Consider the following 57,163-nt stretch of genomic DNA (forward strand, 5'->3'; position numbering starts at 1 on the left):
CCTTCGCCGACCGCTGGCCGGATGACAGGAACTGACAAACGAAAAACCACCAGTTACACACTTAAAGAGACAGTCCCACGATCACGGACACGGCGAGGGCCCGGACGCGGCGAAGCCGATCAGCCCGCGGTACCTGAGCCCGGACGAGCGCATCGGCATCGCGGACTGGAGGCTCGCCGGCGCGTCCGTGCGCGAGATCGCGCGCCGTCTGGGACGGCCGGCCTCGACCGCGGGCCGGGAGATCCGGCGCAACGCGGATCCCGGAACGGGCGCGTACGAGCCGTACCGAGCCCAGCGCACGAGCGCCGCGAGGCGCGCGAGGCCGAAGACCGCGAGGGTGCGGGCGGTCCCGGGGCTGCTCGGCTACATCCGGGAGGGGCTCGCCTCGCACTGGAGTCCGGAGCAGATCGCGCGCCGTCTGAGGATCGACTTCCCGGATAATGGGGACATGCACGTATGCGCGGAGACCATCTACCAGGCCATCTACGTCCAGGCCCGGGGCGAGCCGGGACGGGACGTCGCCCGGGCGCTGAGAGGCGGCAGGGCGACGCGCCGGCCGCGCGGCGGCGACGTGAGGAGGCCGCGGTTCCGCGAGCCGATGCTCATGATCTCACAGCGTCCCGCGGAGGCGGAGGACCGGGCCGTGCCCGGGCACTGGGAGGGCGACCTGATCATGGGCGCGAACAACCGCAGCGAGATCGGCACGCTCGTGGAGCGCTCGACCCGGTTCCTGATCCTGCTGCACCTGCCCGACGGGCACGACGCCGAGCACGTGCGGCGGGCCATCGTCGGGCAGATGCGGCGGCTTCCGAAGCATCTGCGCAACTCGCTGACGTGGGGCCAGGGCGGCGAGCTCGCGCTGCACGGACGCATCTCGGCCGCGCTGGACATGGACGTGTACTTCTGCGACCCGCACTCGCCCTGGCAGCGGGGCACGAACGAGAACACGAACGGGCTGCTGCGCCAGTACTTCCCGAAGGGCACCGACCTGTCGGGATACTCGCAGGCGTATCTGGACGCGGTCGCCGAGGAGATGAACGACCGGCCGCGCAAGACGCTCGGGTTCCGCAAGCCGAGCGAGGTGATGCTCGACCTGCTCGACGCGGCATGATACGATCACACGACCAGATCAGATAGCAACACGGGTGTTGCAACCACCACTAGAATCCGCCAGGTATCGAGGGGAAGACGAGATCATACGAGCGGGCCGCTTATGCTGGATACCGATGGAACGGAACACGTGGAAGGAAAGCGGCATGGCATCTGAAGACAATGGAACGAGCTTGGCGAAGCCGGCGCATGATGCGGGTCCGCTGAGCGGTTATGCGAAGGCGGTTATCGCGAAGATTGGGTTGGAGCCGCATCCGGAGGGAGGATGGTATCGGCGTGACTGGCAGTCGCCGGTCCACTCCCCCGAATCGTTCGCCACGGCCACGGCGTCGGAGCTCGCCGTGGTCACCGGGAACCGTCCGCTGGCGTCCCTGATCTATTTCCTGCTGCCCGCCGGCGATTTCAGCGACTGGCATCAGGTGGATGCCGATGAGATCTGGCTGTGGCACGGCCCCGGAACGGTTACGCTCGAGCTGGCGGGCGACGGCTCCTCCCCCGATGTCTCGCAATCCCAGATGATCACGCTCGGATCCGGATTGGTCGGAACGGTCAGCGGCGACCTCGACAATCCCGGCCTCGAGACCGTCGTCGGCCATGCGGTCGTGCCCGCGGGAACCTGGCAGCGTACCGTCCCCGGTGACGCCGACGCGCTGGTCTCCTGTGTGGTAAGCCCCGGCTTCACCTTCGAAGGCTTCACTCTGGCCGATCGGTGACGCCCCGCGAAACGAAAAAAGGTCCCGCCCAACAGGACAGGACCCAAGCAATCAATTCAAAGCGAATCATTAACTTCGCAAGAATTGATCGCGTGACGCGTGTGTTTTCAAGGCACGGGAGGCGAAGGCGTACGAGGGTACGTCGAGTCTCCCGCAACGCAGAAAACACTCCGTTATGCGATGAGCTCCTTGACGGAGGCGATGATGGCTTGCAATTCCTTCTTAGCATCGCCGAACAGCATCTGCGTGTTGTCGTTGAAGTACAGCTCGTTTTCGATGCCGGCGTAGCCTTTGCCGCGGCCGCGCTTGATGACGACGACGTTTTGGGATTTGTCGACGTCGAGGATGGGCATGCCGGAGACGGGGGTGCCGGGTCGGCGGGCGGCGGGGTTGGTGACGTCGTTGGCGCCGACGACGAGGGAGATGGTGGCGGTGGGGAACTGCGGGTTGATGTCGTCGAGGTCGACGAGTTCCTCGTAGGGGACGTTGGCTTCGGCGAGGAGCACGTTCATGTGGCCGGGCATACGACCGGCGACGGGATGGATGGCGTAGGCGACTTCGACGCCGCGGCTCTTGAGGAGTTCGCCGAGGTCGGCGAGTTCGCGCTGGGCCTGGGCCATGGCGAGGCCGAAGCCGGGGACAAAGATGACCTTCTGGGCGTAGACGAGCTGGACGGCGACGTCGTCGGCGGAGGTTTCCTTCATGGTGCCGGTCACGCCGTCGTCGCCGCCGGCTGCGTTGTCGCCGCCGAATCCGCCGGCGAGGACGGAGAGGAGCGGTCGGTTCATGGCCTGGGCCATGAGGATGGAGAGGGTGACGCCGGCCGCGCCGACGAGGGCGCCGGCGACGATGAGGGCCACGTTGTCGATGGCGAGGCCGGACATGGCGACGGCGGTGCCGGTGCAGGCGTTGAGCACGGAAATGACGACGGGCATGTCGGCGCCGCCGATGGGGATGACGAACACGAGGCCGTAGCACAGGGCGAACACGGTGGTCAGGACGGACCACAGGAGGCGCTGTTCGGGCTGGACGCACAGCATGACGAAGGCGGCGACGGTGAGGAGGATGAACAGCACGTTCCAGAAGCTCTTGCCGGACAGCTTGAGGTTCTTGACGAACTTGACGCCCTGGAGCTTGCCGGCGGCGATGAGCGAACCGGTGAAGGTGACGGAGCCGATCATGATGCCGAGGCCGGCGGTGATGAGCACGACGAGGGTGGGCAGCTGTTCGTTGGTGAGGATGTCGTTGAGGGCGACGAGTGCGGCCGCGCCGCCGCCGACGGTGTTGAAGACGGAGACGAGCTGCGGCATGTCGGTCATCTTGACCTTCTTGGCGGAGGCGACGCCGGCGACGGCACCGATGAGGATGCCGACGACGAGCACGATCACCGCGGTGGTGGAGATGAAGCCCTTGACGAAGAGGTGGACGAACGCCATGATGACGGCGAACACCATGCCGGTGGCGGAGATCTGGTTGCCTTTGCGCGCGGTCTTCGGGGAGTTCATGAAGTGCAGGCCCATGACGAACATGACGGCGGCCAGCAGGTACACGAACCATGCGACGATATCGATGGGAGTTGCGGTCATTACTTATCGCCTTCCTTCTGGTCCTTCTTGGAGGGCTTGGAGCTCTTGAACATCTCCAGCATGCGGTCGGTGACCACGTAGCCGCCGACGACGTTCATGGTGCCGAGTACGGCGGCGAGGAAGATGAACACGTAGGCAAGCGGCGTGTGCGCTTCGGCGGCAACGATGACGACGCCGACGATGACGATGCCGTGGATGGAGTTGGCGCCCGACATCAGCGGCGTGTGGAGGGTCGCCGGCACCTTGCCGATGACCTCAATGCCGATGAGCAGGGCGAGAACGAACAGGGTGATCGAAACGACGAGATCGGGCATGATCACTTCTCCCCTTCTACTGATTCTTTCGAGGTTTCTTCCGCGGCCTGCGCCGGGGCTTCGACTCGGCCGGCGACGACGAGAGCGTCATCGAGTTCCTCGCCGAGGTCCATGGCGAGCTTGCCGTCGGTCACGAAGTGGGCGAGCACGTCGGCGACGTTGCGGGCAAGCAGGTTGGAGGCGGTGGTGGCGACTCCGCTGGCGAGATCGGGCGCGCCGATGAGCTGCACGCCGTTGTCGGTGATGAGGGTCTGGTTGGGCTTGGAGCCTTCGACGTTGCCGCCGAGGTCGCTGGCGGCGCAGTCGACGATCACGGCGCCGCGGTGCAGCCCGTCCACGCCGGCCTTGGTGAGCAGCATCGGGGGCTTGCGGCCGGGAACCTTGGCGGTGGTGATGACCACGTCGAATTCCGCGGCCTTCTGGTCGACGGCGGCCTGCTGGGCGGCCTGCTCCTCGGCGGTGAGCTGGCGGGCGTAGCCGCCTTCGCCCTGACCTTGCGAGAAGTCAAGTCCGAGGTCGAGGAACTTGGCGCCGAGGGAGAGCACTTCGCCCTTGGCAGCGGGTCGCACGTCGTAGGCGGTGACGACGGCGCCGAGTCGGCGCGCGGTGCCGATGGCCTGCAGTCCGGCGATGCCCGCACCCAGGATGAGGACCTTGGCGGGGCGGATGGTGCCGGCCGCGGTGGTCATCATCGGGAAGAACGAGCCGTAGGCGTCGGCCGCCTTGAGCACGGCCTTGTAGCCCATGACGGAGTTCTGCGAGGTCATCTCGTCCATGGACTGGGCGGAGCTGAGCTGCCTTGGCAGCTTTTCGATGGCGACGCCGACGAGACCGGCCTGTTCCAGATGATCCACGTATGCCTGATCGGTGAACGATCCGAGCATGCCGATGACCCATGAACCTTTCGGCAGTCGGTCGATCAGCTCGGCGTCCGGGCGGTCCACGAATCCGAAGGCCTGCGACTGGGCGATGATCTCGTCCCTGGTCGCGACCTTGGCGCCCGCCTTGACGTAGTCGTCGTCGCTGAATCCCGCGGCATGGCCGGCATTGCGTTCGATGACGCAGTCGACGCCGGAACGCTTGAGTCGTTTGACGATATCGGGGGTGAGCGCCACACGGGACTCATGTTCCGCGGTCTCGTTGAAAATTCCATAAGTGATGGTCGATTGCGTATCTTCCGCCACCTGGTCCTCCTCTGATCTCTAAGGGCATCGGAAAGCCCGGTGCCTCCGGTAAGTGTATACGAAGGCGAACACATGGCAATAGAGAGGTTCGCGACGGAGAGTTTTGCTTATAATGGTGTGTTTGCGTTCACTTGTGTTCGCCGTTCTCCCTCGTTCCGATTACAGTAGGGAGCTACGCATATTCAAGGAGTCATTGTGGGATTGTTCTCTTCCATCAAGTCGCAGATCATCGAAACGGCCCGGCAGGCCGCCAGTCTTGGACGATACGACGATGAGGCCTCCGGCGACAACGAGGTGCTCGACGACGCGGAACACGGCGTGGCGGCCAGCGATGCCGTCCGTCTCCCGCACACCGACGAATGGGGGCCGAACTTCCCCACCACCACCTTCATCGATCCGCAGACCGGCCTGCTGACCACCGACACCGAGGGCCGGCCGCCGCTGGACGAGGGCATGTCCATCTACGACATCTACGCGGACCGTGCGCGCCGCATGGGCGACGAGCCGCTGTACACCTACAAGGACAACGGCCAGTGGACCACGAAGACCGCGAACGAGTTCCTCGCCGACGTGCGCGCCGTGGCCAAGGGCCTGATGCACTACGGACTGAGGAAGGGCGACGGCGTGGCATTCATGTGCCGCACGTCGTATGAATGGGATGTGACCGATGCCGCGGTGATGGCCTGCGGCGGCGTGCTGGCCACGATCTACGACACCGATTCGGCCGAGCAGATCCGCAACATCGTCAACAACTCCGACGCCCGTCTGCTGATCGTGCAGACCGAGGACATGCAGGCCAAGGCCGACGGCGCGGTGGAGGACTGCCCGTCGTTGGAGCACATCGCCTGCATCGAGACCGGCGGTCTGGAGGAGCTCAAGGCCTACGGCACGTCGATCGACGACCAGACGCTTGACGAGCGCATCGACTCGGTGAAGAAGACCGACCTGTGCTCGATCGTATATACCTCCGGCTCCACGGCCGCCCCCAAGGGCGTGGAGATGACGCACGAGCATTACTGCACCACGGCGCTGAACCTGCCCGACTACATGCCGGATCTGCTGCACAACAAGGACAACTCCGTGCTGCTGTTCCTGCCGCAGGCGCACTCCTTCGCCCGCGCCATCAACTACATCTGCGTGGCCAGCGACATCCGCATCTACATCGCGCAGGGCATCAAGACGCTGATCGCCGACCTGCAGGTGGCCAAGCCCTCCGTGATGATCGTGGTGCCCCGCGTGCTGGAGAAGGTGTACAACGCGGCATCCCAGAAGGCCGGTCATGGCGCCAAGGGCATCATCTTCGCCCAGGCCGCGCTCACCGCCCGCAAGTACATGGACGAGATGTCCTCCGATGGCAAGGCCAAGGCCTCGACCGCGGCGAAGCGCGCCATGTACGATCCGCTGGTCTACTCCTCGCTGCGTCAGGCGCTCGGCGGCCGCGCCAAGTGGATCGTCGCCGGCGGCGCCCCGCTCGACCCGGAGCTGCTGGCGTTCTTCCGCGGCGCCAACGTGCCGGTGTACGAAGGCTACGGCCTGACCGAAACCACGGCGCCGTGCGCGTTCAACCCGCTGGGCGTGCCGTTCCATCAGGGTTCCGTCGGCATCGCCTTCCCCGGATTCAAGCTGCGCATCGCCGAGGACGGCGAGATCCAGGTCAAGGGCACGGCGGTGTTCCCCCGCTACCACAAGAACGACGAGGCCTCGGAGTCGTCCTTCACCGAGGACGGCTGGTACACCACCGGCGATCTCGGCAAGCTGGAGAACGACGGCTTCCTGTATATCACCGGCCGCAAGAAGGACCTCATCATCACCGCCGGCGGCAAGAACGTGGCTCCCGGTCCGATCGAGGAGGTGATCCAGCGTTGCGAATTCGTCTCGCAGGCGCTGGTGCTCGGCGACAAGCGTCCGTTCATCTCGGCGCTGATCACGCTGGACGAGGAGACGCTTCGCCCGTGGCTGGAGTCCAAGGGGCTCGACCGCAACATGAGCCTCGAGGATGCGGCGAACAACGCCGCGGTCCGCGCCGAGATCCAGAAGTTCGTGAATCTGGCGAACGAGGGGGTCTCCCGCGCCGAATCCGTGCGCAAGTTCATCGTTCTGCCCGAGGAGTTCAGTCAGGAGAACGGTCTGCTCACCGCGTCGATGAAGGTGATCCGCCCCAAGGTGATCGCCCGCTACGCCGATCTGCTCAACACGCAGATGTACGCGCCACGCAAGAAGAGCAAGTAATCCGTCCGTCGGCCCGAACGGCCGACGCGGAAAATCGAGGGCCCGGACGATCCGATCTTTCGGAATCGTCCGGGCCCTCATCGTATCCGGCCATGTCACGGACATGACTCGGTGGCGCCGATCCCAACCCGGCGCCATTCCGGCGGATCAGCGGTACGAACCGTCGGCCGCACGCTCGAACGGGTACACCTCGCCCCACTGCGCCCGCAGCCCGTCCATGATCCGCATGATGCGCAGCGTTTCCGCGTGGGGCATCTCCTCGCATTCGATGTCGCCGCGCAGCACGGCCTTGGCGGCCGACACGACCTGATATTCGTATCCGGTGAGCTGCCTCGGCACGTCGAGGGAATCCACCCGGCGATGATCGGCGTCGAATACGTCGATGCGTTCCGGATTGTTGATGTTCTCGACGATCAGGTACCCGGCATCGCCCTGGATGATGCCGGTGCGGCTGCCGACGGACACCATGGAGGAGTCGATGACCGCCATCACGTCGTTGTCGAGCCAGAACGTGGCGGAGAACTGTTCGTCCACTCCCCTGTCGGTGAACGAGCAGGCGCTGACCGTACGTGACGGCTGGGCGCCGGGGAACGCCATCATCACGAAGTTGATCGGGTACACGCCGACGTCGAGCAACGCCCCGCCGGCCATGGCGGGATCGATCATCCTCGCCTTGTGCATGGTCGGGTACGACAGATTCGCGTACGCCTGATGCGGCGTGCCGATCGCCCCGGAGGCCAGGACGTCGAGGATGATCCGACGACTGGGCATGTATCGGGTCCAGATCGCCTCGGTGCACAGCATCCCGGTCTGACGCGAGACGTCCAGTACCTTCCCGGCCTGCGCTTCGTTGGCAGTGAAGGATTTTTCCACGAGCACGTTCTTGCCCGCCATCATGCAGGCGATGGCATGGCCGGCGTGCAGCGCGTGCGGCGTGGCGACGTACACCAGATCGACTTCCGGGTCGGCCAGCAGCTCCTCATAGGAGCCGTAGGCCTTCGGGAAGCCGTACTGCTTCGCGAACGCCTCGGCTCGGCTCAGATCCGCCCGCGTGGCCACCGCATACGGCCTGACGAGCCTCGTGTAGCGTTCGTCGGCGGCCATCTGCCGCAGGGTGTCCGCCATGTGATGGGCGATGCGTCCGCAGCCGAGGATGGCCACGTTGACGGTGCCGCTGTGCGCGCCGTTCCTTGCGCTCATGGATTGTTCCTCCTGTCTTCGTTATTCCGCGTCGCTCAGAAGCCGAGACGTTCCAGCTTCTTGGGGTCGGACTGCCAGCCCTTGGCCACCTTCACATGCATGTCGAGGTTGGCCTTGCAGCCGACGATGCGATTGATCGGCGTGCGCAGCTTCTTCTTGACCCGAACCAGGTGCTCGGCCTTCCTGCCGATGATGATCGGCTTCTGGGAGTCGCGTTCCACGTACACCGACACGTGCACCTGAGCCTTGGGCTTCGGGGTCGCGGGGGCGTCGAAATCACCCTCCTCCTGCGATTCCTCGTCATCCGGGTATTCGATGGCATCGACCACCACGGCCAGGGAGTGCGGCAGCTCGTCGTCAAGCTCCTCGAGGAATGCTCCTCGCACCAGTTCGGCGATGTCCTCCTCCGGGGATTCCTCGGTGAGCTGGTCGTCGGGGTACATCTTCGGGCCTTCGGGCATGGCGTCGATGAGCACCTGCCGCACCTCGTCGAGGTTGTCCTGCTGCAGCGCGGAGACCGGCACGATCTCGGTGAAATCGGCGAACTCGTTGATCTCGATGAGCTTGTCGACCAGCTGGGTGCGGTTCAGCTCGTCGATCTTGGTGACGATGCCGATCAGCGGCACCTTCCACTTGAATCCGCCGTCGTCGAGCTTCGTGGCGAACTGGCTGCGCAGACGGCTGAGGATGCGCTTGTCTCCCGGTCCGATCTCCTGATCGGCCGGCAGCAGGAAGGCGATGGCGTCCGCCTCGGACAGCGATTCGTCGACGATGTCGTTGAGGCGCTGTCCCAGCAGCGTGCGGGGACGGTGGATGCCGGGGGTGTCGACGAGTACGATCTGGGCGTTCTCGGTGGTCATCACGCCGCGGATGGCCTTTCGCGTGGTCTCGGGGCGTGAGGAGGTGATGGCGATGTGCGAGCCGATCAGTGCGTTGATCAGCGTGGACTTTCCTACGTTCGGTCGTCCGACGACCGCGATGAATCCGGATCGGTAAACTTCTTGCATACCGCATTACCTTAGCGTGAAGCCTGTGCAAATCACTGCTCGGCTGTGCCAATCACCGCGTGACTGCGTAAATCACTGCGCGGCTGCGTAAATCTCACTGCGCGCTCTGGTCGCGCCTGCCGTCGGAGGCATCGTCCTCCCGCTGCGCGCGTTCGGCGACGTGCTCGTGGCGCTCGTCGTGCTCGATGCCGGAGTCGCCGGCCACTTCGACCAGAATGGTGGAGACCTTCTTGCGGCGTCCCGCGGAGTCGACGGCCGTCAGCCGCAGACCGTGCGTGACCGCGGACGATCCCACCAGCGGCACCTTGCCGAGCATCTTGGTGAGCAGGCCGTAGAGCGTATCGACGTCGTCCTCGTCGATGTCGATTTCGAAGAGCTCCTCGATGTCGGCTATGGAGGCCCTGGCGGGGAACTTCCACTTGCCTTCCGCGATGCGTTCCGGCTCGAGCTTCTGCGTGCGGTCATGCTCGTCCTCCAGTTCGCCCACGATCTGCTCGATGGCGTCCTCGATCGTGACCAGACCGGCGATGCCGCCGTACTCGTCGACCACCACCGCCACATGCTGACGCTGGCGCTGCATCTGATGGAACAGGTCGTCCACCGGCTTGGATTCGGGGACCAGCAGCGGATCGCGGCTGATCGACTCGACCGGCCGATCGGTGGCCGCGGGATTGAACGCCACGGCACGGACCGCATCCTTGAGATAGGCGATGCCGACGAGATCGTCCACCGACTCGCCGATGATCGGCACGCGGGAGAATCCGGACCGGGAGAACATCTTGAGCACGCTGCCGAGCTTCTCGTTCCTGCCGATGCAGATCATGTCGGTGCGCGGCACCATGATCTCGCGGGTCAGCGTTTCGGACAGGGTGAGCACGTTGCGCAGCATCTCCGAGATCTCGGGGTCGAAGTCGTCGGTCTCCACCAGCCGGTCGATCATGGCTCGGCCCTGATCGAGGTGGATCTTCTCCAGCTCCTCGTCGTCAGACAGGTCGGCCTTGCCTTTGCCGGCGTTGATGCCATTCACCCGGGCGAACGGGGTGAGCCATGAGACGATCGACACGACCCGGGAGTGCCGCAGCATGATCTGCAGCGGCTTGGACGCCCCGCTGGTCCGGGGTCGCACGAGCACGGAGACCACGCCGATCACGAAGGCGAACAGCACGCCGGCCAGCATCGAGCCCCACAACGGGGCGCCGATCAGCCCGGCGATGGCCGCCACCAGAGTGCCATCGACGATATTGCATACGATGCGGAAGAACGCGCAGGACCCCGCGGTGGCGAACCGGTCCGACACCAGCCGCTGTACGCGGTGGATCCGATCGAGCTGCTTCATCTTGCTGAACTGCGAGTCCGAACTGGTCTGCACCTCCAGAATGCGGTTGTTCAGGCTCGATCGGGTCACCCGGGCCACGGCTCCCTCCGCGGAGGCCATGACCAGCGAGAACCAGACCAGCAGCAAAGCGACGATCGTCATCGCGACGACGATGGGTATCAGAGGGTCAACCATGATTGCGTTCAGTCCTGTCTAACTTCCTATGGGTCCTATGCGTTCTGTGTACTAGTTGCACTGTTCCGTGTGCTGTTTTCGTGAGTTTCGTTGCGGACTATCGGCCCGCCGAGGATCATTCGTTCCCGGTCCTGTCCGGCTCGTCGCCGTCCGCATCATTCGCATCGTCATCGCGATGGGCCGCGTCATATGCCGCGAGCAGATCGGGGTATCCCGCGGGAAGCGTGACGTCGTCCAGCACGCCGGGGCGCAGCGCGAGGAAGGTGAGCAGCAGCTGCCGCTGCAGACCGAACATCTGCCGCTCCTCCTCGGTGGTGGTGTGATCGTAGCCGAGCAGATGAAGGATGCCGTGGATGGTGAGCAGCAACATCTCCTGGATCGTGGAGTGGCCGGCGGCGCGGGCCTGTTCGGCCGCCACGTACGGGCAGATCACGATGTCGCCGAGCACGCCCTCGGGCAGGTCCTTGCCGTTGCCGGGACGCAGCTCGTCCATGGGGAAGCTCATCACGTCGGTGGGGCCCTCCAGGCTCATCCACCGCTCATGAAGCACGGCCATGGCCGCCGGCTCGTTGAACATGATCGTCAGGTCGGACTGGGTGCTCACCCTCATCTGATCGAGCACCCACACCCCGAGATCGGAGAACACCTTGGGATCGATGGTCCAGGGGGTCTCATTGGTGACTTCGACGCTCATGCGTCACGTTCCTCCTTCCGCGCCTGCCGACGCTCCTCATGGTCGTCATGGCTATCGTGGCCGTCATGTCCGTCGTGGCCGTTCCGGCGATCGTCATGACCGGCGCGCGACCCGTGCCCCTCGTGACGCTGCGCGTAATGGTCATAGGCCTCCACGATCCGGCCGACCAGCTCGTGCCTGACCACGTCCTGGGCCTGCAGATGGATGAAGGCGATGTCGTCGATGCCGCCGAGCACCCGTTCGATTGTGGCGAGGCCGGACCTCGGCACGGTGAGATCCACCTGCGTGATGTCGCCGGTGATGATCATCCGCGTGTTGAAGCCAAGTCGGGTGAGGAACATCTTCATCTGCTGTTCCGTGGTGTTCTGGGCCTCGTCGAGGATCACATAGGCGTCGTTGAGGGTGCGGCCTCGCATGTAGGCGAGCGGGGCCACCTCGATGGTGTTGTCCGCCAGATACCGGTGCAGCTGGTCGGCGCCGAGCATGTCGGACAGCGCGTCGTACAGCGGTCGCAGATACGGATCGACCTTCTCGCTCAGCGTACCGGGCAGGAAGCCGAGGTTCTCCCCCGCCTCCACCGCGGGACGGGTGAGGATGATGCGACGCACCTTGCCGTCCTCGAAGGCCCGGACCGCCTTGGCCACGGCCAGATAGGTCTTGCCCGTACCCGCCGGCCCGATGGCGAAGGTGATCGTATGGCTTTCCACGGCGTTGACGTATGCCACCTGTCCGGCGGTCTTCGGCCTCACCGGCTGGCCGAGAGCGAACGTGATGACTCCCGGCACCTGCATCCGGCGACGCTCGGACTGGGATTTGACGGCCGGGGCACGGCCCTTCTCCCGGTTCTCCCGGTCGCGCAGCTGCTTGGCGGTGTGGGTCGCGCTGCGCACGGTGGTGTGTCCCATCTGCTCGCGAACCTTGGCGTCGAAGCCGCCCCGGGTGCTGGTGTCGAGCAGCCTGCGCACGGTGTCGGCGTCCATCGGCGCGGTGTAGGCGGTCTGAATGATCGTCTCCACGATCTCCTGGGCGCGGGCGGCCTGGGCCTCGGTCTGCTTCGACCGGGACATGATCGCCACGCGGTTGCCCCGCACGATGATGGTGAGCTCGGGGAACGCCCGCTCCACTTCGCGCAGCACCTGATCGGCGGGCCCCAGCACGGCCACGGGATTGAGTTCGGATGGGATGGTGATGGTGCGAGTCGTAGTCGCCACTGAAATTCTGGCCCTTTCCTTTCCTGTTCGTCCGGCTGCACCGGAACGGCTCCGGCGCAGCCGACGGGACTGATCGGCTGAAGAACTGATCGGCCGAAAACCTATTCGGCCGAAGAACTACTCATCAAGGACTTCGCCGGTCAGCACATGGGCATGCACGTGGAACACGGTCTGTCCCGCGTCCTTGCCCGTGTTGAACACCAGACGGTATTCGCCATGGAACTCCCTGTCGGCGATGGACTGCGCCACTTCGACGATGTGGGCCAGCTCCCGCGGATCGCTCTTCGCCAGTTCCGCGGCGTTCGCGTAATGGTTCTTGGGCACGATCAGCACATGCACCTTGGCCTTGGGGTTGATGTCCTTGAACGCATAGGTGGTGTCATCCTCGTACACCTTCGTGCTCGGGATCTGGCCGTCGATGATCTTGCAGAACAGGCAATCGCTTTCCTGGCTCATGCATCCTCCTTCATGGATTGCAACACGTCGGTTCAATGCTATTGCGCCGTTCGGATAAACCGCTTCACGACACCGGACGGGTATGCGAAGGGCGTATGAAGGGCACATGGCCTATAGGGGAACGGACGGTGAATCCGGCGGACGGCGATCCGGAGCACGCCGACGCGGACGCCGTCAGGCGAACCGTCCCAACGCGCGTGCCAGCAGGGTCAGCGCCACCGGACCGGCGGTGGAGGCCCTCATGATGTTCGATCCCAGCACCACAGCATGGGCGCCGGCCTCGACGAACGAGGCGACCTCCTCCTCGCTGATGCCGCCCTCGGGGCCCACCACCACGCTGATGTTGCGCGAACGGCCGTCCTTGAGGCTCTGATCGGCGAGATCCCGCACCAGCCGTTCGACGTCGTCCCACGTATCGGTGGCGTCCTGATGCAGCACCAGCACCAGATCGCCGTGGACGCTCGCCCTGCGGCACAGTTCGACGACCTGCCTGCTGGTCACCTTCGGATCCAGCTGCGGCATCCACGCCCTGCGCGACTGCTCGGTGGCCGCGGCAAGCACCTGACGCCACTTGGCCGCCGCCTTCGCCTCCTTGGCCGCCTTCCACTGCACGATCGAACGGTTCGCCTGCCAGGGGATCACCTCGTCCACGCCGATCTCCGTGGCGGTTTCGATGGCCTGCTCGTCGCGGCCGGACTTCGCCAGCGCCTGAATCAGGGCGAGTCTGGTGACCGGAGCCGATTCGCGCCCCACCTCATCCACCGTCACCTGACGGGTCTGCGGGTCATGTACGGTGGCCAGAATGCGCAGTCCCCTGCCGTCGGACAGCTGCAGCTGGTCCCCGGCCTCAAGCCGCATCGCCTTGAACGCGTGACGCGCCACGGATTCGGGCACGGTGATCATCCAGCCGCTATGCAGTTCATCGCTGTTGATGGGGGTCTCATCGACCTCGGGATCGAATAGGAACAACGGAAAAGTCATGCCTCAAGGCTACCGAATGCACTCGGCGTGTCGTGGATTTGACATCGCCCGGCAAGTCGGTGTTATAGTTTCACTCGTTGCTTTTCGAAGGCACCCTGTCCGGGTGGCGGAATGGTAGACGCGCTAGCTTGAGGTGCTAGTGGTTATTTTATACAACCGTGCGGGTTCAAGTCCCGCTCCGGACACCAGATGAACCCCTTGATCTTCAAGGGGTTTTTTCATATCCGCAAGCCCCTAGGCGTTGCGGGGCGGTCTTCCGGCGGCCCGCCGCGAAACCACCAAAGGACCATCACCAAAGGACCATGCAGCCATGCAATACATCCACATCACCTCCATCGACGACGACCGGCTGAAGTCGTTCACGCATCTGACCGAACCGCAGCTGAGGAACCGTCTCGAACCCTCCATGGGCATGTTCATCGCCGAATCCCCCAAGGTGATCGACCGTGCGCTGGCGGCCGAGGTGGAACCGGTGTCGTTCCTCGTGGAGGAATCCTGGCTCGAGGGCATGGCCGAGGAATTCGATTTCGTCGACCGGCGCTGGGGGGCGGACGTCCCCGTCTACATCGCCACCGCGGAGGAGCTCAGGAAGATCACGGGATACCGTCTGCACCGTGGGGCGCTGGCCACGATGCGTCGCTGGACCCTGCCCTCCGTGGAGGAGGTGTGCCGGAACGCCCGCCGCGTCGCCGTGATGGAGGACATCGTCGATCCCACCAACATCGGGGCGCTGATGCGCTCCGCCGCGGCGCTGGATGTGGACGCCGTGCTGGTGACCCCCTCCTGCGGCGATCCGCTGTACCGCCGTGCCGCCCGCGTCTCCATGGGCACGGTGTTCCAGGTGCCGTGGACCCGCATCGGCGGCGATGACCGGCACTACTGGCCGTGGAAGGGCATCCCCCAGCTGAAGGAGGCCGGCTTCGTCACCGCGGCCCTCGCCCTGAGCGACGATTCCATCGGACTGGACGATCTCGTGGAGCGGCTGAACAACACTCCCGACACGCCCGGGCACATCGACAGGCTCGTCATGATCTTCGGCACGGAGGGCGACGGGCTTTCCAAGCACACCATCGCCCACGCCGACCTGACCGTGAAGATCCCGATGAGCAACGGCGTGGACAGCCTGAACGTGGCCGCTTCCAGTGCGGTGACGTTCTGGGCGACACGCTGCCTCGACCGCTGATCCACACCGTCGTCCCGGCCGCCGTGAGTCTCCCGGGACGCCACGCGGCGGTTGCCCCGAGGTGTACCTTGCGAAACAACACGGCAAACGATTGCTAAAAAATCGGACAACACGCCCTCGCCTCTCACCAAAATGAGGATTATGTGACAATATTGAAGCATCGTTCTCTCATCGACGAGTAGAAGGCAAGGGATAACCATGAAACGAAATCCGAAGATTCTCTCCATCGTGTTGGCGGGTGGCGAGGGCACACGCCTGATGCCGCTGACTCGCGACCGCGCCAAGCCCGCGGTGCCGTTCGGCGGCGTGTACCGTCTGATCGATTTCCCGTTGAGCAATCTGGTGAATTCCGACTACCAGCACATCATCGTGCTCACGCAGTACAAGTCCCACTCGCTTGACCGCCACATCTCGCAGGTCTGGCGCTTCTCCTCGCTGCTCGGCAACTACGTCTCCCCCGTCCCGGCGCAGCAGCGCCTCGGCAAGCACTGGTACCTCGGCTCCGCGGACGCCATCTACCAGACCATCAACATCATCGAGGACGTCAAGCCCGACATCGTCGTGATCGTCGGCGCCGACCACGTCTACCGCATGGACTTCCGCCAGATGGTCGAAGCCCACATCGAGTCCGGCGCCGAATTCACCGTGGCCGGCATCCGCCAGCCCATCAGCCAGTCGAACCAGTTCGGCGTGATCAACACGGATCCGAACCACCCGAACCAGATCACCCACTTCGAGGAGAAGCCGGCCACCACGAAGGGTCTGGCCGACGACCCGACGATGATGCTTGCCTCGATGGGCAACTACGTGGCGAACACCGCCGCCCTGTTCGACGCGCTGCGCAAGGACGAGAAGGCCAAGGATACCAAGCACGACATGGGCGGCGACATCGCCCCCTACTTCGCCGCGCGAGGCGAGGCCGGCGTCTACGACTTCACCACCAACGACGTTCCCGGCTCCACCGAGAAGGATCACGCCTACTGGCGTGACGTCGGTACGATCAAGCAGTTCTACGACGCCCACATGGACCTGATCGCCTACGTGCCGGAGTTCAACCTGTACAACACCGAATGGCCGATCTACACCTACTCGGGCTCCCTGCCGCCGGCGAAGTTCGTGCACGCCGGCCGCGACCGTCTCGGCCACGCCACCGATTCGATCGTCTCCCCCGGCGTGATCGTCTCCGGCGGCGAGGTGCACCACTCGGTGATCTCCCCGAACGTGCGCATCCACTCCTGGTCTCAGATCGTGGACTCCGTCCTGTTCAACAACGTGACCGTCAACCGTCGCGCCCGCGTCTACAAGGCGATCCTCGACAAGAACGTGGTACTCACCGAGAACGCCACCGTCGGCATCGACACCGAGAAGGATCTGGCCCGTGGCTTCACCGTCACGCCCGAGGGCATCACCGTGGTGCCGAAGGGCACGATCGTCACCGACTGACGTCAATCGGGGTCCGTCCGACCATCGTCTGGATATGATCGTTCGGATATGAAAAAGGCTTCCCGCCAAGTGTGGGAAGCCTTTTTCATATCCGTCGTACTACGCGTCGGTCGTACTATGCGCCGTAGGTGGGCAGATTGTTGAAGTTGAATCCGAGCGCGGCGAGCTGGTCGCGGCCCTCGGGGGTGATCTTGTCCACGCTCCACGGCGGGGTCCACGTCCAGTCGATGCGGAACTCCTCGACCAGTCCGGCCAGGATGCTCGCCGTCTCGTCTTCGATCAGGTCGGTCAGCGGGCATGCCGGGGTGGTCAGCGTCATGGTGATGATGGCCCTGCCCAGCTCGTCGATCTCGATGCCGTACACCAGACCGAGGTCGATCACGTCGATACCGAGTTCCGGATCGATGACCTGATGCATGGCCTCACGCACGTCACGGGCCGTAGCCCGGCCGATGTCGTCCACGGCCTTCAGCGGAATGGCGTTCTCGGCGGCGTTCTCGGCGTCCGCCTTGTCGTCCTGGCATCCGCACGATCCGGCATGGTCACCGCAACCGCATTCGTGGCCGGCTCCGTCCGTCTCATCCTGCTTCAGGGAACCGCCCGTCACCGAACCAGCGAGGTTCGGATTGGCCATCACCTGCCGTGCGGCCTTCTCATCCCCGCCCAGGGCACGTTCCACCGACTGGTAGACCGAGTCCTGAGGTTCGGGAACGAGATTGCTGTTCTCGCTCATCGTCACGCCTCCTTCGCGTTCGTTGTCTCCATATGAGCCAAGGCCTGTGCCATGGAATCCTTAAGTCCCTCCCAGCCGAGCAGCGCGCACTTGATGCGCATCGGGTACCGGGAGACCCCCTGGAACACGACGGCGTCGCCGAGCTTCTCCTCGACGGCCTCGTCATGCAGGCCCGCGCCACGAGATTCCATCAGACGGTGGAAGTCGTGGAACAGGTCCATGGCCTCGTCCACGGTCTTGCCGTGCACCAGATCGACCATGATCGACAGGCTGGCCTGAGAGATCGAGCATCCCTGTCCGTCCCACACGAGCTCCTCGATGCGCTGCGGCTTACCGTCGCTGCCATCGCTGATCTCCACGCGCACGGTGACCTCGTCGCCGCAGGTGGGGTTGAACTGATGGGACTGGGCCGGCACGCAGTATTCGTGACTGGCCTGCAGGGTGCTTTCGCCGCTGCTGAGACTGTTGACTCCGATGGATTCCGAAGCCCCGCCCTTCGCAAAGCCGACCTTGCCGTGGGGGGCCTTCGAGGCCTCCAGAATGACCTCCTGATACATCTGCTCGAGTTCTTCGGAACTCATACCGTAATCGCTCATAATGCCCTAGTGTACATCCGGCCGGACCGATACCGCCCATGGCGAAGCGGGCGTCGTGCCCGATGGGAGGATTCCCTCATCGAACGCGACGCCCGCTTCGCCTGATGCCTTGCCTCGCCCGGCGCCTACTCCGCCTTGAAGAAGGCGCGGACCTTGCTCGCGGCCTCGACCAGAGCGCGGGCATCATCCACGGAATTGTAGATGCCGCTGGAGGCGCGGTTCGAGGCGAACAGGCCGAAGTGACGGTGCACCGGCTGTGCGCAGTGGTGGCCGACGCGGATGGCGATGCCCTGCGCGTCGATGAACTGGCCGACGTCATGCGGGTGCACGCCCTTGACGTCGAAGGCCACGGTGCCGATGCGGTCCACGTTCTCACGCGGGCCGAGGATGCGGATGCCGTCGATGTCGCCGAGCTTGAGCAGTTCGGCGGCGATGGTCTTCTCGTGAGCCTCGAGGTTCTCCATGCCGATGTTCATCAGCCATTCGGCGGCCACACCCGCGGCGACGACCTGCGCGACGGGCTGGGTGCCGGCCTCGAACCGGGCCGGGGGCTCCATGTACTGGGCGGGCTTGTCCATCCAGGCGAGTTCGACCATGGAGCCGCCGAAGTTGGCCGGGGGCAGCGCCTCGAGCAGTTCGCGACGGCCGTACAGGAAGCCGACGCCGGTGGGGCCGTACATCTTGTGGGCGCTCCAGGCGGCGAAGTCCACGTCGAGCGCGTGGAAGTCGACCTTGAGGTGAGGCACCGACTGGCATGCGTCGAGCACGAAGATCGCCCCGACCTCGTGGGCGCGTCGGATGATCGGCGCGATGTTGGTGATGGCGCCCGTGGTGTTGCCCACATGGGTGACGGCGACGACCTTGGTGCGCTCGGTGATGACCTCGTCGAGGTTGTCGGTGCGGACGCGACCGTCCTCGGTGAGTCCCAGCCACTTGAACGTGGCGCCGGTGCGGGCGGCCAGCTCCTGGAACGGCAGCAGCACGGAATGGTGCTCCGCCTCGGAGACCACGATCTCGTCGCCGGGCTTGATGGCGAAGCGCTTGGCCGCCTCTCCCCCGCGGCCGAGTGAGGCGTTGCCGAAGGCGGTGGCCAGCAGGTTCAGGCCGGCGGTGGCGCCTGCGGTGACGACGATCTCCTCCTGCCCTTCCTCGGCGTTCGCGCCGACCAGACGGGCGACCTTGGCGCGGGCCTCCTCGAATGCCACGGTGCTGCGTGCGGCGAGCTCATGGGCCCCGCGGTGCACGCCGGCGTTGATGGTGCGGTAGAAGTTCGATTCCGCGTCGATGACGACCTGCGGCTTCTGCGAGGTCGCGGCCGAGTCCAGATACACGAGCGGATGGCCGTGGATCTGCTGGTCAAGAATCGGGAACTGCGCCCGAATCGCCTCAAAGTCAACCATTATTCCCCCTTATATAAAAGATTCTTGTGCTTTCACTCTTCACGCTTCAGTAAGACCTGTAAATTACCAGCGGTGGAGTCGGATGCATGATCCCCGACCGTAAGCTAGCGTCCGGCTTGCCCGGACGCGGGGCCGAACGGCCTTGAGTGTGTCGGGGATCATGCATCCGCGGAATCCGCGAAAGTAATTACCTTACCCCTATGCGAGGGCGCTTTCGGAGTCGGCGCCTTCGGGCAGGTACTGGTCGTAGCCGTTCTCCTCCAGCTCGTCGGCCAGCTCGGGGCCGCCGGTCTTTACGAAGTGGCCGTCGGCGAACACGTGCACGATGTCGGGCTTGATGTACTTGAGGATGCGCGTGTAGTGCGTGACCATGAGGATGCCGAAATCGTTGGCCGCCTTGGCGCGGTTCACGCCTTCGGAGACGATGCGCAGCGCGTCGACGTCGAGGCCGGAGTCGGTTTCGTCGAGGATGGCGAACTTGGGCTTGAGCAGTTCGAGCTGCAGCACTTCGGCGCGCTTCTTCTCACCGCCGGAGAAGCCCTCGTTCACGGAGCGGGAGGCGAACTTCGGGTCCATGCGCAGGCGCTTCATCGCCTCGCCCAGCTCCTTGGCCCACACGCGGATCGCGGGGGCTTCGCCGTCGACCTCGGTCTTGGCGGTGCGCAGGAAGTTGGTCATGGACACGCCGGGCACCTCCACCGGATACTGCATGGCGAGGAACAGGCCGGCCTTGGCGCGCTCGTCCGGGGTCATCTTGAGGATGTCCTGCCCGTCGAGCAGCACCTGTCCGCCGTCGACCTCGTACTTGGGGTGGCCGGCGAGGGTGTAGGCGAGGGTGGACTTGCCGGAGCCGTTGGGGCCCATGATCGCGTGGGTCTCACCGGAGTTGACGGTGAGGTTGACGCCCTTGAGGATCTGCTTGCGTCCGTCCTTGGTCTCCACCGAGGCGTACAGGTCCTTGATTTCCAATGTTGACATGGTGTTCTCCTAAAATCTGTCGTTCTTGTCGTCGTTGCCGGGCCGTTGCCGGACCGTCGTCACTTCTCCTCGAGGACCTCGGCCATGGCTGCGCTTTCGCCGCGGGCGAGACGACGGTCGATGACGTCCATGAGGTGTTCGGAGATGGACGGGATGCCGATCTCCTCGATCAGTTCGGCGAAGAATCCACGGACCACGAGCTTGCGGGCCTCGGTCTCCGGGATGCCGCGGGACTGCAGGTAGAACAGTTCCTCGTCGTCGAAGCGGCCGACGGAGCTGGCGTGGCCGGCGCCGATGATGTTGCCGTTCTCGATCTCGAGGTTCGGCTCGGAATCGGCGATGGCGCCCGGGGTGAGCACGAGGTTGCGGTTGAGTTCATAGGAGTCGGTGCCGGGGGCGGTCGGCTGGATCAGCGCGTTGCCCACCCATGTGGAGTGCGCGCCTTTGCCGTCGAGCGCACCCTTGTAGACCACGCGGGACTTGCATGCGGGGTGGTTGTGCACCACCATCGTGCGGTTCTCGATGTGCTGGCCGGGGTCGACGAAGTAGATGCCGAGCATGTTGAGCTCGCCCTGATCGCCGCCGAAGTCCTGGTCCATGCGCAGGCGGACCACGTCGCCGCCGAGCGTGACGACGGAGTGGCGCAGCGAGGCGCCGGCGCCCACGTGGATGCGATGGTTGCCCACATGCTTGGATTCCGGATCCCATTCCTGGATGAACGTGGCGGAGACGTGCGAGTCCCTGCCGGTGACGATCTCCACGCCTTCGGCCAGACGGGCCTTGCCCTCATGCTCCACGATCACGTCGCCGTGGGTCTTGTCCGCGGCCTTGATGACCAGATGCAGGGCGTCGAGGTCGAGTCCCGCACCCTTGACCTTGATCAGCACCGGGGTGCTCAGTTCGCCGGAGAGCTCCACGACGGTGGCTGTGGATCCGGACTGCCATTCCACGGCGGCGGCGCGGTCGGTCGGCTTGGAGACCGTACCGGAGGGGGCTTCGCCCAGCTTGGTCTGGTACAGCTTCACGTTTTCGGCCGGCAGTTCGGTGCCGTCGATCGCGCTGACCTCCACGGTGGTCTGGCCGCTCGGCCTGAACACGTCGAAGAACTCCTCGATCCGGTCGATCGGCGTGTATCGCCAGTCGTCCTGCTTGCGCGTGGGCATGGCGAAGTCGTCGGGGTCGAAGGATCGCGGCGCCTTGTCGGCGCTGGACGGCATGAGGGCGGGGACGGCGTACGGATCGCTGAGGTCGGCGACGGGGATGTTGAGTTCGGCCGCCACCTGCGCGGCGGTCGAACCGGCCGCGGTTTCGGCGGTCGCTGCCTTGGCGTTCTCGGTCTCGTCGCCGGTGATTTCGCTATTCGTTGCCTCGGTCATATCAGCCCACCGATCCTTCCATCTGCAGTTCAACGAGTCGGTTCAGCTCGAGCGCGTACTCCATGGGCAGCTCGCGGCTGATCGGCTCCACGAATCCTCGTACGATCATGCCCATGGCCTCCTCCTCGGAAAGACCGCGGCTCATCAGGTAGAAGAGCTGGTCCTCGGAGACCTTCGACACGGTGGCCTCATGGGCCATGGACACGTCGTCCTCGCGCACGTCCACATGCGGGTACGTGTCGGAACGGCTGTAGTCGTCGACGAGCAGGGCGTCGCACACGGTGGAGTTGGAGGAGCCTTCGGCGCCCTTGACGATCTTCACCAGACCACGGTAGGCGGATCGGCCGCCGCCGCGGGAGATGGACTTGGCCACGATGGTGGACGAGGTGTGCGGGGCGAGGTGGATCATCTTCGCGCCGGTGTCCTGATACTGGCCCTTGCCGGCGAAGCCGAGCGACATGGTGCTGGCCTTGGCGTACGGTTCGGCGAGGATGCAGGCCGGGTACTTCATGGTGGCCTTGGAGCCGATGTTGCCGTCGACCCATTCCATGGTGCCGCCCTCGCGCACGTAGGCGCGCTGGGTGACGAGGTTGTACACGTTGTTCGACCAGTTCTGCACGGTGGTGTAGCGCACGCGGGCGTGCTTCTCGACGATGATCTCGACGATGGCGGCGTGCAGGGAGTCCTCGGACCAGATCGGGGCGGTGCAGCCTTCGACGTAGTGCACGTAGGAGCCTTCGTCGGCGATGATCAGCGTGCGTTCGAACTGACCCATGGCCGGGGTGTTGATGCGGAAGTAAGCCTGCAGCGGGATCTCCACGTGCACGCCCTTCGGCACGTACACGAACGAGCCGCCGGACCATGCGGCGGTGTTGAGCGCGCCGAACTTGTTGTCCTCCGGGGAGACGACGGTGCCGAAGTACTTGCGCACCAGATCGGGGTATTCGCGCACGGCGGTGTCGGTGTCGACGAAAATCACGCCCTGCTTCTTCAGGTCCTCCTGAATGGAGTTGTAGATGACCTCGGACTCGTACTGGGCGGCCACGCCGGAGACCAGACGGTTCTTCTCTGCCTCGGGGATGCCGAGGCGGTCGTAGGTGTTGCGGATGTCGTCGGGCAGCTCGTCCCAGGTCTTGGCCTGCTTGTCGATGGGCTTCACATAGTACTTGAAGTCGTCGGCGTTGAAGCCGGAGAGGTCCACGCCCCAGTCAGGCATCGGCTTTTCCAGGAACGCCTTGAATCCCCGCAGTCGCATGTCGAGCATCCACTCCGGCTCGCCCTTGTCCGCGGAGATGGCACGGACCACGCTCTCGTCGATGCCTCGCTTCGCGGCCTCGCCGGCGGCATCGGAATCATGCCATCCGTAGCTGTATTCGCCGAACTGCGAGATGATCTCGTCGTCCTTTTTGATCTTATCCTCGTTGACGCGCTGTCGATCGGCCACATACTGGCTCATCTCCACGTCAGCCGCGGCGTTTGGTGCTTTTTCGTCGGTCACCTGACGCTGCCTCCAATCCTTCACGTAAGTTCATACAACAACCTAGCAGAACCTCAGGGCGAACGATAGCGCGACACCGTATGTTGGCTCATCGCCAAATGTGAGATTTACCAAGGTTTTCGGTTTCCCCATGGAACGACGCATATGGAACGACGAAGGCCGGGCCCTCCTTTGCGGAGAGTCCCGGCCTTATCGACGGGCGATCGCTATCGACGGGCGATCGTTCCGATCGTCTCGGTCATTTCGATCATTCGATCATTTCGCTCAGCGGGCGGCCTGATGATCCAGGGCGGCCTTCACCAGTCCGGCGAACAGCGGGTGCGGCTTGGTCGGGCGGCTCTTGAATTCGGGGTGGGCCTGCGTGGCGATGTAGAACGGGTGCACGTCCTGCGGCAGCTCCACGAACTCGGTGAGTTCGCCGTCGGGGCTCTGGCCGGAGATGCGCAGTCCGCCTTCACGCAGACGGTCCTTGTAGGCCACGTTCACCTCGTAGCGGTGGCGGTGACGCTCGGTCACATGCGTGGTGCCGTACAGCTGCGCGGCCAGGGAGCCCTCCTCCAGTTCGGCCGGGTAGGAGCCCAGTCGCATGGTGTGGCCCATGTCGCCCTTGCCGGCGACGATGTCCTTCTGCTCTTCCATGGTGGCGATGACGGGGTTGGCGCAGTCGGGCTCGAACTCGGTGGAGTTCGCGTCCTCGATGTCGAGGACGTGGCGCGCATACTCGATGACCATCGACTGCAGGCCGAGGCACAGGCCCAGCGCGGGCAGCTTGTGCTCGCGGGCGTACTTCAGGGCGCCGATCTTGCCGTCGATGCCGCGAATGCCGAAGCCGCCGGGGATCACGATGCCGTCCACGTCGGCCAGCGACTTGGCGGCACCCTCCTCGGTCTCGCACTCGTCGGCGGCGACCCATTCGACGTTCACCTTGGCCCAGTTGGCGAAACCGCCGGCCTTGATGGCCTCGGTGACGGACAGGTAGGCGTCGGGCAGGTCGATGTACTTGCCGACGATGGCCACGTTGACCTCGTGCTTCGGATGGTGCACGCGGTTGAGCAGGTCGGACCATTCGGCCCAGTTGACGTCGTGGAACGGCAGGCCGAGCTCGCGCACCACGTAGGCGTCGAGGCCCTCGTCGAACAGGGTCTTCGGCACGTCGTAGATGCTCGGGGCGTCCACGCAGTTGACCACGCCCTCCTCGTCCACGTCGCACATCAGGGAGATCTTGTCCTTGATGGCCTTGTTGAGCGGACGGTCGGAACGCAGCACCAGCGCGTCCGGGGAGATGCCGAGCTGACGCAGCATCATCACGGAATGCTGGGTGGGCTTGGTCTTCAGCTCGTGGGCGGCGGCGATGTACGGCACGAGGGAGACGTGCACGAACATGCAGTTGTCGGAGCCGAGGTCGCGACGCACCTCGCGGGCGGCCTCGAGGAACGGCTGGGATTCGATGTCGCCGACGGTGCCGCCGATCTCGGTGATGATGACGTCCACGTCGTCGGACGCCTGGGCACGCATGCGGGACTTGATCTCGTTGGTGATGTGCGGGATGACCTGCACGCACTGGCCGAGGTACTCGCCGGCGCGCTCCTTGCGCAGCACCTCCTGATACACCTGACCGGTGGTGACGTTGGCCTTCTGGGAGAGGAAGACGTCGAGGAAGCGCTCGTAGTGGCCGATGTCGAGATCGGTCTCGGCGCCGTCCTCGGTCACGTAGACCTCGCCGTGCTGGAACGGGTTCATGGTACCCGGATCGACGTTGATGTAGGGATCGAGCTTCTGCTGCAGAACGTGGATGCCGCGGCTGCGAAGCAGACGGCCCAGTGAGGAGGCCGTGAGGCCCTTGCCGAGCGAGGACACAACTCCGCCAGTGACGAAAATGTGCTTGGTGATGTGCTCTTGCGTGATTCCATGCTTTCTTCTGACCATGGAATTTCACTTTATCATCCGCATATGACCAAACACATCACCGTGGCGCGCGGCGAGCGGGTGATCCGAACTTCACACGATCACGCGATCACGAGAGAGCCGCAGTCCGGCGAGGCTTTCCGCCGTGCACAGCACGCCCAGCACGATCAATGGCAGGAAGTAGCGGTGCTGCATACCCTCGATCATCGCGGATCCTGCGGGAGTGTACTGCAGCCACAGCGCCACGTAGGTCAGCAGTATGATGCCGACCATCACGATGGACGCGCACCACCAGAATGCCGTCTCGTATCCGTTCAGCGTCCGTCGCACGGTTGCTACGATCAGCGCAAGCGCCATGATCGCCATCGCCAGCCAGCAGCACCGGATAAGCCATGTGTCCAGCGTCCGGTCGAGATTCGATCGTCCGGTAACGATGGACAAGGCCATCATCTTCATCAGTTCCACCACTGCGCCGGGATCCGTGAACAGCGCCTGACGCCTTTGGGCCATCTGCGCATGAGACACCATCATCGGCGTGGTGACGAACCATCCGGTCAGCTTCATCCATACAGCCAGCCATATGAATGCCGCGGCATTGCCCAATGCCGTTATCCATATACCGGCTCTCCATGCTGACGCCAACCGTTCGGCTCGCCCGCCATGGGAAGATGCGCGGACCTTCATCCCTCTCTGGATCCAGGGCGCCAGCAGCGTCAGCAATACCAATGGCGTATAGATGAACTTACACATCGCCAGCAATAGGCATACGATCGCGAATGCCGCATATGTTCCGACACCGATGCGTTTGAATAACGCACGAACGAGCATGCAGGACAGCAGGAACGTGAGCGCCTGCGTCATCGAATCCGCGGATATGGCGAACGAATACCGGTGCAGCAACAGCGGGCACAGCATCACCACGCCAACAAGAATGCGCCATTTTGGCAGTAATGCCACTGCAATTGCCGTGCAGCATGCGTAGACGACGAGCATGATCGTTTCGGTGAGGTAATACGTGGTTCCCGCCGGAAGACCCATGGCCTTGCCGATGGCGAAGCCCGCCAGCTGAGGAAGGTACGACACCGGCGAGTTCGTGGCCGTGTTGTTATACGGCACATCCGCACCGGAGGCATCCGACGCGGTAATGGAATCAAGCTGCACCACGGTGGGGTCGTAACCGTCGTCCTGTTCGTGGGAATAGTTGATCCATGACCAGTCGACGTGGCCGCCGACATTCTCGGTGCTGTGGTGCAGTCTGCTTGTCGACTCCACGGGACGTGCCAGCACATCGCCGTTGAGGATGCCGCTTATGCGATAGGTGTGCGCCCAGATATCAGGAATATGCCCCGGAGCCGTATGCCACATGAAGACCCCTCCCATAAGCAGGGTTCCCATGGCGACGATGACGGGCATGATATTGCGCAAGATTCGAAGCCACGTCCGTCGGGGCTTTCTCGAAGCGGAGATGACATGTCCGGATTGGAGACCGGTCTGGCTGTCTCCATCGTTCATACGGATTGATTCGGGCAATTCGTCTTCTCCCCTGTTCGGCATCACGATCGGTTAGCAGAACGCTATCCCCCCCCCCGGACGCATGCCCAATGCCATAAAATCGTCTACTCTCCCATCTGGATCCCTCCTCGAACATCAGACATTGCAACGATCACCGAAATCCACCCCGTGTGACCCGCGCACGCCCGGCCGGCGCATGGACCATAATGGAAGCGTCTCATCAACCCGAGTAGTTTGGAGGATTCATGAGCGATCAGTTCATCATCCGCACCCTCGACGGCGAGGGCGGTTCCGCGACGATCAGCGACTACGGTGCCCACGTGCTGCGCTGGGCCCCGGCCGGTCAGCCGGACGTGGTCTGGCAGCCGTCGGCGGTGTATCTCAGCGAGGGAACGGCGATCCGAGGCGGGGTGCCGATCGTCTTCCCGTGGTTCAATTCCGGCTATGATCCCGAACCGGACGGGACGGACAACGGCAGGACCGCGTCGAGGACCCCGAAGCACGGATTCGCCCGGACCTCGTTCTGGCATCGGGACGAGTCGGCATCAGCGATCGACGGTGACGGCAACGCGGTCGCACGGTACACGCTCGACTCCACGGAGGCGGACGAGGCGACGCTGGCCCAGTTCGTCGGCAATCCGCATCCCCGATTCCACGCTGTCTATGAGGTGCGCTCCGGCAGCACGCTGACGATGGCCTTCACCGTGACCAATGACGGCAACGCACCGTTCTCCTATGAGACGGCCTTGCACACGTATCTGCATGTGGGTGACGTGGAGCATGTGGAGGTGACCGGTCTGGACGGCACGGAGTATCTGGACACCACGGTGTCCGGTTTCCCCGTATGCGCCCAGCACGGCCCGATCCGGTTCGACGGATCGATGGTCGACCGGATCTACCTGTCCGATCATGAGATCGAGGTGCATGACGAGCGGCTGGACCGGACGATCGTCGCGACCTCCCACGGCGCGAACACGACCGTGGTCTGGAACCCCGGCGAGAGTGCCGGCAACGCGATCGGTGACCTCGCCGACGGCGAATGGCGCGGCTTCGTCTGCGTCGAGGCCGCCGCGAACCGCGCCAATCTGATCACGCTCAACCCCGGCGAATCGCACACGATCGCGCAGACGCTGAGCGTGCTCCAGAAACTATGATAGAAGGACAATAATCGATCGTCTGATTTGCAGTGAATCAGCTCGGACGGCCAGTTATGGTCGTCCGAGCAAATCCGTATCTCCTTTATTTGTATATGACGATCTGGCCCACTTTCCACAACGAAGGCAGACTTAGGCAATACGCATTACGCGATATATTTAGTGAAGCCTCACTCGTTACAATTATTTAGTACAGCATTCCTTCAATCGTTGCTGTAATTCCTCATCTACAGCAAAAAGATACAGTCCATGGACCCCTCGTTTCAGCAGAACATTCAATTCATGTTTCAGGTTCTCCTCCGCGAAATCTCCCAGATCTTTTCGCTTGTTGGTGGCCAAATAATTTCGACTGGCGCTTTTATCAAATACAATTCTCCCTCGCCGATATGTCACTGAAGGGCCAATAATCACACCGGCATAGTTTAGGTCGAATCCTTGAATGGTGAAGATAGACCCAATTTCATTGATAGTATATGGTTTTTCCGCCCAAGCCAGATCCTTATCAATGCCCTTTGTCTTGGGATCAGCGGGGTCGGCAAGCTGATAGTTCCACGGCTTACAAAATACGTGAGAGTCTATTCCAGATCTCCCAAAAACATCACCAGATCCCATTCGCCACACACCGGAGGAATCGCGGTGTAATTCCACGTTCCAAAAACCCTGAGGATCCGCCATGTTTACGGATTTTGCCGAATACTTCCAATCGTAGGTCGCCAGCAGACGGGACAGACCATTACTGTTCCAACCGTCAGATTCCGATTGAGCTTTCTTCCGGATGGCCTCAAACAGCTCGATTGGAGAATCAAATACTTTTACATCATAGGGCGCACGCTTTATTGCACCATCCGCTGTATACTCACCTGGATCAGTTGGCAAAGGGTCAATTCCCAGTCCGGAAGCAAAGCGATCAATCCATCGAATCATTGACTCATTTGCCGCAATGCGAAACTGTTTTTCCAGATGTATATGCGTTACATCGACAGATATGGCCGACGATTGATCTCCGCCACTTAAAACGATAGATCGGAAATCGCCAAGAGTTCCGGTCTTATGAGGTTTGTTAATTGATTCCTCATCCAACTGCAGTTTTCTCAGCACAACTGGATCCCATTGTTGACTGGACTGCATAATCTGGTTTGGATCGAAAACTGCGATCACCACCCGCGCTCTACGCAAAATATCATAAAGCTGGTTCTTCCCGGAATACCCTTGATTCCCCTGAGTCATCAGCAAATGCGCCTCATCGATAAGCACAATATCCGCCATTCCCCGTGGTTGATCCGGGATTCCTCTTCCACGTTCATTACGCACACTGAATCGATTAATGAATTGACTGGGTAGCATGACCACTTCACTGGATTTCTTTTGCAATCCCAACTTCGTGGCTATCTGGTTATAAACATGAACCTGTTCCTTGTGATTAACCAGAATATACGATGCCAGTTGCCCATTTTCCGCCTCTGGTGATGCGGAATAATCCTCATCGCCAGAATACGTCCTTTCTTGAATACCGATTTCTGTCGCAATCCGATAGAACAAATGGCTTAACAGCACAGTTTTTCCCGTACCCGCAGCGCCTTGAACAAAGATAAGTTTGGGATGAGCATTGCTTTGCTCAACGGAATTCTTTCGACGATTGTTAGTCAGCAAACCAGCGAGCTGCGTCAGTATAGCCTCTTCAGCTTCGAGTTGACTATCACTGAGTTTGTGAAAAGGCGAAGCCTTAAACAGAGCAGAATCCCGAATAATTTCTTCGGCAGGAAACAGATCCGGATCATCCTTATGCAATTTTAGCCATATTTGCGAGAAGATATGATCAAATTGGTCTGAAGTGTAATAATCACCTTGTGCATTGGTCCGTCGATTATTCAACTTTTTAACTGAATCAGTACTGGACATGTAATGCATAAGCCGATTCTCTACATCCAAGGTTAATGATTTATTGAATTTTGGATGAGAGATGACATACTGCTTGTATGCTTCGTCATTCTGTGAGACTGCATCAGCTACAGCTTTCCAATCCTCACGATTTTTAGAATCCAACTCAAGATGTTGCGCAGTTCGGTGACGTATATCATTCGTCTCGCCAACATACACGGTGTACTCGTTCTTCGATGAATAAGGATTAATCTTCCTTGAATACACGACATATACCGTGGGATATGCAAGCACATATCGCAGCATAGCGCGTTCCATCTCGGAGTAGTCACCCCGATTCCCTGCCCAGCTGTCTAGGGTTTTATCAACTGCCCACTCAAAATCTTCCTTGTCATATCGTCCATATGGCAGGTTGATGATAATCGGAGCAAGACCTTCAAAGTTCATGGCTATATTATGACCCGTAATGATCGAGGTTCCCAGACAATATTTGCAATCGTTTAAAATATTTGTCATGATCAGCGACCGCACTATTCGAGAAATACACGATTTCGTAATTGCCCGAGGTTGGAATCAATACCATACACCTGAGAATCTCGCAAAATCCATCAGCATTGAAGCTGCAGAACTACTTGAATGCTATCAATGGATACCACAATCCTCCTCTGTGGACGAGAAACATGTCAGAGAGGAACTAGCAGATGTACTTACCTACTGCATCATGATGGCCGATGCGCTTGATATCGATTTAGACAAAATCATCATGGATAAGCTTGCCATAACCAAACGGAAGTACCCCGCAGAAGCGGTCCGCAACAATTTCGATGAGTACGAGACGCGTCATCTCAATGCGCGCAGAGAAAAAGGCAACGCTTTCTGATTCTCGACGATACGCGTCAGACAACAATATTGTCTATTCAAAACAAATTGTTTGATGGTCCAGAACGCCGACATACAGTCGTCAGAAAACCTCGCATCGTTTTCCGGGTCTTCGTATTTTGTTGTGCAGAGGTGGTCTGGATGATTTGTCGGAATCCGCCAATGCGGAAGAGCAGACTTCTGATGATGTAGTTGTCAAGGTTGCGGAGACCAAGAGCGATGCCACGGAGGATCTCGAGACGCACATTGACGGCCGTGGTGGACTCGTTCACCCCGTAGATGTGGTCGATGAACGCAAGGATGACGTTCATACTGCGTTTGAACTCATGACCGAGTGTGTCGTGAGTTCAGGACATCCGGACGTCGCGCCCTTGACCGCGAGAGATTCAATGAGCTCGGCCATCATGTCCTCGCCACCCTCTCCTGTCTCTTTACACGCAGCAGTTAATGATCATCTGGTAGGCGCCGAGCTCGAGGGCATGTCATCAGACTCGGAGTCATTGTTCACTTACTCACTGACACGATTCGACGAATGCCAGCGTAGATGATAGCCGCCTTGGACAGACATGTGGATATTTTTTATACGCCATATAATGCCCACCCATCAGGCTTTATAACGTCGCTCCCATGGCGGGTTGGATAACTTCGCTGTCGCTTCTAGTCCGGGATGGGACCCAGTTCCTGTTCGGTGAGCATATCCGATTCATCGATGGTACCGACACATGCCTCTCCGGTCTCAAGATCGATCCGATAGGCATACGGAAGTCCTATTTCCCCTCCAGGCTCAATCCCCTTGGGCAATGCGTCAAAAACCCGCCACTAAATGTACCCAATGGTTCGAATATGCGGTCTCGGTTCTTCTCAGCGGCTCCTTGGCGTTGGGAGCCATCTCGGATAGGGTTCCCATTGCAGGCTCGCTCTCATCAGGCCCAAAACATGTTCATGGTCCAGATCAAGGCCGTCAATGCGGTATATCGTCAGCGACCGCAGATAGATGCTCTTCTCCATGCATTGCTCCGGCGGATTCTAGTGGTGGTTTCTCCTCGGATTTCAGGTTCACCACTATGCTGTTGCGCCCCTGTTGGGGCCGGGCCCCGTTCCGGACATCAAAACCACCCCGGGTGGAGTGGCTGGATAACGGAAACCCATCCGAAGTGCGGTTTCGAATATCAGATGGAAACGGTTAAATGACAGCGCCTTCGGGAATCTCCTCCCAAGGACGAGGTCTTCCTGCGATCAGGCATTCGATGGCCATCTTCTTGGCCTCTTCATCGTTCCGGGGATTCTTCGGGTCGTTGAAATGATAGATCGACTCGCCGTTGAACTCCCCCCAGTATGCGGCTAAAACATCTTCTGCCGGAAGGGATGCGAATTCAGGAGAGGAGAACATGGCTTTTTTCGAAGGATAATCCGCCAAACAAGGGTAATAGCCAAGATCGCCGGGCTTCAGATCCGTCATTTGTCAGCCTCCTTACGATGTTCTCGTACATTTTACCGAGGGAACATATCCGTTGGGACGGAGTTCACACGTTTTTATTGGCTAATTGACGACCACAGTCTTTGAGACAAGTAAGTATAACCCCCGTTTCACGGAAGTCGGCCCCGTCGTCGCCGTTGGCGCGGAGCAGTGCGATCATGTCGGCCGCGAGCTGGTCATAACGTCGTTCGGCGAGTTGGATGTCGATAAGAGACGTCGACATGGCTACTCCCTTCCCACTGGATGGATGGTGATGACGCGGGCCGGGCGTTTCCCGGCTTTGGCGAATCCGACTCTTATCTCGATGCCGTCAATGGTACCAGTGACGAAGCCTTTGTGCTCTCCCGCCGGCGAGAGCCTCTTCGATGTGTGTCCTGTTTTTCGGGAGGTTGAGTACGGCGATCTCCGCGTCTTTGATGTCTTTTGTCGCTCATAGGTCACGCATGTTTTGATGCGTACTGGTTGGTCAGCATGTTCGCCATGCGTGACTTTGCATCAATCCACCGCCACAGACTCCTAGTGTCCTAACCTCCCAGTCCGTGGGCTGCTGCTCGCCGTGCGGCTCCTGCACGTCCTGCTGGTTCTGGTCGGCATCCTCGGCCATGGTTCCTCCTTGAATTGGTTGATGGGGCCCGTTCCGGGCATGAAGAAAGCCACCCCGTGCGGAGTGGCTATGAACAGAAAAATGGCTATGTCATCAGGTCAGAGTTGGCCGAGCGCCTTCTTTCGAACGAACTCGGCGCGGAGCCTGTCCGTGGAAATGTCGTCTTCGGTATCGAAGCGTTTTCTCCACTGTTCGGTGATGTACGACTGCTCCTCCGGGGTCGGCGGAACAAAACCGATCTTCTTATGGATGACGGCAATTTCCTCCGGATCGGTGAGGGGATGGAATTCCCCCTGGAACGTGAATTTGTCCAGTCTGTCGGGAGCTATGGGCATGTCACACCATCCTTAATAGACCAGCGGCGAACCATCCGGGAGCTTGCAAACCGCCGACCATAACCATTTGGTTTCCCGGCAGAGGAGTCTCGCTCCCCACCCGGATGCTACGTGAACGATTCCCAATATACACCGTGACTGCTGGACGGTACGAGGCTTCGAGTGGCCACACGTTCGTCGTCTTCTGCCGTCGTACCGCCCATATTGGCGGTTCCCATGGAGCGCGCCCAGCCCCCCCCAAAAAAAACAAGAGGGCTGTTGAGACCCCGTAAAACGCGGGATCTCAACAGCCCTCAAACGGTGGCGCGACGGTCAGCAAACCTTCAAATCAGCAGACTGCCGTCGGTGCCTGTTCGGTGAATGCCGGTCAGCAGACCTTCCACATCCAGTTGTGCGGGTCCTCGACCTCGCCGAGCTGGATGCCGAGCAGCTTGTTGCGCAGGTCGACCGTCAGCTTGCCGGAGTTGCCGTCGGCCACGGTGACGTCGAACTTCTCGGACTTGAAGCGGCCGATCGGGGTGATGATGGCGGCGGTGCCGCAGGCGAACACCTCGGTGACCTCGCCGGACTTGATATCCTCAAGCAGCTGGTCGAGGGCGATCATGGTCTCGACGACGTCACGGCCCTCGTCCTGCAGCAGCTGGATCAGGGAACGACGGGTCACGCCCGGCAGGATGTTGCCGGTGAGCGACGGGGTCTCCACGTGGCCGTCCTTGTGCACGACCATCATGTTCATGCCGCCCAGCTCCTCGAGGTAGGTCTTGGTGGCGGCGTCCACGAAGCACACCTGCTCGCAGCCGTTCTCGATGCCGGTGTACTCACCGAGCAGGGAGGCGGCGTAGTTGCCTCCGCACTTGGCGAAGCCGGTGCCGCCGGGGCCGGTGCGGAACCACTTGTCTTCCACCCAGATGCTCACCGGCTTCACGCCGCCGGGGAAGTACGGGCCGGAGGGGGAAGCGATCACGCAGTAGTCCACCTCCTGCGGGGCGCGCACGCCGAGGAACGGCTCGGAGGCGAACATGAACGGACGCATGTACAGCGTGTATTCACGACGGGTCGGCACCCAGGCGGAGTCGCGCTTGACCAGCGCGGCCACGGAGCCGAGGAAGTCGTCGATGGACAGCTCCGGCAGGTACAGACGCTTGGCGGAGTTCTGGAAGCGCTCGGCGTTGGCGTCCGGACGGAACAGCCACACGGAGCCATCGGCGTGGTGGTAGGCCTTGAGGCCTTCGAAGCATTCCTGCGCGTAGTGCAGCACGGAGGCGCCCGGGTCGAGCTTGAGCGGCGCGTACGGCTCGATGCGGCGGTCTCCCCAGCCTTCGCCCTTGGTCCACGTCATGTGGGTCATGTTGTCGGAGAAGACCTGACCGAACGCCGGCTTGTCGATCAGCTCCTGACGCTTGGCATCGGAAGCGGGGTTCTCGTTCGGCAGGACGGTGAACGCATCTGCCAGCTTGGACAGTGCGGCCGGATCGTGATGAGTGTTTTCTGTCATGGTCACTTCTTTAATCAGTGTCGCCGCTCCCCCGCGAATGTTCCGGGGAAACGGACTTGAATCGTTTGTCGGCGCTTCTGGCACCGAACTCAGGGATAACTCTCTCACAGCCTTGCGGCAACCGGGTGAGAGAGTTCACATTATGAAAAGCGGGGCCGTGCCGATCGGATCGTACCGATGGATCCGGCCCCACATGGCCCGTACGCGGGAAGCCCGATACGCCCCAATACGCGAAGAGCCCACGCGAACGGTGGGCTCTTCGGATTCGTTCATGACTAAGCGCATGACGAAGCGCTCGGACCATTGCCCCCTACCCGACCACGGTCAGGCGGGAACGAACGACGGGTCGTTCAGGCTCACTGAGCGTCGGCAGCCGGAGCGGCAGCGGCGTCGGCAGCCGGAGCCGCAGCGGCCGGAGCGGCTTCGGCGGAGGCATCCTCAGGCACCTCGACGGTGACGACGGACTCTTCCGGATCGTCGTGGACCAGCTCGACGCCCTCGGGCAGGACGACGTCCTTGGCCAGCACCTTGGTGCCGTCGACCAGGCCGTCCACGCTGATGGTGATGCGCTCGGGCAGGTTGGTGACGTCGGCCTTGACCTTGAGCTCCTGAATGTCGACGAACGCGACGGCGGCGCCCTTCGGGGTACCCTCGACGAACACCGGCACCTCGACCTCGATCTTCTCGCCGGCACGCACCTCGTAGAAGTCGATGTGCTCGATGATCTGCTTGACGGGGTTGCGCTGGATGTCCTTCACGACGGCCAGCTTGGACTCCTCGCCGTACTTGACCTCGAACAGGGCGTTGGTGCGGCGCATGGCGTTGGTGGTCTCGCGCATCGGCAGCTGCACGAACACGGGCTGCTCGCCACCGGCGTAGATGGTGGCGGGGATCAGCTTGGCGACGCGCATGCGACGGGCAGCGCCCTTGCCGAACTCGGTGCGGACGGCACCTTCCAGAGTGATATCTGCCATGATGGTTCTCCTTGCATCACGATGTATTCGTTCATTTCGCCCTGGACGCATCGACGCGCCACACGACCGCCGTGAATACGGAGAATCGGACGCCGAGTCGATAACGGAAGCGCAGCGCACTGCCTTCCCTCGCCAAAGCAACAGTGCATGAGCTTAGCACGGATTCCCGTCAGTGTCCAACGAAACCACGAGACGTCCGACCCTTCCCATCGGAGGATTCACGGAAGGGCCGGACGGGACTGTGCCACGCCGCATCATTCGGGGCTTTTCAGCGCGGCGACCATGTCGATGCGGTCGAGGGAGCGGTTCGTGGCGGCGCTCACCAACAGCGTGAAGAGGAGCGCCAGCACGGCGGCGGCCGCGTAGCAGAACCATTGCACGTTCGGTACGATGTTCATGCCCGGCAGGTCGAGCCGGGAGACGAGGAACCCCAGCAGCGCGCGCCCGCACGGCAGTCCGACGGCGATGCCGATGGCGCTGAGCAGCAGCATCTCCTTGTTCACGTAGCCGTGCACCTCGCGGCGGCGGAAGCCCAGCACCTTGATGGTGGCGAGTTCACGGGCGCGTTCGGAGATGTTCGTGCTGGCCAGTGTGTAGAGCACCACAATGGCGAGGATCGCGGCCATAGCCACGATGAAGCCGATCATCACGAAGAAGGTGGCGAAGCTTTTCACGAAGTCGCGCTGCTGCTTGGCCGAGCTCATCACCGACAGATATTCGTCCTGCTCGGCGAGACCGTCCGCAAACCGAATCTGCGCGTCGGCGTCGCCCCTGACCCTGATGAGGTCGGCGTTCGGCGCGATGTCAGCATCGAACGCCTTCTCGTAGGCGCTCTGGGTCATGACCACGATGTTGCCGGTGTAGTACTGGGCCACGGCGGCGACCCGCACGTCGGCGGAGTCGGCCATCGCATCGGTCACGTTGACCTTGCCGCCGGCCGTCAGGTCCAGCTTCTTCGCGGCATTGGCCGTCACCACGGCCTGCACATCGCCATCGGAACCGGCATCGGCGGAACCGCCGTCATCCAACGAAATCCGCTGCCCGTCGGCCGTGTGCAAGTCAATATAGTCGGCGATGGATTCGCCGTCCGGCACGATCATGATCTGCGCGGTCAGTTTCGCATCGTCCGCCGCGTCGGATGACGAATCGGAATCGGCGGAGGCGAGCGTGACGCTGCCGACCTGCAACGGCAGCGAGGACGTCACATCCGCATTGCCATCAAGGTCCTTCTGCGCCTTGTCGTGGTCGTCGGCGGAGGTGACGGCCATCACGTCGTATCGGGCGATCTCGTTGTATTGTCGCGGCATCAGCGTCAGCGCGGAATTGCCCATGCCGAATCCGGCGGTCATCAGCGCCGTGCAGCCGAGCACGCCGACGATCACCATGAGCGCGCGGCTCTTGTATCGGAACAGGTTGCGTGCGGTCACCTTGCCGAGGAACGACAGATGATTCCATACGACGCCGACGCGCTGCAAGACAATGGTTCGGCCTGCCTTCGGCGCCTTGGGCCGCATGAGCTCGGCGGGCGCGAGCCTGAGCGAACCGGTACAGGTGGCCATGGCGGCGCCGGTGATAACCACGACGAACAGCAGCACACCGCCGACGGCGAGACGCCAGTCGACGATCATCGGATATTCGGGCAGCACATACAGCCGCGTGAGCATGCGTCTGGTGAACACGAACGGCAGACCGACCATGCCGAGGATGTCGCCGAGCACGCCACCGAGCAGGCATGCGGCCAGCGAATACACGAGGTATTTGAGCATGGTCTCGCCGCGACGGTAGCCGAGCGCCTTGTACGTGCCGATGAGCTGACGGTCCTCCTCCACCATGCGGGCCATGGCGGTGAGGCTCACCAACAGCGCGATCACGAGGAACAGCACGGGGAACATCGTGCCAAGCCGGGATATCATCTCGCTTTGCGTCTTCACGTCCTCGTAGCTGGTGACGGCGCTGCGGTCGCGGAGAATCCACTTCGCGTCGTTCATGTCGTCGATCTTCTCGCGGATCTTCGTCTCGGCGTCGGCGATTTTCCGCTCGGCCGCGGCCTTCATCGGCAGCACGTCGGGCATGGCGTCGACTTTCCGCTTCTGCTCGTCGATGGGCTTCATGGCCTGCTTCAGCGCCTCGGCCTTGACGGCGTCGGTGCGGTGCCGCTCCTGGCCGGCCTGCATCTTTCCGATGGCATCCTGCACATCGGCCACCTTGGCGAGGTAGTCGTCGTCATACGTGTTGAGCGCGGCGGCGCCGGAGACGGTGATGACGGCGGACGTGTACGGCGCGTCACCGGTGACGGCGTCGCCGGCCACGAACAGCGGATACACCGTCTTGGCGCCGGAGACAAGAGCGAGCGGGCCGGTCGGGTTGACGATGTCGTTCGGGTCGATGACGACGCCGACGATGGTGTACTCGCCGTCGGCGAACACGTCGGTCGAGGTCGTCCCGGCGGCCGATCCGTTCGCGTCGGACGATTCCGGCGTGAACTCGATGGCGTCGCCGACCTTGCGGCCGCTGTCGTCGAGATACTGCCGCGTGACGGCGATCTCGTGGCCGGCGTTCGGCAGCCGTCCTTCGGAAAGGTACGGTTTGTCGACTCCGGCGTCGTTGAGCGCCATCACGGTGGCGGATGCCTGCCTGCCGTCGACTTTCGTATACACGCTTTGCGCATGGACGCCGGCGGCCTTGTCGACGCCGGCGACGTCGCGCAGGGCGGCGATGTCGTCGTCATCGAATCCGAGTGTGGAGATGATGGCGATGTCGTGCATGGACGTGCGGTCGAAGAAATCATCGAGGCCGCCACGGATGTCGCGGCCTACGGGGTTCAGCCCGCAGAGCATCATGATGCCCACGGCGCAGATGACGACGATGGAGGCGAAGCGCCTGCCATTGCCCGATATGGCCCGCCACGCATCCTTCCACAGTGCCATACGACGGTGAGACGATGTACTCATCGAAACAGCCTTTCTACCTTCCAGAATTCATGGTGCCTTTCGGTCGTTTTCTCGGCGGAAAAACGACCATTGGGCACCATGAATTTCCGATTCCGGGGTTTTCTGCCCGTATTTCGACGCCTGCGCTACCACTCGATGTCGGCGATCGGGGTCGGATGGTCATTGACGCTGATCTCGGTGACCCTGCCGGAGCGGAAACGGATCAGCCGGTCGCCCATCGGCGCGAGCGCGGAGTTGTGGGTGACCAGCGCAACGGTGATGCCGTTGTTGCGGCAGGAATCCTGCAACAGCTGGAGGATCTGCTTGCCGGTGTTGTAGTCGAGCGCGCCGGTCGGCTCGTCGCACAGCAGCAGCTTCGGGTTTTTGGCGAGCGCGCGGGCGATGGAGACGCGCTGCTGTTCGCCGCCGGAAAGCTGCGCGGGGAAGTTGCCCAAGCGCTCGCCGAGACCGACCTTTTCGAGCGTTTCGCGGGCGTCGAGCGCGTCGGGACAAATCTGGCTGGCGAGCTCCACGTTCTCGAGGGCGGTGAGGTTGGGTACGAGGTTGTAGAACTGGAAGACGAAGCCGACGTCGAATCGGCGGTAGTCGGTGAGTTCGGATTCGCTGGCCTTGGTGAGGTCGCGCCCGTCGAGGACGACGCTGCCGGAGGTGGCCCGGTCCATGCCGCCGAGGATGTTGAGCGCCGTGGATTTGCCGGCGCCGGAGGCGCCGAGGATGACGGCGAGCTCGCCCTTCTCGATGTCGAAGGTGGCGTGGTCGAGGGCCTTGACCGCGGACTCACCCTCCCCGTATTGACGGACCACGTCGTGGAATTCAAGGAATGGCATGGTGTTTCCCCTCTCGTCATGCCCGCGGCTGCGACGCCTGCGGGTCTGCTGATCATGGCATTGGTACCGACAGCCATTTTATTCAACAGCCTGTAGGATAAAAACGACGACATCGTCCGTTATGTAGGGTTTTTCACGACAGATGGAGAAGGAGTGGCCATGACATCAGTCATCGTGGTGTTTTCGCGGGCCAACGAGAACTATGAGGTCGGTTATGTGACGGAGGGCAATACGGCGAAGGTGGCCGACGTCATCGCGGCGGCCACGGTCGCGCCGATCATCGAGATCCTGCCGGCCGAACCGTATCCGACGACGTACGACGGCACCGTCGAACGGGTCAAGAGGGAGATGGAGGACGGCGTGGAGGCGGCGATCGCCATCAGGATGCACGCCGGGAACGATGCCGACGCCAGCGCTTCGGCCGATGCCGCGTTCGCCGAGGCCGACACCGTCTACCTCGGCTACCCGATCTGGTGCGGCGTGCCTCCGCTGGAGGTCGACACGTTCCTGCGCGGCCACGACTGGACCGGCAAGACCATTCTCCCGTTCATCACGCACGGCGGCAGCGGCTTCAAGGAGACCCCCGAGCATATCGCCGCGCTGACCGGGGCCGACGTGCGCCCCGGTCTCGCCGTCACCGGCGTCGTCGCGCAGCGTGATCCGGAGGCCGTCCGACGGGCCGTCGATGGGTGGCTGGGCGCTTGACCACCCCACCCCGCTCCCGCCGGCGGGAGCTGTCGAGCGTCAGCGAGACTGAGGGTGGTCTAGCGAATGTGCGAAGGGCCGGTCCCTCGGATAGGCGGGGACCCTACCCCTTCAGGCGAGCCTGCGGTAGGCTTCGTCGTCGACCGGTTCGAGCCATTCGTTGCTCGCGCCGTCATTCTTGGGCATGACGGCGATGTGGGCGAACGCCTCGTTCGGGGAGGCGCCGTGCCAGTGCTTGGTTTCCGGCGGGATGTAGGCCACGTCGCCGGGCTTGAGCTCGACCGGCTCCTGGCCTTCGATCTGGTAGTAGCCGCGGCCGCCCACGGCGATCAGGATCTGGCATACGCCGTGGTGGATGTGCCAGTGGTTCGTGCAGCCCTTCTCGAAGGTCACGTTTGCGACGTTGACCTGGTCGTCGCCGGCGAGCGGAGCCAGATAGCTCCGCCCTTCGAAGTACTGGGCGTAGGCGTCGTTCGGATGGCCCATCGGGAATGCGCTGGGGTTGTTCATGGTTGTCGTCCTTTCGCTGGTTGTTCGGTTCCATTACACGGCATCCGCCGTCGCATTACCAATACCGTCGTCTCATGGGTTGCCATGTTCCGCGTGCATGGCTAGTGGCCGATGCATGGCTAGTGCATGGCCTCCCGCCGTTCGGCGACGTCGTCGATGACGGTCATGGCGACGGCGGCACCGTGCTTCGCCTCGGCGTCGCCGGATCCGCTTGTTGTTCCCATACGATACCGTGCCAATCAAGGGGGAATTGATTCATGTCGAAACCATTGCTTAATGATCCGGCCCGGCGTGCACTGACGTGGGCCATGCTGCTCGCCGCGATCCCGGCCGTATTCGTCGCGGTACTGGCCGCGACCATCAGCCCGGTGTTCCGCACCACGCACATGGGTCCGATCGCATTGGGCGTGATCGCCTACGTGTGGATGCTGGAAGCCGTGTATCTCGCCTGCCGGCCGCACTGGCTGGACCGTCTGATCGGACTGCCGTACCTGTATGTCATGCACGGCGTGCTCGGCACGCTCGCTCTGGTACTGGCCGCACTGCATCGCATGGCCCTGCCCGCCTACGCGCTGGTCAGGCTCACCGGCGGCATCTCCTATACGCTGCTGTTCCTCGGCGTGCTGCTGGCGCTGGTGCTCATGGCCCGGCCGATCGCCGAACTGGTGCCGCCCGTCGCCCGGCTGCGCGCATGGCTGGCGCGGGCACTGAGCCATGAGACGTCGGTGTGGCTGCATCGCATCCTGCTGCTGGCGGTCGTGTTCGCATGGGTGCACTTCCACCTCATCTTCTACATCGTCCGCGCCCGTCCGTTCATTGTCATGGCCGATGCGGCCACCCTGTTCGTTCTGGTCTCCTACGTCCTCGACCGCATCGGCCGGCGTACGTGGGCATGGCATGGCGTCGTAACCGATTGCCGTCCGGTCGCACCCGGCGTGGCCGAACTCGCCGTACGGGTGGGGCCGTCGGCTTCGGGCTCCGGCCCGGACTGGGAGGAGGGGGACTTCACGTTCATCCGGTTCCCCAAGGTCCGGGGCATGAGGGAATACCATCCGTTCTCCATCATCAACGCGCCAGACGATGCGGCATCCGTCGATACGGCCTCAACCGATACGGCGGACGGGGATTCCGATGGCAAAGCCGTGACGGTCCGGTTCGCGATCCGCGCGGACGGCGACTTCACCCGCCGGCTGCCGCAGGTCGCCCGCATCGGCGAGCGCGTGGACCTGCTGCCTCCGTTCGGCCGCTATCGTCGGTTCCTCGATGAGCATGACGGCGACCGTCCGATCGTGATGTATGCGGGCGGGATCGGCATCACTCCGCTGCTGCCGTTGGCGTTCTCCTATGGTGAGCGTCGTCGGCGTCGGATCATTCTGATGTATTCGGCGTCCGATGCCGACGGGTTGCTGTACCGCGACGAGCTGGAGGCGTGGCGGCGGCGCACCGGCAATACGCTGATTCTCAAGGCGGGTCGGTTCTCCCCCGATGAGTTGCGTCGTGCGGTCACGCCGGAGGCCGTGTATCTCATCGCCGGTCCGGCGTCGATGAACCGTGCGGTTCGGAGGATGCTGCGCGGGTCCGGCGTGCGCATGGCCGACATCTGCTACGAGCCGTTCGCGTTCTGACGCTTCGGACGGATGCCGACGGATGCCGTGCGCTTTCGTATACTGGCGCGCCGGCGCAATCAGACGGTATTCTCTCGCGAGGCCATAGCGGGCACGCTCGACGTGGGGTTCCATGCCTTAAGCTCGGCGCCGACGAGCATTGGCGACGTCTCCGCGACCCGCCAGCCGCCATTACGGCGGAATGCCATTATCGTCTCAGATGCGTTTCAGTTCGGCCATGGCGGCGTAGTGCAACACGTCGAACCGTTCCGGTGCGATACGTTCGATCATCTCCTTATGCTCCTGTTCCCATGCTGTGATCGCAGGCTCGGGAAGGGATGCGCCGATACCCCGGCAGGCCTTCACCCGTCCGTTCCAGCTTTCGCGCGTGAATGGTACTGCGAGCCTGTATTCCTCGTGATGGACGAGTTGGAAGTCGTCCGCATAGCAAGCGGGGATGTCGATCGGATGCATCCGTTCCCCTGCGCCGCTCCAGTTCGGATTGTATTTCAGAATCAGCCGCTCGCTCGCGCCCGCGATCGGATCCTCGAACGGCAACCATGCCATATACAGTACAAGAACGCACCCGTTCGGCTTGAGGATGCGATGCAGCGTATCGTGGATTGCCTCATGGTCGAAATACCAGAAGCATTGGCATGCCGTGATCACGTCGAACGTACCGTCAGGGAATTCGATGCGCTCCGCCGGCATCGCCTGATACCTGATGCCCATGCCTTCGGAAAGCCGCCGCGCCTGGACGATTTGTCGCTCGGAGATGTCGACGCCGACCCATTTCGCACCATACCGGGCCATGGCTCTCGGAATCACGCCCGTGCCGGTGCCCAGATCGAGGACATGCTGTCCGTCGCGGCACAGGCCACGGCCGAGGATCCTCTGGTAGAACCGCGCCGGATAAATGTCGCGGTACCGCGCGTATTCGTCCGATACGCGCCCCCAATCGAAAGGGGTTCCGTGGTCGATGCGCTTGTCGACTATCATCCGACCGTCTCCATTTGCGGGCCCTCCGTCGAACTACAGGTTCAGTCCCTTGACCCACTTGGCGAGTCTGGCCTCGTTTTCGGAGGCGGCGATGCGTCGGCCCGGCACCCAATGGGCGGCGGGTGCGGAGTCGTGCAGCTGCGTGCCGTCGGCGCCGCGCGTACTGGATCCGGACGTGGCGAACGTCACGATGGTTTTGCCCGCCCAGTCCTCGCTTTCGAGGAACGTGCGCACCACGCGGGGCGCGGTCTCCCACCACAGCGGGTAGCCGACGAACACCACGTCGTAGGGCGTCACGTCGATCGGTTCGGCGAGCGCGGGCCTCGTGCCGCGGTCACGGCGCTCGACGCTGGACCGGCTGTTCGGGTCGCGCCAGTCGAGGTCGGCCGCCGTGTACGGCTGGGCCGGGACGATTTGCATGAGGTCCGCGCGATGGCGTGCGAGAGCCGTTCGGCCACACCGCGTGTGGTGCCGGTGGCGGAGAAATAGGTGACGAGCATTCGCTTGCCCATGATGGTTCCTTTCCTCGAGAAGGCAAAGACCGTCGGAGCCATTGCCTTCGTGGCCCCGAAGCCTTTCCACCGCCCATTAAAGACCGATGTCGACCGAATATCCAATAGTCGTTCGGCATGGCCAGTCATGCCGCGGACGCATACGGCGACCCGACCCCGTACGGATCCGCCATGCATTCCCGCCGACGATGCGCGTCCGCCATGCGAGGCTATACGCCAGGCCGTATCGCGCCGTCGTCTGCGTCAGCGCCGTTGTCCGCGCCGTCCCCTTCCTTGGAGTCGAGCAGGCGCTGCCCCCACTTTTCGAATTCCTTCAGCGCGGGGATGATGGCGTAGCCGTTGTCGGTCAGCGAGTATTCGACGCGCGGCGGCACCTCGTTGTACTGGATGCGGTTGACGAGTCCGAACTCCTCGAGGTCGCGCAGCGTGTTGGTGAGCATCATGTTGGTGATGCCGAGTTCCTTCTTGATGGCGTTGTAGCGTGCCGCGCCATGTTCGCTCAGAACGTACAACGTCGCCTCTTCGGCGCGTCGTCTGAGAAAGTGGATACGGCAATGTGATATCTCGTTTCGAGGTATTGGATGATGATCGAGCTGCGACCGCGACCGAGCGGATCCGCGGCCCATGCAATAAGGAGACAACCATGACGAATACCCTGGTGCTCGTGTTCCACCCCGATCTCAAGGGCCAGTCCCACGTCAACGCCGCGCTGGCCAAGGCCGCCGAGGAGACGCCGGGCGTGACCGTGCGCGACGAGTACGCGCTCTACCCGGACGGCAAGATCGACGTGGCCGCCGAGCAGGCAGCCGTCGACGCCGCCGACCGCGTGGTGCTCCAGTTCCCGCTGTACTGGCTCTCCTCCCCCGCGCTGCTGAAGACCTGGGAGGACGAGGTGCTCGAGCACGGCTGGGCCTACGGTTCCGACGGCCACGCGTTCGAGGGCACGGAGTTCGGCGTCGCCGTCTCCGCCGGCTCCCCGGAGGAGGCCTATCAGCCGGACGGCGCCAACAAGTTCACCATCGACCAGATCCTTGTGCCGTTCGAGGCCACGTCCAACTACGTGGGCGCCACGTGGATCAAGCCGTTCGTCACCTACGGCGCCTTCGGCCTCTCCGACGAGGCGCTGGCCGAATCCGTGGAGCACTACAGGAAGTTCCTCGCCAAGTAAGTCCCGAGTAGTTCGCGGCCCGCACGGAACCCGCGGATCCGCAATCACCGGGATTGGCAAGAATCCGCGAAATCGCGGAAATCCGCCCATCACGAGACGACGGCTCCTTCCACCATGAAGGGGCCGTCGTCTCATATTGTTCTCACAGCCGGTGTCCTCGCAGCCGGTCGGCGATGAGCGAGCAATGCCGGCGGACCACCTCCGCGGAGGCATGGAATTTCACAAGCTCCTCATCGCTCAAATGCAGATCGACGAAATCGCCCACGCCGCTGCCGTCAAGCGCGACCGGCAGGGAGAGGAACACGTCGTGTTCGCCGTACTCGTATTCTCCGTCGATGAGCGTCGAGACGGATACCACGCTGCGCTCGTTCCATAGGATCGTACGCACGAGCCCGGCGACGGTGGCCGCGATGCCGTAGCTGGTGCCGCCTCGCAATCCCTTGATGTCAAGACCGCGGCGACGCGTCGACTCCTCGATGCCGGCGAGCGTCACCCCTGGATAGCGCGAGCGGTTGTCGGCCAGATACTGCGCGAACGATTTGCCGATGAACGACACCGTGGACCATGGCACGAACTGCGAGTCGCCATGCTCGCCGATCACGTAGCCGGAGACCAGCCGCGGGTCGAGTCTCGTGGTCTCGCCGATGATCGTCTTCAATCGCGCCGTGTCGAGAGCGGCGCCCGAACCGAACACCTGCGCACGCGGCAACCAGGTGCGCTTCCATGCGAACCAGCCGAGCACGTCGACCGGATTCGACACCATGATGAGAATGCCGTCGAAACCGGAGTCCCGCACCCGCCGCAGAATCGGGTCGACGATGTCGATGGCCGCATCAAGCTCCTGCATGCGGGTCTCCCCCGGCTTCGGCTTCGGCCCCGCCGCAACGATCACCACGTCGGCATGCCGGCAATCCTCCCAACCGCCCGCACGAATCGTCACGAACCGACCGAGAAACTCCAATCCGTCGGCCAGATCCATGGCGAGACCCTGCGCCTTGTTCGGATGATGGCCAACGATCACCAGCTCATTGCACAATCCCTGCTGCACGATGGCGCTTGCCACGGCCGAGCCGACGCTGCCGGTGCCGACGATGACGACCCTGCTTCTATTCGAAGTGACCATACGGCCACGCTAGCCCCAAGCACCGTCCCCGCCCCGGCCCCGTCCACACTCCGACCGATATCCGTCCGGCACCCCACTCCGCACTCTTCACCCGCGCTCCCGCGCCCGGTATTCGCTCGGCGAGCAGCCCATGCGCCGGCGGAACACGTAGCCGAAATACGCCGACGACGAGAAGCCGCAGACCGCGGCGATCTCGCCGACGGTCATGGAGCCGCCGACCAGCAGCTCGCGGCTCCTGCCGATGCGATAGTCGGTCAGATAGCCGTTCGGCGTACGGCCGGCATGGCGGCGGAACAGCTCGCAGCATCGCCGGCGCCCCACCGCCCCGGCCCGGGCGATGTCGTCGAGCGTGATCCTCGACGCGACGTTGGCGCGGACGAACGCCACCATGGCGAGGAACGTACGCAGATCGTCGGTCCTGCCGGCGGGAGACACGGCCGACGATCCGACGTCGGACGGCTCCGGCCGTCGGCCCATCCGCTCCAACGCCCCGGAGCACAATGCGGCCGCCTGCGATACGGCGTCCAGCGCGCGCAGCCGGTCATGCGCGCAGGCACCCATCGTCCGCGCGAACCCATCGATGCCGAACAGCAGTTCGCGGTCGGACGGATCGGCGGCGTCCAGCATCACATAATCGTCCATGCGCTCGTCCATGCGCTCCAGCATCGCGCGCGACAGGTCCGGCCACAGTCCGCCGAGGAACGCCGGATCGACCATCGCCGTGACGAACCGGCAGTCCTCGCGATCGTCGGAATACAGGTAGTGCAGCCGGCGCGAGTTGATGAACACGCCTTCGCCGGCGCGCATCCTCCGCGTCTCGCCGTTGACGAACAGCGTCGTCCCCCCGGCGACCACGTGGATGAATTCGAGGTCGCGATGCCAATGGCACACGATCCGGTAGCCGAACCGGCGCATGTCGTCCCGCCTGCCGTACAGCGGCAGTCCCGGCAGATTGTACTGCGGCCTCTCCGACAGGTCGGAGAAGACGGTCAGCGGGTTCGCCGGCGCTTTGGCGACGTCGGCCTCAGTCATACGATCGGTCACGATTTCGATAATAGTCGGATCGATCTCGATATCATCGACGTCGACAGGAGCGCAATCATCAGTATCCTTGGATTTCGACATCACGACCAGCGTCCGCAAACCGACATGATTTCGATATCACGGACGCTGCGTCCATCCGCACCAGACACAAGGAAGTTCTCATGCGCAAAGTACTCTGCTCCCCCGGAAGCTACATCCAGGAGGCCGACGCCCTCAAGGCGCTCGCCGACGAATACCGCGAGCTCGGCTCGGCCGGCGCGTACCTCATCGTCGACCCGTTCATCGATTCGATGTACCACGACCTCATCGTCTCCGGCTTCGAGAAGACGGACACCCCCTACCATTACGAGGTGTTCAAGGGCGAATGCTCGATGACCGAGGTCAACCGCCACAAGGATCTGCTCGCCGGCAACGACGTGGTCATCGGCATCGGCGGCGGCAAGACGCTCGACACGTCCAAGGCCGTGGCGCATTTCGCGTCGACGCCGGTCATCATCTGCCCGACCGCGGCTTCCTCGGACGCACCGTGCTCGCGGCTTTCGGTGCTGTACACCGACGACGGCCAGTTCGACAGGTACCTGCCGCTGCCGAAGAACCCGGACAAGGTGATCATGGACACGACCATCATCGCCAAGGCGCCGGCACGCTTCCTCGTGGCCGGTTTCGGCGACGCCTACGCCACGTGGTTCGAGGCCGCGGCCTGCATCAGGTCCAGTGCCGTCACCATGACCAGCGGCCACGCCACCAACGCGGCCGAGGCGATGGCCCGCCTGTGCCACGACCTGCTCATCGCGGATGGCGTCAAGGCACTCGCCGCGGCGAAGAAGGGACTCACCACGCCGGCTCTCGAGCAGGTGATCGAGGCGAACACGCTGCTCAGCGGCATCGGCTTCGAGTCGAGCGGCCTGGCCGCCGCGCACGCCATTCACAACGGTCTGACCGTGCTGGAGGGAACGCACAAGTACCTGCACGGCGAGAAGGTGGCGTATGGCACGCTCGCCCAGTTCGTGCTCGAGGACCGTCCGACCGCCGACTTCGAGGAGGCGTTCGGCTTCTTCCGCGCGGTCGGCCTGCCCACCACGCTGGCCGGCATCGGCATCGCCGACGCCACGGATGCCGACCTGCTGAAGGTGGGCGAACTGGCCTGCGATCCGGCCGACACCATGGGCAACATGCCGTTCGAGGTCACGCCCGCCGACGTGGCCGCCGCCCTGCGCGCGGTGAACGAGCTCGACGCCGTAATCGGCTAGGCGAGGCGCCGGGGGCCCGTCCACCGCCGTACGCCGGTGGACGGTTCAGCCCGCCGAACGCCGGTGGACGGCGCATGCTCGCACTATCGACGTACGGCGGTGAGGAAGAACCTCGGGAACGGGAAGATGACGCTGCCGTCGGACTGTGTCGGGTAGGCCTCGCGCACCCGGTGGAAGACCTCGTTCTCGAATTCGGCGCGCTCGCCGTCGTCGGGCAGCGCCTGCAAGTACGGCCGCAGGCCGGTGCCGCGATACCAGTCCATGATGGCCTCATGCGACGGCAGGTTGTGCAGGTACGTGGTCTTCCAGATGCGGAAGTCCGCCACGAGGTCACTGACGTGCAGCAGCTCCCAGTATTCGGGCGGTGTGAGGTTGTAGAACTCGCGCTGCTGCGGCAGCCGGTCGGCGTATCGCGGCGATTGCACGACCTGCGCGATGATGCGGTGGATGGGCTCCTCGTAGTTCATCGGCGTCTGCACGGCGAGCATGCCGCCGCGGCGCAGGAGGCCCAGCATGGCGGGGATGAGGTGCGGATGGTCCGGCACCCATTGGATGCACGCGTTGGAGAAGACGACGTCGAAATCGTGCGGCAGGGCGTCGAAATCCGCTTGGTTCGAGGCGTCGAACAGGGCGAAGTCGATGTCGGGGCGGGCCTTGCGCGCGGCGTCAATCATCTCCGGGGAATTGTCGACGCCGAGGATTTCCGCCTGCGGGTAGCGTTCGCGCAGTACGGCGGTGCTGTTGCCCGGCCCGCAGCCGATGTCGAGCACGTGGCGGACCGTGCCGTCGTCCGGCGGCAGCTGCGCGGCGAGGTCGCGCGACGGCTGTGTGCGCTCGTCCCTGAATCGCAGATACTGTTCCGAATCCCATTGCACGGCGTTGGTTTCGGTCGCCGATGTTGACATGTTTGTCGCGTTCGTCGTGGTCATGCGGCCTACGATATGCCAAGAATGTCCGAAATACGGAACTTTTTTCAAAAAATGACCACTCTGGCGCGAAGTCTTTGGCAGGGAACGACAAAAGAGGCATTTCGTCATTCCGCAACAACGTCAATTTTCCTTATAAAAAGGAATCGCTGCAATTCCAATGTTTTTGATTGGCATGGAATGTTTTTCGCCGACAAAATCCGATTCCATGCCAAATCGGATGGCACGGAATCGCAATATCGGAAAATCAATCGTTCCATGCCGCACAATCATGGCGCGGAACGGCTGATTCCGCCGATTTCCCATTTCCATGACAAACCGACCGTCACGGAGCGACATTATGAAGACCATGAACGTTCTGTACCACGCCAACCCCGACATGGCCACGGCGGCGACATCTAGCGATCACGCCAGCGCAACAGCTCAAAGACGAGCACGTAGGCGAGCAGGATCGCGGAGGCGATGAACACGCTGCGCAGGGCGAGCGTGAGGTTGGGCAGGAACGTGGCGATCACGCCGAACACGGCCACACCGATCGCGCCGCCGACCTGACGGAACGTGTTGAACATGGCCGAGGCGATGCCGGCCTGCTCCGGATCCACGCTTTTGAGCACCACGCCGGCCGCCGCGGGGGTGGTGATGGCCGCGCCGAATCCGACGATGCTGAGCCCCGTGGCGATCACCCAGACGGGAATCGGCGCGGGTGTGAGGAATTCGATCAGGAAGCCGACGATCATGATCGCGAGCCCCAGCGTGATCGAGAACTTGGAGCCGCGCGCGTTGATGATCTGCCCGCCGGCGAGGTTGCCGATGATCGTAACGAATGCGGACGGCACAAACACGAGTCCGGCGGCAAACGGACCCATGTGCAGTTCGTTCTGCAGGAACATCGTGCAGATGAACACCATGCCGTACCAGTTGAAGATCATGATGAAGCCGATCTGCAACGCCACCTGCATGCCGCGAACGTGGAACAGGTTCAGCGGCATCATCGGCGCGGGCACCTTCCTTTGCGAGAGCAGGAACGCGGCGAGCGCGACCAGTCCGACCGCCAGCAACGCGAGCGTGGCGGGTGCCGTGAAACCGGTCGAACCGACGGCGATAATGCCGGCGACGAGCGCGGTCAGACCGATCAATGACAACGTCTGGCCGAGCCAGTCGAAGCGGATGGCGCGATTCAGCGACGGCTTGATCCAATGCGCGACGGCCAGGATCATGAGGCAGAACGGCACGTTGATGGCGAAGACGAGACTCCAATGGATCGGCGTGAGCAGACCGCCGAGCAGCGGGCCGACCGCCGACGCCGAGGCGCCGCCCGCGCCCCATAGGGCCAGAGCCCATGAGCGTCGGCGTGGGTTCGGGTTGGCCTCGTTGATAAGCGCCATCGATGCGGGCAGGATCAGTGCAGATGCCACACCGAGCAGGCATCGACCGGCCACGAGTGCGGCCATGGACCAGGCGAACGAGCAGAACAGCGAAGCTGCGCCGAACAGCGAGGCTCCGGCGAGGAACAGCCGCTTGGCACCGAAGCGGTCGGTCAGGCTGCCAGCGAGGAGCAGCAGTGCGGCGAACAGCAGCGTGTAGCCGTCGACGACCCATTGCCGCACGGCCATGTCGCCGCCGAGTTCGGTCGCGATGGTGGGCAACGCCACGTTGACGATGAGCACGTCCATACCGGCGAGGAACGAGGCGACCGCCGCCGCGAACGTGGTGAGATTGGCGGACAGTCGACCCGCGCGGTCGATGCGGCCGGCACGTTCACCGGCGCCGGAGCGGTCGATGCAGTCGGCGTGGTCGAATCGCCCACGGTCCGATACGACGTTCATTGATGTTTTGGTGAAATCGGTCATAATCTCCTGTATCCGATGGCACATGGTTTCGTTTGATGTTCCGTTTGGTTATTGCATTAGCCATGGTATTCTCGAAAACAGTTAAAAAACGGCGGTTTATGAATGCTTATGGTTGATAATCCATAAACCATAGGTTCATACGAAGGGGCATCGATGTACGACAGGCGGTTGGATGCGATTCTTGCGACGGCGCAGCTCGGCAGCTTCAGCCGTGCCGCGGCGCAGCTGCACATCTCCACGCCGGCGCTTATCAAGCAGGTCAACGGCTTCGAGCAGGAGCATCGGCTCACGCTGTTCCATCGCACCCGCAGCGGCGTCACGCTCACCGACGCGGGCAGGTCGCTGGTCGCCGACGCCGCCGACATCATCGAGGAGTCGGATCGTGCGCTTCGGCATGCCCGCCGGCTCGAAGGCTGCGGGGTGAGCATCCGCGTCGGGGTATCGCTGCTGCGTCCGGCCACGGCGCTGCTCGATCTGTGGCCGCGACTGGCGCCGGCCATGGCCGCGCATCATCCGCCGATCCGACTGGAACTCGTGCCGCTTTCGGACGCGCCGGACGGTTTTCTTTACGAGCTTGGACGGCTGGGAGACAACGTGGATGTGGTGGTCACCGGCTTCTCGCGCGATGATTGGACCAATCCCTGCCAGACGCTGCAGATGGCGACGTACCAGCTCTGCATGGGCGTGCCGCTGACAAATCCGTTGGCCAATCGGGCCAGACTCACCATCGATGATCTTTCAGGGCAGCGTGTGCATCTCCCGCAGTTCGGCGGCGTCATGGAGGAGGCGAGAAAATACCTGACCCGCAACACCGACATCGAGCTCGTCAATCTCGAACGGTACGAGTTCGACGTGTTCAACGAGTGCGCGCAGTCCGGCGACCTGCTGCTGGCCAAGAGCATCTGGAGCAATTTCCATCCGTCGATCCGGCTGATTCCCATGGATTGGGACATTACGGTGCCGTATGGGCTGCTGTATTCACAACATCCGACGCCCTTGGTCCGCGATTTCGTGGCCGCCGTCGCCGAACTGACGGGCGGCGTACCCCGAAATCCGTGATTCAGGGTGCGTTATGGTCGCGGCTTGGCCCGGAAACCGACCGAAAGGCACCGCGAACCGACGGCAACGGGTGTTTCGTCCGGCATTTCACGCCTGACGGCGGAATACCCGACGGGCGGCACCGTATACGATGAGCGCCAGCGGCACGACCGCGGCCAGAGCGGGGAAGAACCAGCGGATGTCGACGTTCGCGTAGAGCAGGCCGCCGATCATCGGCCCCAACGCCATGCCCAGATCGAGGCCGATGTAGAACGTGGCGTTGGCCTGGCCGCTGTGGCCGGCGCCGCCGAGCCGCACGGCCGACGACTGGGCGACCGAGTTCATCAGCCCGTAGGATCCGGCCATGAGCAGTGCGGCGAGCAGCATGACGGCATTGCCGCGCATCAGCGACAGCGCCAGCAGCGTGCCGGCCATGCACAGCGAGCACAGGACCAGGAACCAGATGAACGACATCCGGTCGAACAGGTTGCGCATCGCCAGCCGCAGGACGAGCAGCGCCGCCGCATAGCAGGGGAAGAACAGGCTGACCTCGACGGCGAGGCCGCGGGCGTGCACGTAGGTGACGATGTAGGACTGCGTGGCGCAGTAGGGGATCGCGAACAGCATGAAGATGACGGCGACGGGTACGACGCGCACGGAGACGATGGCGTCGGCCAAGGCACGCAGCCCGCGTCCCGTCGGACGATTCGCGGGACCGTCCACGGCCGTGGGCGCCTCCGCCGGACGTGGCGCTCCCCCGTCGCGCACCAGCAGGACGATGACGGCCATCAGCATGGCCATGACGGTCGAGACAAGGCATGAGCCGCGGTATCCGGCCATCTGCTGCACCTTGATGCCGAGCGCGGGCCCGACCGACATCGCCAGTGCGTTGACCATGCCGTAGTACCCCATGCCCTTGCCGATGTGCTCCAGCGGGATCAGCGAGACGAGCCATGTGGCCAGACAGACCGAGACGCAGGAGAATCCGATGCCGTTGACGATGCGGGCGAGCAGCAGCATGGTCGGCGACGTCGCGAACACGTACCAGGTGTTGGCCGCGATGAGGCAGATCGCGCCGGCCGTCACCATCCGCCGTTTGGGCATGCGGTCGGCGGCGGAGCCGGCGACGGGACGGAGGAACAACGACACGGTGTTCATGGCGCCCGCCACCAGACCGGCCATCTCGCCGTCGGCCCCCAGCCGGTGCGAGTAGCCGACGATGATCGGCGTGACCAGCATGGAGCTGCCCATGTAGAAGAACGCCGCCGTCATGATGAGCAGGACGTCGCGCCCCAGTATCGTCTCCCGCCTACGCGCCGGTTCCGTCATCGTTCCCGTCCCCTCCCGCATCCTGCGGCCTCCTGTCCCCCGCGGCCTACTGCCGTGGTCTGTCTCACGATGACCATCGTAGGGGCCCGGGCCGGTTCGCGGGGCGATCGGCGGCAGGTTCCGGTTCACGCGCGGCATCCTTCGGTTCACGGACGCCGTCGGTCGAACATCGTGTGCGGTTGCTGTATGGGCTGCGCATTCCCAGTGGTTTCCGAGCGTCCATGGTGAATAATGGCCTCTCATGCGTATGACAACATTGGGCAGGCGAGGCCTGCATGCGACGGTCCGCACTCTCTGGCGGGAATCCCGCAGCGTGATCCTGGTGCCCGCGACGGCACTGCTGTGTTCGATCGTGCCGGTCGTGGGCACGGGACTGCGGGAGTCCCGGCCACTGATGGAGGGAGAGACCGGTCTGCTCCGGTCCCTCGCATCACTGCCCGAGGGTTTCGACTGGGCGTCGACGCTGTTCGCATGGATGTTCTCCGGCATCGGCTGCACGATCATCATGGCGGCCCTCGCCTACGTGGCGTATCGTCATAGCCGGTCGCTGAGGAGGACCGTGCGCAACGTCGTCGTCTCCGCCGGGCCGACCGCCTATGTGACGGGGATCAAGCGGCTGGTGGACCGTCCCCGGCCGGTCACGTCGATCGGCTCGTCGCTGCTGCCAGCCGACCCCAGTTTTCCCAGTGGGCACACGGCCGGCGCGGTCATGGTCGCCACGATGGGCGTGCTGATGACCCGCAGGGCGAAGCGGCGCATCAGACGTTCGGCGGTCATGCTCGGCGTGCTGCTGGTCGCGGCCGTCGCCTTCTCCCGGCTGGTGCTGGGCCTGCATTTTCCGACCGACGTGATCGTGTCCGCACTGGTCTGTCCGGCGATCTCCTACGCGCTGTGGCATGTGTTCCTCGACGTCGGCCGCCGCAGGAGGCGCTGACGTCAAATGCCGGAGGCCTGCCCCTCCCCCTGTGGCAGGCCGAGTTCCTCGCGAAGCCATGCGAGTTCGGCGGCGATCTCGGCGTCGTGCACGCGGATGATGCCGCGTCGGTAGGGGTCGTCGATCTGCTCGATGGAGAGCGGATTGCCGGCGTCGCAGTAGAAGAAGTGCACGTCCTGTCGTGCGATCAGGTCGTAGCGCCGGCGCAGCACCGCGTCACGGTCGGCCTTGTCCGGCACGACGGAAAGGAACGTCAATACGATCGTCCATTTGGCGATGTCGCTGACGTAGAAGCCGTCGGCGTTCCTCAATTCGTCGATCAGCCGCGCGCGTCCGGCGTCGAGCAGCGTGAACACGCGGCGCTGCCGGCCGTCGCGCGGCTCGGACCGTTCGGAGATCAGACCGGCCCCGACGAGCCGCGACGTCGCGGGGTAGATGGCGCCGTCGCTGAATCTGCGCGCGTCGCCCTGCAGTTGCTCCATTTTCTTGCGCAGCTCGTAGCCGCACATGCATCGCTCGGACAGAAAGCCGAGGATCATCATCTCAATCACGCTCATGCCCTCAGTATATCTCTTTTCGACACGCCGCGTTTAGACATATCTCGATTCGATGTATATAGTGATGACCAACGCCACGAGATACCTCGAAAAGAGATATGTCGAAGCGTAGGAAACCGTAGTGACCACCCCATACGACACCTCGGCGACGGACCCCATCGGGGGCAACGGCGCCGGACAACCGAAAGGAACCCATCATGACGAACATCACCATCTTCGGCGCAGGCAACATCGGATCCGCCGTGGCCGGCATCGCCGTCAAGGCCGGCGCCGACGTGCAGGTCATCGACCGCAACCCGGACAAGGCCGCCGCCGCAGCCGAAGGCGTCGCCGGCGCGAAGTTCGGCGAGGCCACGATCACCGGCGACATCGTCGTGCTCGCCCTGCCGTTCCCCGCCTACGACGAGGTGATCACCGCCTACGCCGACCAGCTGGCCGGCAGGACCGTGGTGGATGTGGCCAACCCCATCGACTTCACCACCTTCGACCTCGCCCTGCCGGAGGGCGCCAAGTCCGCCGCCGAATGGCTGGCCGGCAAGCTGCCGCAGTCCACGGTCGTCAAGGGCTTCAACACCACGTTTGCCGCCACCCTGGCCACCGGCGTCAACGACGGCGCGCCGACCGTTGTGCAGCTGGCCTCCGACGACGAGGACGCCAGGAAGGCCGTCGCCGCCGTCATCGAGGCCGCGGGGCTCAAGACCGTGAACGCCGGCCCGCTCAAGCGCGCCCAGTACCTCGAGGGCTACGGCGCCCTGCAGATCATCCTCGGCGTGACCGAGCAGACCCCGTGGACCGGCGGCTTCAAGGTCGTCAGGTAGGCGAAGGCCGCAGTACCCGCAGTACCCCAGCCAACCCCGTTCCCGATGATTCACGGTGCCTTTCGGCCGTTTTCCCGGCCGGAGAACGACCATCAGGCACCATGAATCAGGCGGAGCGGGGTTTTTCGCCGTGTGTGTCGCGGTCCGACCGGCATATGTTATTGTTTAAATGTCGAAACGTTTAGACATTTAGATATATAGATTGTGACGGGAGTGCACGATGACGAAAAAGACCAATGCGACGAAAGGCGCCAATGTGGCGGAATCCATCACCACGGCAAACCCCACCGGCACGACGAAAGCCACCGGCACGGCAAACCCCACCGACACGGCAAATGCCAACGCCGCAACGACCGGCAGCGCCACGCGCCGCATGCTCGTCGCCGAACCGCTGACGCTGCCGTGCGGAGCGACGGTGAGGAACCGCTTCTACAAGTCGGCCATGAACGAGGCGCTCGCCGGCCGCGACTGTGCGCCGACCGAGGAGCATGTGCGCCTGTACCGGCGATGGGCGGCCGGCGGCGCGGGCGTGCTCGTCACCGGCAACGTGATGGTCGACCGAACACAACTGGGCGAGCCCGGCAACGTGGCCGTCGAGGACGAGCGCGATCTCGCCATGCTGCGCCGCTGGGCCGCGGCCGGCACCGAACACGGCACGCACTGCTGGATGCAGATCAATCACCCCGGACGCCAGTCGCCCATCACCATCAACCGCAGCCCGGTGGCGCCGAGCGCCGGACGGCTCGAAGGTGACTACGGCCGGTTCTTCGCCGAGCCACGAGAGCTCACCAAACCGCAGATCCGCGACATCATCCGCCGATTCGCCACCACCGCGGGCATTGCCCGGAAGGCCGGGTTCACCGGCGTGGAGATCCACGCGGCGCACGGCTACCTCATCAACCAGTTCCTCTCCCCTCTCGACAACCACCGCACCGACGAATACGGTGGCAGCCTCGAAAACCGGGCACGCCTCCTGTTCGAGATCGTCGACGCCGTACGCGCCGAGGTCGGCCCGAGATTCCCCGTCGCCGTGAAGATCAACTCCAGCGACGGGTCGGTGTCCGGCGGATTCGACGAAGTCGAATCCATCCGGGTCATCAGGCGGCTGTCGGCCATGGGCGTCGACCTCATCGACATCTCCGGCGGCACGCTGGAGAAGCCGGTCATCCAGACCAATTCCGGGGCCCGGGAGGATGAGACGCGCGGCGTCTACTTCACCGACTTCGCCGAACGCCTCGCCGGCACGATCGACACGCCGATCGCCCTGACCGGCGGCTTCCGCAACGCCGCCGACATGGAGAAGGCGCTCGCCGGCGGCGTCACGCAGATGATCGGCATCGCCCGGCCGCTCGTCGTCAAGCCGAACCTGCCGAACCTCATCATGAACGCACGATGGCGGGGCA

General features: G+C 63.1%; 50 protein-coding genes, 1 tRNA gene and 2 pseudogenes (1 of these 53 cut by a window edge). 17 read left to right on the top strand and 36 right to left on the bottom strand.

Features of this window, described 5'->3' with window-relative positions:
* Nucleotides 1-103: 103 nt before the first annotated feature.
* Nucleotides 104-1,111 (top strand): annotated as a pseudogene (locus CSQ87_RS09500) (IS30 family transposase); the annotation flags it as partial.
* 145 nt (nt 1,112-1,256) lie between these two features.
* Entirely contained in the window at nt 1,257-1,823 is a 567-nt protein-coding gene (locus tag CSQ87_RS09505) for a cupin domain-containing protein (RefSeq protein WP_100513641.1), read from the top strand.
* 173 nt (nt 1,824-1,996) lie between these two features.
* Here the strand turns inward: CSQ87_RS09505 and CSQ87_RS09510 are convergent, their stop codons facing one another.
* Genes CSQ87_RS09510 through CSQ87_RS09520 form a run of 3 tightly spaced genes read right to left on the bottom strand, consistent with a single transcriptional unit; the run spans nt 1,997 to nt 4,907 of the window.
* Nucleotides 1,997-3,409 (bottom strand): NAD(P)(+) transhydrogenase (Re/Si-specific) subunit beta, encoded by a 1,413-nt coding sequence (locus tag CSQ87_RS09510; protein WP_100513642.1) that lies wholly within the window; start codon nt 3,407-3,409, stop codon nt 1,997-1,999.
* Nucleotides 3,409-3,723, bottom strand: coding sequence for an NAD(P) transhydrogenase subunit alpha part 2 (locus CSQ87_RS09515; protein ID WP_100513697.1), 315 nt, complete (start codon nt 3,721-3,723; stop codon nt 3,409-3,411). Before CSQ87_RS09515 ends, CSQ87_RS09510 begins: the two co-directional genes overlap by 1 nt.
* A gap of 2 nt (nt 3,724-3,725) precedes the next feature.
* A complete protein-coding gene (locus CSQ87_RS09520) occupies nt 3,726-4,907 on the bottom strand; it encodes an NAD(P) transhydrogenase subunit alpha (RefSeq protein WP_100513643.1) in 1,182 nt (393 codons plus the stop codon).
* A 339-nt stretch (nt 4,908-5,246) separates the two neighbouring features.
* On the opposite strand from CSQ87_RS09520, the pseudogene CSQ87_RS09525 reads away from it, so the two are divergent.
* A pseudogene (locus tag CSQ87_RS09525) lies at nt 5,247-7,136 on the top strand (AMP-dependent synthetase/ligase); the annotation flags it as partial.
* A gap of 147 nt (nt 7,137-7,283) precedes the next feature.
* On the opposite strand, the gene CSQ87_RS09530 reads toward CSQ87_RS09525, so the two are convergent.
* From CSQ87_RS09530 to CSQ87_RS09560, 7 genes are all read right to left on the bottom strand, one after another.
* Nucleotides 7,284-8,336 (bottom strand): Gfo/Idh/MocA family protein, encoded by a 1,053-nt coding sequence (locus CSQ87_RS09530; protein ID WP_100513645.1) that lies wholly within the window; start codon nt 8,334-8,336, stop codon nt 7,284-7,286.
* 35 nt (nt 8,337-8,371) lie between these two features.
* Nucleotides 8,372-9,343, bottom strand: coding sequence for a GTPase Era (gene era / locus CSQ87_RS09535; protein WP_100513646.1), 972 nt, complete (start codon nt 9,341-9,343; stop codon nt 8,372-8,374).
* A gap of 94 nt (nt 9,344-9,437) precedes the next feature.
* Nucleotides 9,438-10,853, bottom strand: a complete 1,416-nt coding sequence (locus tag CSQ87_RS09540; RefSeq protein WP_100513647.1) for a hemolysin family protein — start codon at nt 10,851-10,853, stop codon at nt 9,438-9,440.
* A 115-nt stretch (nt 10,854-10,968) separates the two neighbouring features.
* Nucleotides 10,969-11,547 (bottom strand): rRNA maturation RNase YbeY, encoded by a 579-nt coding sequence (gene ybeY, locus CSQ87_RS09545; RefSeq protein ID WP_100513648.1) that lies wholly within the window; start codon nt 11,545-11,547, stop codon nt 10,969-10,971.
* Nucleotides 11,544-12,758 (bottom strand): PhoH family protein, encoded by a 1,215-nt coding sequence (locus CSQ87_RS09550; RefSeq protein ID WP_100513649.1) that lies wholly within the window; start codon nt 12,756-12,758, stop codon nt 11,544-11,546. The genes ybeY and CSQ87_RS09550 overlap by 4 nt, the downstream gene beginning before the upstream one ends.
* Before the next feature lie 117 nt (nt 12,759-12,875).
* Entirely contained in the window at nt 12,876-13,214 is a 339-nt protein-coding gene (locus tag CSQ87_RS09555; RefSeq protein WP_100513650.1) for a histidine triad nucleotide-binding protein, read from the bottom strand.
* 174 nt (nt 13,215-13,388) lie between these two features.
* Nucleotides 13,389-14,195 (bottom strand): 16S rRNA (uracil(1498)-N(3))-methyltransferase, encoded by an 807-nt coding sequence (locus CSQ87_RS09560; RefSeq protein ID WP_100513651.1) that lies wholly within the window; start codon nt 14,193-14,195, stop codon nt 13,389-13,391.
* 97 nt (nt 14,196-14,292) lie between these two features.
* Here CSQ87_RS09560 and CSQ87_RS09565 point away from each other — a divergent pair.
* The 3 genes from CSQ87_RS09565 to glgC all read left to right on the top strand — a co-directional run bounded on the left by CSQ87_RS09565 (nt 14,293) and on the right by glgC (nt 16,821).
* Nucleotides 14,293-14,383: transfer RNA gene (locus CSQ87_RS09565), tRNA-Leu, on the top strand.
* Nucleotides 14,384-14,505: 122 nt separating this feature from the next.
* Nucleotides 14,506-15,378, top strand: coding sequence for a TrmH family RNA methyltransferase (locus tag CSQ87_RS09570; RefSeq protein ID WP_100513652.1), 873 nt, complete (start codon nt 14,506-14,508; stop codon nt 15,376-15,378).
* A gap of 198 nt (nt 15,379-15,576) precedes the next feature.
* Nucleotides 15,577-16,821: a glucose-1-phosphate adenylyltransferase gene (gene glgC, locus CSQ87_RS09575; protein ID WP_100513653.1), complete on the top strand. Its 1,245-nt coding sequence runs from the start codon at nt 15,577-15,579 to the stop codon at nt 16,819-16,821.
* Between the two features lie 115 nt (nt 16,822-16,936).
* Here the strand turns inward: glgC and CSQ87_RS09580 are convergent, their stop codons facing one another.
* The 8 genes from CSQ87_RS09580 to CSQ87_RS09615 form a co-directional block, all read right to left on the bottom strand.
* A complete protein-coding gene (locus CSQ87_RS09580) occupies nt 16,937-17,554 on the bottom strand; it encodes a metal-sulfur cluster assembly factor (protein WP_100513654.1) in 618 nt (205 codons plus the stop codon).
* Between the two features lie 2 nt (nt 17,555-17,556).
* On the bottom strand, nt 17,557-18,150 hold the full coding sequence (gene sufU / locus CSQ87_RS09585) for a Fe-S cluster assembly sulfur transfer protein SufU (protein WP_100513655.1): 594 nt from the start codon (nt 18,148-18,150) through the stop codon (nt 17,557-17,559).
* Between the two features lie 125 nt (nt 18,151-18,275).
* Complete coding sequence (locus CSQ87_RS09590; RefSeq protein WP_100513656.1) at nt 18,276-19,550, bottom strand: cysteine desulfurase; 1,275 nt, start codon at nt 19,548-19,550, stop codon at nt 18,276-18,278.
* Nucleotides 19,551-19,748: 198 nt separating this feature from the next.
* Nucleotides 19,749-20,528, bottom strand: a complete 780-nt coding sequence (gene sufC, locus CSQ87_RS09595) for a Fe-S cluster assembly ATPase SufC (RefSeq protein ID WP_100513657.1) — start codon at nt 20,526-20,528, stop codon at nt 19,749-19,751.
* A 59-nt stretch (nt 20,529-20,587) separates the two neighbouring features.
* A complete protein-coding gene (sufD, locus tag CSQ87_RS09600) occupies nt 20,588-21,904 on the bottom strand; it encodes a Fe-S cluster assembly protein SufD (protein WP_100513658.1) in 1,317 nt (438 codons plus the stop codon).
* Nucleotide 21,905: 1 nt separating this feature from the next.
* Nucleotides 21,906-23,360, bottom strand: a complete 1,455-nt coding sequence (gene sufB, locus CSQ87_RS09605; protein ID WP_207761139.1) for a Fe-S cluster assembly protein SufB — start codon at nt 23,358-23,360, stop codon at nt 21,906-21,908.
* A 306-nt stretch (nt 23,361-23,666) separates the two neighbouring features.
* On the bottom strand, nt 23,667-25,328 hold the full coding sequence (locus tag CSQ87_RS09610) for a CTP synthase (RefSeq protein ID WP_100513660.1): 1,662 nt from the start codon (nt 25,326-25,328) through the stop codon (nt 23,667-23,669).
* Nucleotides 25,329-25,400: 72 nt separating this feature from the next.
* A complete protein-coding gene (locus CSQ87_RS09615) occupies nt 25,401-26,819 on the bottom strand; it encodes a DUF2142 domain-containing protein (protein ID WP_165776820.1) in 1,419 nt (472 codons plus the stop codon).
* 245 nt (nt 26,820-27,064) lie between these two features.
* Between CSQ87_RS09615 and CSQ87_RS09620 the strand changes: the two genes are divergently transcribed.
* Complete coding sequence (locus CSQ87_RS09620; protein WP_100513661.1) at nt 27,065-27,973, top strand: D-hexose-6-phosphate mutarotase; 909 nt, start codon at nt 27,065-27,067, stop codon at nt 27,971-27,973.
* A gap of 183 nt (nt 27,974-28,156) precedes the next feature.
* Here the strand turns inward: CSQ87_RS09620 and CSQ87_RS09625 are convergent, their stop codons facing one another.
* A complete protein-coding gene (locus CSQ87_RS09625; protein WP_240541839.1) occupies nt 28,157-30,298 on the bottom strand; it encodes a DUF2075 domain-containing protein in 2,142 nt (713 codons plus the stop codon).
* A gap of 67 nt (nt 30,299-30,365) precedes the next feature.
* On the opposite strand from CSQ87_RS09625, the gene CSQ87_RS09630 reads away from it, so the two are divergent.
* Nucleotides 30,366-30,731 carry a nucleotide pyrophosphohydrolase gene (locus CSQ87_RS09630; protein ID WP_100513663.1) on the top strand — a complete coding sequence of 122 codons (366 nt, stop codon included), beginning with the start codon at nt 30,366-30,368 and terminating at the stop codon, nt 30,729-30,731.
* Nucleotides 30,732-31,913: 1,182 nt separating this feature from the next.
* Here the strand turns inward: CSQ87_RS09630 and CSQ87_RS09640 are convergent.
* The 7 genes from CSQ87_RS09640 to CSQ87_RS09665 form a co-directional block, all read right to left on the bottom strand.
* The gene (locus tag CSQ87_RS09640) at nt 31,914-32,189 is read right to left on the bottom strand and encodes a hypothetical protein (RefSeq protein WP_100513665.1); all 276 of its coding nucleotides are present in this window, start codon (nt 32,187-32,189) and stop codon (nt 31,914-31,916) included.
* A gap of 64 nt (nt 32,190-32,253) precedes the next feature.
* A complete protein-coding gene (locus CSQ87_RS10955; RefSeq protein WP_165776821.1) occupies nt 32,254-32,430 on the bottom strand; it encodes a hypothetical protein in 177 nt (58 codons plus the stop codon).
* A 479-nt stretch (nt 32,431-32,909) separates the two neighbouring features.
* Complete coding sequence (locus CSQ87_RS09645; RefSeq protein WP_100513666.1) at nt 32,910-33,146, bottom strand: hypothetical protein; 237 nt, start codon at nt 33,144-33,146, stop codon at nt 32,910-32,912.
* A gap of 367 nt (nt 33,147-33,513) precedes the next feature.
* Entirely contained in the window at nt 33,514-34,641 is a 1,128-nt protein-coding gene (locus CSQ87_RS09650) for a branched-chain amino acid aminotransferase (protein WP_100513667.1), read from the bottom strand.
* Nucleotides 34,642-34,997: 356 nt separating this feature from the next.
* Complete coding sequence (locus CSQ87_RS09655) at nt 34,998-35,615, bottom strand: 50S ribosomal protein L25/general stress protein Ctc (protein WP_100513668.1); 618 nt, start codon at nt 35,613-35,615, stop codon at nt 34,998-35,000.
* Nucleotides 35,616-35,869: 254 nt separating this feature from the next.
* Entirely contained in the window at nt 35,870-38,566 is a 2,697-nt protein-coding gene (locus CSQ87_RS09660; RefSeq protein WP_100513669.1) for an ABC transporter permease, read from the bottom strand.
* A gap of 125 nt (nt 38,567-38,691) precedes the next feature.
* Complete coding sequence (locus CSQ87_RS09665; RefSeq protein WP_100513670.1) at nt 38,692-39,393, bottom strand: ABC transporter ATP-binding protein; 702 nt, start codon at nt 39,391-39,393, stop codon at nt 38,692-38,694.
* Between the two features lie 159 nt (nt 39,394-39,552).
* On the opposite strand from CSQ87_RS09665, the gene CSQ87_RS09670 reads away from it, so the two are divergent.
* A complete protein-coding gene (locus CSQ87_RS09670; RefSeq protein ID WP_100513671.1) occupies nt 39,553-40,098 on the top strand; it encodes a flavodoxin in 546 nt (181 codons plus the stop codon).
* A 111-nt stretch (nt 40,099-40,209) separates the two neighbouring features.
* Here the strand turns inward: CSQ87_RS09670 and CSQ87_RS09675 are convergent, their stop codons facing one another.
* Nucleotides 40,210-40,608, bottom strand: a complete 399-nt coding sequence (locus CSQ87_RS09675) for a cupin domain-containing protein (RefSeq protein ID WP_100513672.1) — start codon at nt 40,606-40,608, stop codon at nt 40,210-40,212.
* Nucleotides 40,609-40,865: 257 nt separating this feature from the next.
* Between CSQ87_RS09675 and CSQ87_RS09680 the strand changes: the two genes are divergently transcribed.
* Nucleotides 40,866-42,233, top strand: a complete 1,368-nt coding sequence (locus CSQ87_RS09680) for a ferric reductase-like transmembrane domain-containing protein (protein WP_133122389.1) — start codon at nt 40,866-40,868, stop codon at nt 42,231-42,233.
* Between the two features lie 195 nt (nt 42,234-42,428).
* Here the strand turns inward: CSQ87_RS09680 and CSQ87_RS09685 are convergent, their stop codons facing one another.
* The 3 genes from CSQ87_RS09685 to CSQ87_RS09695 all read right to left on the bottom strand — a co-directional run bounded on the left by CSQ87_RS09685 (nt 42,429) and on the right by CSQ87_RS09695 (nt 44,235).
* The gene (locus CSQ87_RS09685; RefSeq protein WP_100513674.1) at nt 42,429-43,211 is read right to left on the bottom strand and encodes a class I SAM-dependent methyltransferase; all 783 of its coding nucleotides are present in this window, start codon (nt 43,209-43,211) and stop codon (nt 42,429-42,431) included.
* Between the two features lie 33 nt (nt 43,212-43,244).
* A complete protein-coding gene (locus CSQ87_RS09690; RefSeq protein WP_243388907.1) occupies nt 43,245-43,631 on the bottom strand; it encodes a flavodoxin in 387 nt (128 codons plus the stop codon).
* Between the two features lie 301 nt (nt 43,632-43,932).
* Nucleotides 43,933-44,235, bottom strand: coding sequence for a winged helix-turn-helix transcriptional regulator (locus CSQ87_RS09695; protein WP_207761137.1), 303 nt, complete (start codon nt 44,233-44,235; stop codon nt 43,933-43,935).
* Between the two features lie 131 nt (nt 44,236-44,366).
* Here CSQ87_RS09695 and CSQ87_RS09700 point away from each other — a divergent pair, with 131 nt between their 5' ends.
* Nucleotides 44,367-44,891: an NAD(P)H-dependent oxidoreductase gene (locus tag CSQ87_RS09700; protein WP_100513676.1), complete on the top strand. Its 525-nt coding sequence runs from the start codon at nt 44,367-44,369 to the stop codon at nt 44,889-44,891.
* Nucleotides 44,892-45,033: 142 nt separating this feature from the next.
* Here CSQ87_RS09700 and CSQ87_RS09705 read toward each other — a convergent pair whose 3' ends face one another.
* Both CSQ87_RS09705 and CSQ87_RS09710 read right to left on the bottom strand, forming a co-directional pair.
* On the bottom strand, nt 45,034-46,014 hold the full coding sequence (locus CSQ87_RS09705; RefSeq protein ID WP_100513677.1) for an L-lactate dehydrogenase: 981 nt from the start codon (nt 46,012-46,014) through the stop codon (nt 45,034-45,036).
* Between the two features lie 87 nt (nt 46,015-46,101).
* The gene (locus CSQ87_RS09710; protein ID WP_165776822.1) at nt 46,102-47,046 is read right to left on the bottom strand and encodes an AraC family transcriptional regulator; all 945 of its coding nucleotides are present in this window, start codon (nt 47,044-47,046) and stop codon (nt 46,102-46,104) included.
* Between the two features lie 173 nt (nt 47,047-47,219).
* On the opposite strand from CSQ87_RS09710, the gene CSQ87_RS09715 reads away from it, so the two are divergent.
* Nucleotides 47,220-48,308 (top strand): glycerol dehydrogenase, encoded by a 1,089-nt coding sequence (locus tag CSQ87_RS09715; RefSeq protein WP_100513679.1) that lies wholly within the window; start codon nt 47,220-47,222, stop codon nt 48,306-48,308.
* Between the two features lie 83 nt (nt 48,309-48,391).
* Here the strand turns inward: CSQ87_RS09715 and CSQ87_RS09720 are convergent, their stop codons facing one another.
* Complete coding sequence (locus CSQ87_RS09720) at nt 48,392-49,213, bottom strand: methyltransferase domain-containing protein (RefSeq protein ID WP_100513680.1); 822 nt, start codon at nt 49,211-49,213, stop codon at nt 48,392-48,394.
* Between the two features lie 75 nt (nt 49,214-49,288).
* Here CSQ87_RS09720 and CSQ87_RS10815 point away from each other — a divergent pair, with 75 nt between their 5' ends.
* Nucleotides 49,289-49,636 (top strand): hypothetical protein, encoded by a 348-nt coding sequence (locus CSQ87_RS10815; protein ID WP_133122391.1) that lies wholly within the window; start codon nt 49,289-49,291, stop codon nt 49,634-49,636.
* Here the strand turns inward: CSQ87_RS10815 and CSQ87_RS09725 are convergent.
* On the bottom strand, nt 49,633-51,084 hold the full coding sequence (locus CSQ87_RS09725; RefSeq protein WP_243388908.1) for an MFS transporter: 1,452 nt from the start codon (nt 51,082-51,084) through the stop codon (nt 49,633-49,635). The two genes, CSQ87_RS10815 and CSQ87_RS09725, sit on opposite strands and share 4 nt — an antisense overlap.
* Before the next feature lie 153 nt (nt 51,085-51,237).
* On the opposite strand from CSQ87_RS09725, the gene CSQ87_RS09730 reads away from it, so the two are divergent.
* Nucleotides 51,238-52,143, top strand: a complete 906-nt coding sequence (locus CSQ87_RS09730; RefSeq protein WP_100513681.1) for a LysR family transcriptional regulator — start codon at nt 51,238-51,240, stop codon at nt 52,141-52,143.
* 87 nt (nt 52,144-52,230) lie between these two features.
* Here CSQ87_RS09730 and CSQ87_RS09735 read toward each other — a convergent pair whose 3' ends face one another.
* Nucleotides 52,231-53,451, bottom strand: coding sequence for an MFS transporter (locus tag CSQ87_RS09735; protein WP_165776823.1), 1,221 nt, complete (start codon nt 53,449-53,451; stop codon nt 52,231-52,233).
* A 241-nt stretch (nt 53,452-53,692) separates the two neighbouring features.
* On the opposite strand from CSQ87_RS09735, the gene CSQ87_RS09740 reads away from it, so the two are divergent.
* A complete protein-coding gene (locus CSQ87_RS09740) occupies nt 53,693-54,385 on the top strand; it encodes a phosphatase PAP2 family protein (protein ID WP_341476085.1) in 693 nt (230 codons plus the stop codon).
* Nucleotides 54,386-54,387: 2 nt separating this feature from the next.
* Here CSQ87_RS09740 and CSQ87_RS09745 read toward each other — a convergent pair whose 3' ends face one another.
* Complete coding sequence (locus CSQ87_RS09745) at nt 54,388-54,942, bottom strand: PadR family transcriptional regulator (protein WP_100513684.1); 555 nt, start codon at nt 54,940-54,942, stop codon at nt 54,388-54,390.
* Between the two features lie 197 nt (nt 54,943-55,139).
* Between CSQ87_RS09745 and CSQ87_RS11170 the strand changes: the two genes are divergently transcribed.
* Entirely contained in the window at nt 55,140-55,760 is a 621-nt protein-coding gene (locus CSQ87_RS11170) for an NADPH-dependent F420 reductase (protein ID WP_100513685.1), read from the top strand.
* Between the two features lie 220 nt (nt 55,761-55,980).
* On the top strand, nt 55,981-57,163 hold the 5' portion of the coding sequence (locus CSQ87_RS09760) for an NADH:flavin oxidoreductase/NADH oxidase family protein (RefSeq protein WP_243388909.1). 215 nt of this gene lie beyond the right edge of the window; 1,183 of the gene's 1,398 nt are visible here — the first part of the coding sequence; the start codon lies at nt 55,981-55,983; its stop codon lies off the right edge, out of view.

Source organism: Bifidobacterium simiarum (genome assembly GCF_002802905.1).
Classification (GTDB): Bacteria; Actinomycetota; Actinomycetes; order Actinomycetales; family Bifidobacteriaceae; genus Galliscardovia; species Galliscardovia simiarum.

Bases quoted from the DNA above. Each gene is read 5' to 3' on its own strand.
- CSQ87_RS09505 (WP_100513641.1), top strand. From the start codon at position 1,257: ATGGCATCTGAAGACAATGGAACGAGCTTGGCGAAGCCGGCGCATGAT.
- CSQ87_RS09510 (WP_100513642.1), bottom strand. From the start codon at position 3,409: ATGACCGCAACTCCCATCGATATCGTCGCATGGTTCGTGTACCTGCTG.
- CSQ87_RS09515 (WP_100513697.1), bottom strand. From the start codon at position 3,723: ATGCCCGATCTCGTCGTTTCGATCACCCTGTTCGTTCTCGCCCTGCTC.
- CSQ87_RS09530 (WP_100513645.1), bottom strand. From the start codon at position 8,336: ATGAGCGCAAGGAACGGCGCGCACAGCGGCACCGTCAACGTGGCCATC.
- era (WP_100513646.1), bottom strand. From the start codon at position 9,343: ATGCAAGAAGTTTACCGATCCGGATTCATCGCGGTCGTCGGACGACCG.
- CSQ87_RS09540 (WP_100513647.1), bottom strand. From the start codon at position 10,853: ATGGTTGACCCTCTGATACCCATCGTCGTCGCGATGACGATCGTCGCT.
- ybeY (WP_100513648.1), bottom strand. From the start codon at position 11,547: ATGAGCGTCGAAGTCACCAATGAGACCCCCTGGACCATCGATCCCAAG.
- CSQ87_RS09555 (WP_100513650.1), bottom strand. From the start codon at position 13,214: ATGAGCCAGGAAAGCGATTGCCTGTTCTGCAAGATCATCGACGGCCAG.
- CSQ87_RS09560 (WP_100513651.1), bottom strand. From the start codon at position 14,195: ATGACTTTTCCGTTGTTCCTATTCGATCCCGAGGTCGATGAGACCCCC.
- CSQ87_RS09570 (WP_100513652.1), top strand. From the start codon at position 14,506: ATGCAATACATCCACATCACCTCCATCGACGACGACCGGCTGAAGTCG.
- glgC (WP_100513653.1), top strand. From the start codon at position 15,577: ATGAAACGAAATCCGAAGATTCTCTCCATCGTGTTGGCGGGTGGCGAG.
- CSQ87_RS09580 (WP_100513654.1), bottom strand. From the start codon at position 17,554: ATGAGCGAGAACAGCAATCTCGTTCCCGAACCTCAGGACTCGGTCTAC.
- sufU (WP_100513655.1), bottom strand. From the start codon at position 18,150: ATGAGCGATTACGGTATGAGTTCCGAAGAACTCGAGCAGATGTATCAG.
- CSQ87_RS09590 (WP_100513656.1), bottom strand. From the start codon at position 19,550: ATGGTTGACTTTGAGGCGATTCGGGCGCAGTTCCCGATTCTTGACCAG.
- sufC (WP_100513657.1), bottom strand. From the start codon at position 20,528: ATGTCAACATTGGAAATCAAGGACCTGTACGCCTCGGTGGAGACCAAG.
- sufD (WP_100513658.1), bottom strand. From the start codon at position 21,904: ATGACCGAGGCAACGAATAGCGAAATCACCGGCGACGAGACCGAGAAC.
- sufB (WP_207761139.1), bottom strand. From the start codon at position 23,360: ATGAGCCAGTATGTGGCCGATCGACAGCGCGTCAACGAGGATAAGATC.
- CSQ87_RS09610 (WP_100513660.1), bottom strand. From the start codon at position 25,328: ATGGTCAGAAGAAAGCATGGAATCACGCAAGAGCACATCACCAAGCAC.
- CSQ87_RS09615 (WP_165776820.1), bottom strand. From the start codon at position 26,819: ATGAACGATGGAGACAGCCAGACCGGTCTCCAATCCGGACATGTCATC.
- CSQ87_RS09620 (WP_100513661.1), top strand. From the start codon at position 27,065: ATGAGCGATCAGTTCATCATCCGCACCCTCGACGGCGAGGGCGGTTCC.
- CSQ87_RS09625 (WP_240541839.1), bottom strand. From the start codon at position 30,298: ATGAACTTTGAAGGTCTTGCTCCGATTATCATCAACCTGCCATATGGA.
- CSQ87_RS09630 (WP_100513663.1), top strand. From the start codon at position 30,366: ATGATCAGCGACCGCACTATTCGAGAAATACACGATTTCGTAATTGCC.
- CSQ87_RS09640 (WP_100513665.1), bottom strand. From the start codon at position 32,189: ATGACGGATCTGAAGCCCGGCGATCTTGGCTATTACCCTTGTTTGGCG.
- CSQ87_RS10955 (WP_165776821.1), bottom strand. From the start codon at position 32,430: ATGTCGACGTCTCTTATCGACATCCAACTCGCCGAACGACGTTATGAC.
- CSQ87_RS09645 (WP_100513666.1), bottom strand. From the start codon at position 33,146: ATGCCCATAGCTCCCGACAGACTGGACAAATTCACGTTCCAGGGGGAA.
- CSQ87_RS09650 (WP_100513667.1), bottom strand. From the start codon at position 34,641: ATGACAGAAAACACTCATCACGATCCGGCCGCACTGTCCAAGCTGGCA.
- CSQ87_RS09655 (WP_100513668.1), bottom strand. From the start codon at position 35,615: ATGGCAGATATCACTCTGGAAGGTGCCGTCCGCACCGAGTTCGGCAAG.
- CSQ87_RS09660 (WP_100513669.1), bottom strand. From the start codon at position 38,566: ATGAGTACATCGTCTCACCGTCGTATGGCACTGTGGAAGGATGCGTGG.
- CSQ87_RS09665 (WP_100513670.1), bottom strand. From the start codon at position 39,393: ATGCCATTCCTTGAATTCCACGACGTGGTCCGTCAATACGGGGAGGGT.
- CSQ87_RS09670 (WP_100513671.1), top strand. From the start codon at position 39,553: ATGACATCAGTCATCGTGGTGTTTTCGCGGGCCAACGAGAACTATGAG.
- CSQ87_RS09675 (WP_100513672.1), bottom strand. From the start codon at position 40,608: ATGAACAACCCCAGCGCATTCCCGATGGGCCATCCGAACGACGCCTAC.
- CSQ87_RS09680 (WP_133122389.1), top strand. From the start codon at position 40,866: ATGTCGAAACCATTGCTTAATGATCCGGCCCGGCGTGCACTGACGTGG.
- CSQ87_RS09685 (WP_100513674.1), bottom strand. From the start codon at position 43,211: ATGATAGTCGACAAGCGCATCGACCACGGAACCCCTTTCGATTGGGGG.
- CSQ87_RS09690 (WP_243388907.1), bottom strand. From the start codon at position 43,631: ATGCAAATCGTCCCGGCCCAGCCGTACACGGCGGCCGACCTCGACTGG.
- CSQ87_RS09700 (WP_100513676.1), top strand. From the start codon at position 44,367: ATGACGAATACCCTGGTGCTCGTGTTCCACCCCGATCTCAAGGGCCAG.
- CSQ87_RS09705 (WP_100513677.1), bottom strand. From the start codon at position 46,014: ATGGTCACTTCGAATAGAAGCAGGGTCGTCATCGTCGGCACCGGCAGC.
- CSQ87_RS09710 (WP_165776822.1), bottom strand. From the start codon at position 47,046: ATGACTGAGGCCGACGTCGCCAAAGCGCCGGCGAACCCGCTGACCGTC.
- CSQ87_RS09715 (WP_100513679.1), top strand. From the start codon at position 47,220: ATGCGCAAAGTACTCTGCTCCCCCGGAAGCTACATCCAGGAGGCCGAC.
- CSQ87_RS09720 (WP_100513680.1), bottom strand. From the start codon at position 49,213: ATGTCAACATCGGCGACCGAAACCAACGCCGTGCAATGGGATTCGGAA.
- CSQ87_RS10815 (WP_133122391.1), top strand. From the start codon at position 49,289: ATGACCACTCTGGCGCGAAGTCTTTGGCAGGGAACGACAAAAGAGGCA.
- CSQ87_RS09725 (WP_243388908.1), bottom strand. From the start codon at position 51,084: ATGACCGATTTCACCAAAACATCAATGAACGTCGTATCGGACCGTGGG.
- CSQ87_RS09730 (WP_100513681.1), top strand. From the start codon at position 51,238: ATGTACGACAGGCGGTTGGATGCGATTCTTGCGACGGCGCAGCTCGGC.
- CSQ87_RS09735 (WP_165776823.1), bottom strand. From the start codon at position 53,451: ATGACGGAACCGGCGCGTAGGCGGGAGACGATACTGGGGCGCGACGTC.
- CSQ87_RS09740 (WP_341476085.1), top strand. From the start codon at position 53,693: ATGCGTATGACAACATTGGGCAGGCGAGGCCTGCATGCGACGGTCCGC.
- CSQ87_RS09745 (WP_100513684.1), bottom strand. From the start codon at position 54,942: ATGAGCGTGATTGAGATGATGATCCTCGGCTTTCTGTCCGAGCGATGC.
- CSQ87_RS11170 (WP_100513685.1), top strand. From the start codon at position 55,140: ATGACGAACATCACCATCTTCGGCGCAGGCAACATCGGATCCGCCGTG.